At 42.3% G+C, this 57,671-nt stretch carries 49 protein-coding genes and 3 tRNA genes (2 of these 52 cut by a window edge); 39 read left to right on the top strand and 13 right to left on the bottom strand.

Annotation, left to right across the window (positions count from 1 at the left end; all coding sequences use genetic code 11):
* Positions 1 to 751, bottom strand: the 5' portion of a protein-coding gene (locus HMAT_RS13610) for a GlxA family transcriptional regulator (RefSeq protein WP_104383208.1). The gene continues 218 nt to the left of window position 1, outside the view; 751 of the gene's 969 nt are visible here — the first part of the coding sequence; the start codon lies at positions 749 to 751; its stop codon lies beyond the left edge, outside the window.
* A 139-nt stretch (positions 752 to 890) separates the two neighbouring features.
* Between HMAT_RS13610 and HMAT_RS13605 the strand changes: the two genes are divergently transcribed.
* The 7 genes from HMAT_RS13605 (at position 891) to HMAT_RS13575 (ending at position 8,169) form a co-directional block, all read left to right on the top strand.
* Complete coding sequence (locus HMAT_RS13605; RefSeq protein ID WP_104383207.1) at positions 891 to 1,313, top strand: SRPBCC family protein; 423 nt, start codon at positions 891 to 893, stop codon at positions 1,311 to 1,313.
* A gap of 20 nt (positions 1,314 to 1,333) precedes the next feature.
* Positions 1,334 to 1,753: a DoxX family protein gene (locus HMAT_RS13600; protein WP_104383206.1), complete on the top strand. Its 420-nt coding sequence runs from the start codon at positions 1,334 to 1,336 to the stop codon at positions 1,751 to 1,753.
* Positions 1,754 to 1,860: 107 nt separating this feature from the next.
* Complete coding sequence (locus HMAT_RS13595; protein ID WP_104383205.1) at positions 1,861 to 2,310, top strand: SRPBCC family protein; 450 nt, start codon at positions 1,861 to 1,863, stop codon at positions 2,308 to 2,310.
* A gap of 22 nt (positions 2,311 to 2,332) precedes the next feature.
* Positions 2,333 to 2,719: a glyoxalase gene (locus HMAT_RS13590; RefSeq protein ID WP_104383204.1), complete on the top strand. Its 387-nt coding sequence runs from the start codon at positions 2,333 to 2,335 to the stop codon at positions 2,717 to 2,719.
* 229 nt (positions 2,720 to 2,948) lie between these two features.
* A complete protein-coding gene (locus HMAT_RS13585) occupies positions 2,949 to 3,461 on the top strand; it encodes a GNAT family N-acetyltransferase (protein WP_104383203.1) in 513 nt (170 codons plus the stop codon).
* Positions 3,462 to 3,647: 186 nt separating this feature from the next.
* Positions 3,648 to 4,532, top strand: coding sequence for an ABC transporter ATP-binding protein (locus tag HMAT_RS13580; protein ID WP_104383202.1), 885 nt, complete (start codon positions 3,648 to 3,650; stop codon positions 4,530 to 4,532).
* Entirely contained in the window at positions 4,525 to 8,169 is a 3,645-nt protein-coding gene (locus HMAT_RS13575; protein WP_104383201.1) for a M1 family aminopeptidase, read from the top strand. Before HMAT_RS13580 ends, HMAT_RS13575 begins: the two co-directional genes overlap by 8 nt.
* A gap of 175 nt (positions 8,170 to 8,344) precedes the next feature.
* Here HMAT_RS13575 and HMAT_RS13570 read toward each other — a convergent pair.
* Positions 8,345 to 8,418, bottom strand: a tRNA-Ile gene (locus tag HMAT_RS13570).
* An 89-nt stretch (positions 8,419 to 8,507) separates the two neighbouring features.
* Between HMAT_RS13570 and HMAT_RS13565 the strand changes: the two genes are divergently transcribed.
* From HMAT_RS13565 to HMAT_RS13530, 8 genes are all read left to right on the top strand, one after another.
* The gene (locus tag HMAT_RS13565) at positions 8,508 to 9,140 is read left to right on the top strand and encodes an HAD family phosphatase (RefSeq protein WP_199768622.1); all 633 of its coding nucleotides are present in this window, start codon (positions 8,508 to 8,510) and stop codon (positions 9,138 to 9,140) included.
* A 90-nt stretch (positions 9,141 to 9,230) separates the two neighbouring features.
* Complete coding sequence (gene rpsU / locus HMAT_RS13560; RefSeq protein ID WP_046672133.1) at positions 9,231 to 9,425, top strand: 30S ribosomal protein S21; 195 nt, start codon at positions 9,231 to 9,233, stop codon at positions 9,423 to 9,425.
* Positions 9,426 to 9,529: 104 nt separating this feature from the next.
* Positions 9,530 to 10,411: a tyrosine-type recombinase/integrase gene (locus tag HMAT_RS13555; RefSeq protein WP_104383199.1), complete on the top strand. Its 882-nt coding sequence runs from the start codon at positions 9,530 to 9,532 to the stop codon at positions 10,409 to 10,411.
* 14 nt (positions 10,412 to 10,425) lie between these two features.
* The gene (gene hpf / locus HMAT_RS13550; protein WP_104383198.1) at positions 10,426 to 10,785 is read left to right on the top strand and encodes a ribosome hibernation-promoting factor, HPF/YfiA family; all 360 of its coding nucleotides are present in this window, start codon (positions 10,426 to 10,428) and stop codon (positions 10,783 to 10,785) included.
* A gap of 260 nt (positions 10,786 to 11,045) precedes the next feature.
* The gene (locus HMAT_RS13545) at positions 11,046 to 11,420 is read left to right on the top strand and encodes a DUF6686 family protein (RefSeq protein WP_104383197.1); all 375 of its coding nucleotides are present in this window, start codon (positions 11,046 to 11,048) and stop codon (positions 11,418 to 11,420) included.
* A 377-nt stretch (positions 11,421 to 11,797) separates the two neighbouring features.
* Positions 11,798 to 12,325, top strand: coding sequence for a ferritin (locus HMAT_RS13540; RefSeq protein WP_104383196.1), 528 nt, complete (start codon positions 11,798 to 11,800; stop codon positions 12,323 to 12,325).
* A gap of 134 nt (positions 12,326 to 12,459) precedes the next feature.
* Positions 12,460 to 15,222 (top strand): TonB-dependent receptor, encoded by a 2,763-nt coding sequence (locus HMAT_RS13535; RefSeq protein ID WP_104383195.1) that lies wholly within the window; start codon positions 12,460 to 12,462, stop codon positions 15,220 to 15,222.
* 145 nt (positions 15,223 to 15,367) lie between these two features.
* Positions 15,368 to 16,336: an NAD(P)H-quinone oxidoreductase gene (locus tag HMAT_RS13530; protein ID WP_104383194.1), complete on the top strand. Its 969-nt coding sequence runs from the start codon at positions 15,368 to 15,370 to the stop codon at positions 16,334 to 16,336.
* On the opposite strand, the gene HMAT_RS13525 is transcribed toward HMAT_RS13530, so the two are convergent.
* Positions 16,325 to 17,188 (bottom strand): AraC family transcriptional regulator, encoded by an 864-nt coding sequence (locus tag HMAT_RS13525; RefSeq protein ID WP_104383193.1) that lies wholly within the window; start codon positions 17,186 to 17,188, stop codon positions 16,325 to 16,327. The genes HMAT_RS13530 and HMAT_RS13525 overlap by 12 nt on opposite strands.
* A gap of 143 nt (positions 17,189 to 17,331) precedes the next feature.
* Here HMAT_RS13525 and fucP (HMAT_RS13520) point away from each other — a divergent pair, with 143 nt between their 5' ends.
* The 19 genes from fucP (HMAT_RS13520) (at position 17,332) to HMAT_RS13430 (ending at position 43,278) form a co-directional block, all read left to right on the top strand.
* The gene (fucP, locus tag HMAT_RS13520) at positions 17,332 to 18,597 is read left to right on the top strand and encodes an L-fucose:H+ symporter permease (protein WP_104383192.1); all 1,266 of its coding nucleotides are present in this window, start codon (positions 17,332 to 17,334) and stop codon (positions 18,595 to 18,597) included.
* A 123-nt stretch (positions 18,598 to 18,720) separates the two neighbouring features.
* Positions 18,721 to 19,053 carry an L-rhamnose mutarotase gene (locus HMAT_RS13515; protein ID WP_104383436.1) on the top strand — a complete coding sequence of 111 codons (333 nt, stop codon included), beginning with the start codon at positions 18,721 to 18,723 and terminating at the stop codon, positions 19,051 to 19,053.
* 3 nt (positions 19,054 to 19,056) lie between these two features.
* Positions 19,057 to 20,715, top strand: a complete 1,659-nt coding sequence (locus HMAT_RS13510) for a UxaA family hydrolase (RefSeq protein WP_104383191.1) — start codon at positions 19,057 to 19,059, stop codon at positions 20,713 to 20,715.
* A 107-nt stretch (positions 20,716 to 20,822) separates the two neighbouring features.
* Positions 20,823 to 22,136 carry an alpha-L-fucosidase gene (locus tag HMAT_RS13505; RefSeq protein WP_104383190.1) on the top strand — a complete coding sequence of 438 codons (1,314 nt, stop codon included), beginning with the start codon at positions 20,823 to 20,825 and terminating at the stop codon, positions 22,134 to 22,136.
* A 2-nt stretch (positions 22,137 to 22,138) separates the two neighbouring features.
* Entirely contained in the window at positions 22,139 to 22,903 is a 765-nt protein-coding gene (locus HMAT_RS13500; RefSeq protein WP_104383189.1) for an SDR family NAD(P)-dependent oxidoreductase, read from the top strand.
* A 37-nt stretch (positions 22,904 to 22,940) separates the two neighbouring features.
* Entirely contained in the window at positions 22,941 to 23,798 is an 858-nt protein-coding gene (locus HMAT_RS13495; RefSeq protein WP_104383188.1) for a fumarylacetoacetate hydrolase family protein, read from the top strand.
* 25 nt (positions 23,799 to 23,823) lie between these two features.
* Positions 23,824 to 24,651 (top strand): amidohydrolase, encoded by an 828-nt coding sequence (locus HMAT_RS13490; protein WP_104383187.1) that lies wholly within the window; start codon positions 23,824 to 23,826, stop codon positions 24,649 to 24,651.
* 178 nt (positions 24,652 to 24,829) lie between these two features.
* The gene (locus HMAT_RS13485; protein ID WP_104383186.1) at positions 24,830 to 25,621 is read left to right on the top strand and encodes an SDR family oxidoreductase; all 792 of its coding nucleotides are present in this window, start codon (positions 24,830 to 24,832) and stop codon (positions 25,619 to 25,621) included.
* 524 nt (positions 25,622 to 26,145) lie between these two features.
* On the top strand, positions 26,146 to 27,294 hold the full coding sequence (locus HMAT_RS13480; RefSeq protein ID WP_104383185.1) for a glycoside hydrolase family 172 protein: 1,149 nt from the start codon (positions 26,146 to 26,148) through the stop codon (positions 27,292 to 27,294).
* Between the two features lie 11 nt (positions 27,295 to 27,305).
* On the top strand, positions 27,306 to 28,544 hold the full coding sequence (locus HMAT_RS13475; RefSeq protein ID WP_104383184.1) for a DUF6786 family protein: 1,239 nt from the start codon (positions 27,306 to 27,308) through the stop codon (positions 28,542 to 28,544).
* A 5-nt stretch (positions 28,545 to 28,549) separates the two neighbouring features.
* Positions 28,550 to 30,313 carry an L-fucose isomerase gene (locus HMAT_RS13470; protein WP_104383183.1) on the top strand — a complete coding sequence of 588 codons (1,764 nt, stop codon included), beginning with the start codon at positions 28,550 to 28,552 and terminating at the stop codon, positions 30,311 to 30,313.
* A gap of 30 nt (positions 30,314 to 30,343) precedes the next feature.
* On the top strand, positions 30,344 to 31,690 hold the full coding sequence (gene fucP, locus HMAT_RS13465) for an L-fucose:H+ symporter permease (protein ID WP_104383182.1): 1,347 nt from the start codon (positions 30,344 to 30,346) through the stop codon (positions 31,688 to 31,690).
* A 17-nt stretch (positions 31,691 to 31,707) separates the two neighbouring features.
* Positions 31,708 to 33,372 (top strand): ribulokinase, encoded by a 1,665-nt coding sequence (locus HMAT_RS13460; RefSeq protein WP_104383181.1) that lies wholly within the window; start codon positions 31,708 to 31,710, stop codon positions 33,370 to 33,372.
* Positions 33,373 to 33,383: 11 nt separating this feature from the next.
* On the top strand, positions 33,384 to 33,926 hold the full coding sequence (locus HMAT_RS13455; RefSeq protein WP_158655827.1) for an RNA polymerase sigma factor: 543 nt from the start codon (positions 33,384 to 33,386) through the stop codon (positions 33,924 to 33,926).
* Positions 33,927 to 33,967: 41 nt separating this feature from the next.
* Positions 33,968 to 34,990 carry a LacI family DNA-binding transcriptional regulator gene (locus HMAT_RS13450; RefSeq protein ID WP_104383179.1) on the top strand — a complete coding sequence of 341 codons (1,023 nt, stop codon included), beginning with the start codon at positions 33,968 to 33,970 and terminating at the stop codon, positions 34,988 to 34,990.
* Entirely contained in the window at positions 34,987 to 36,039 is a 1,053-nt protein-coding gene (locus HMAT_RS13445; RefSeq protein WP_104383178.1) for a hypothetical protein, read from the top strand. Before HMAT_RS13450 ends, HMAT_RS13445 begins: the two co-directional genes overlap by 4 nt.
* Positions 36,040 to 36,228: 189 nt before the next feature.
* Positions 36,229 to 39,375, top strand: a complete 3,147-nt coding sequence (locus tag HMAT_RS13440; RefSeq protein WP_199768621.1) for a TonB-dependent receptor — start codon at positions 36,229 to 36,231, stop codon at positions 39,373 to 39,375.
* Positions 39,376 to 39,386: 11 nt separating this feature from the next.
* On the top strand, positions 39,387 to 41,144 hold the full coding sequence (locus tag HMAT_RS13435) for a RagB/SusD family nutrient uptake outer membrane protein (protein WP_104383176.1): 1,758 nt from the start codon (positions 39,387 to 39,389) through the stop codon (positions 41,142 to 41,144).
* 28 nt (positions 41,145 to 41,172) lie between these two features.
* A complete protein-coding gene (locus HMAT_RS13430; protein ID WP_158655826.1) occupies positions 41,173 to 43,278 on the top strand; it encodes a hypothetical protein in 2,106 nt (701 codons plus the stop codon).
* A gap of 61 nt (positions 43,279 to 43,339) precedes the next feature.
* On the opposite strand, the gene HMAT_RS13425 is transcribed toward HMAT_RS13430, so the two are convergent.
* Both HMAT_RS13425 and HMAT_RS13420 read right to left on the bottom strand, forming a co-directional pair.
* Positions 43,340 to 43,412, bottom strand: a tRNA-Phe gene (locus tag HMAT_RS13425).
* 42 nt (positions 43,413 to 43,454) lie between these two features.
* A tRNA-Phe gene (locus tag HMAT_RS13420) sits at positions 43,455 to 43,527 on the bottom strand.
* Between the two features lie 188 nt (positions 43,528 to 43,715).
* Here HMAT_RS13420 and mnmA point away from each other — a divergent pair.
* A complete protein-coding gene (gene mnmA / locus HMAT_RS13415; RefSeq protein WP_104383174.1) occupies positions 43,716 to 44,807 on the top strand; it encodes a tRNA 2-thiouridine(34) synthase MnmA in 1,092 nt (363 codons plus the stop codon).
* Positions 44,808 to 45,032: 225 nt separating this feature from the next.
* A complete protein-coding gene (locus tag HMAT_RS13410; RefSeq protein WP_104383173.1) occupies positions 45,033 to 46,097 on the top strand; it encodes a PA0069 family radical SAM protein in 1,065 nt (354 codons plus the stop codon).
* Between the two features lie 94 nt (positions 46,098 to 46,191).
* On the opposite strand, the gene HMAT_RS13405 is transcribed toward HMAT_RS13410, so the two are convergent.
* From HMAT_RS13405 to HMAT_RS13390, 4 genes are all read right to left on the bottom strand, one after another.
* Positions 46,192 to 47,619 carry an amino acid permease gene (locus tag HMAT_RS13405; protein WP_104383172.1) on the bottom strand — a complete coding sequence of 476 codons (1,428 nt, stop codon included), beginning with the start codon at positions 47,617 to 47,619 and terminating at the stop codon, positions 46,192 to 46,194.
* A 374-nt stretch (positions 47,620 to 47,993) separates the two neighbouring features.
* Complete coding sequence (locus HMAT_RS13400) at positions 47,994 to 48,158, bottom strand: FeoB-associated Cys-rich membrane protein (protein WP_104383171.1); 165 nt, start codon at positions 48,156 to 48,158, stop codon at positions 47,994 to 47,996.
* Positions 48,159 to 48,217: 59 nt separating this feature from the next.
* The gene (feoB, locus tag HMAT_RS13395; protein ID WP_104383170.1) at positions 48,218 to 50,320 is read right to left on the bottom strand and encodes a ferrous iron transport protein B; all 2,103 of its coding nucleotides are present in this window, start codon (positions 50,318 to 50,320) and stop codon (positions 48,218 to 48,220) included.
* Entirely contained in the window at positions 50,320 to 50,559 is a 240-nt protein-coding gene (locus tag HMAT_RS13390) for a FeoA family protein (protein ID WP_104383169.1), read from the bottom strand. The genes feoB and HMAT_RS13390 overlap by 1 nt, the downstream gene beginning before the upstream one ends.
* A 130-nt stretch (positions 50,560 to 50,689) precedes the next feature.
* Between HMAT_RS13390 and HMAT_RS13385 the strand changes: the two genes are divergently transcribed.
* Positions 50,690 to 51,139, top strand: a complete 450-nt coding sequence (locus HMAT_RS13385; RefSeq protein ID WP_104383168.1) for a MarR family winged helix-turn-helix transcriptional regulator — start codon at positions 50,690 to 50,692, stop codon at positions 51,137 to 51,139.
* On the opposite strand, the gene HMAT_RS13380 is transcribed toward HMAT_RS13385, so the two are convergent.
* Entirely contained in the window at positions 51,140 to 51,949 is an 810-nt protein-coding gene (locus HMAT_RS13380) for a ZIP family metal transporter (protein ID WP_104383167.1), read from the bottom strand.
* On the bottom strand, positions 51,949 to 52,530 hold the full coding sequence (locus HMAT_RS13375; protein ID WP_104383166.1) for a phosphatase PAP2 family protein: 582 nt from the start codon (positions 52,528 to 52,530) through the stop codon (positions 51,949 to 51,951). The genes HMAT_RS13380 and HMAT_RS13375 overlap by 1 nt, the downstream gene beginning before the upstream one ends.
* Before the next feature lie 201 nt (positions 52,531 to 52,731).
* Between HMAT_RS13375 and glmM the strand changes: the two genes are divergently transcribed.
* Positions 52,732 to 54,114 carry a phosphoglucosamine mutase gene (gene glmM, locus HMAT_RS13370; protein WP_104383165.1) on the top strand — a complete coding sequence of 461 codons (1,383 nt, stop codon included), beginning with the start codon at positions 52,732 to 52,734 and terminating at the stop codon, positions 54,112 to 54,114.
* 85 nt (positions 54,115 to 54,199) lie between these two features.
* The gene (locus HMAT_RS13365; protein ID WP_158655825.1) at positions 54,200 to 56,275 is read left to right on the top strand and encodes a Na+/H+ antiporter; all 2,076 of its coding nucleotides are present in this window, start codon (positions 54,200 to 54,202) and stop codon (positions 56,273 to 56,275) included.
* Positions 56,276 to 56,411: 136 nt separating this feature from the next.
* Here the strand turns inward: HMAT_RS13365 and HMAT_RS13360 are convergent, their stop codons facing one another.
* Together HMAT_RS13360 and HMAT_RS13355 are read right to left on the bottom strand one after the other, a co-directional pair.
* Entirely contained in the window at positions 56,412 to 57,434 is a 1,023-nt protein-coding gene (locus HMAT_RS13360) for a YCF48-related protein (RefSeq protein ID WP_158655824.1), read from the bottom strand.
* 137 nt (positions 57,435 to 57,571) lie between these two features.
* Positions 57,572 to 57,671, bottom strand: the end of a protein-coding gene (locus HMAT_RS13355) for a hypothetical protein (RefSeq protein WP_104383164.1). Its footprint extends 374 nt past the window's final position; 100 of the gene's 474 nt are visible here — the last part of the coding sequence; its start codon lies beyond the right edge, outside the window — the gene reads right to left on this strand; its stop codon occupies positions 57,572 to 57,574.

Below are 57,671 nucleotides of genomic sequence, written 5' to 3'. Positions count from 1 at the left end.
GTTCAAAAGTCCTGCGGCCAATGTTTACAAAATTTGCAAGGTCCTCAACAGTAATTTTTTCCTCATATTTCAGTTCGATGTAATCCTGTGCTTTCTGGATATCCACATCATCGTGATTTCGCTGTCCACGGAATATTGCAAATTGGGACTGACTGTCCCGGCTGATATCTAGCGCAAAATATTTAGCAATCATAACTGCTGTTTCACGGTCTGAAAACTTTTCGACGAGATACAGAATTAAATTCCAAAGGCTGGCGGCACCGCCGCTGCTGTAAATATTGTCGTTTTCGGTGATAACGGCGCCGTCTTCGATTTCTATTTCGGGGTATTTTTCCTTGAATTCGCTGATATATGCCCAATGAGTCGAGCATTTTTTTCCATTTAACAGCCCCGTTTCAGCCAGAAGAAAAGCTCCTACGCATAAGCTGGCCAAACGGGTGCCTTTTAAATGAAGTTTTCTAAAATAAGGTATTGCATCGGCATTGTCTCTTATTCCGGTCTCAATATCCCCAAAAGTCGGCGGTATGATCAGTAGATCGGTGCGGTCGACATCTTGTAGTAAGCGATTTGTTTTTATCGTGTACTCGCCGCTATTGGCAGGCACGTATTCGCTAAGCCCCACATACTCAACATTGAATATCGGTTTTTTTCCAAAAGCCGATAGAAATTCATTGGCCGTATGAAAGGTTCTAAATGCTGGCGTAATACCTTCAATAGTACCGTATTGGGGAACAAAAACAGAGATTTGCATATCTTTTTGGTTTATATATGATAAAGGTACAAATTGTTTTTGTCGTAATCCACCCCTATAGTTGTCGGTTTTACAATACGCCGGCCTTTAAAATCCTTTGCATCTTTGCTATATCATTATAGACAAAGAAAAAGAAATCATGGAAAGACAAACAAAAATCAAGGTGGCAGCCACAATCAATGCACCGGTAGACAAAGTCTGGCAGCAATGGAACGCACCAGCAGATATTATGCAATGGAATGCTGCAGATCCAAGTTGGCATTGTCCGAGCAGTCAAAACGACTTGCGTGTGAATGGGACTTTTAAAAATCGGATGGAAGCAAAGGATGGCAGTTTTGGGTTTGATTTTGAAGGAACTTATGATAAGGTTGAGTTGCATCAGGAAATCGCCTATACCATGCCTGACGGCCGGACAGTAAGCACACTGTTTTCCGAAAAAGATGGCAAGACAATTATGAGTACCACTTTTGATGCGGAGCAGATGAATGATCCTGAATTTCAGAAGCAAGGCTGGCAGTCAATCCTTAATAATTTTGTAAAACATGTTGAATCAACGAATTAATCACCTTAAAATATCAGATCATGAAAAAGAATAAAATTATCTTCTGGATAGCGACAATATTTATTGTTATCTGGGAAGGCGCTATGCCACTGGGCACATTACTATTTGCACCGCAATATATGAATGCGGGAACCAAACCTTTAGGTTACCCGGATTATTTTGCCTATGCCCTTATTATCTGTAAAGTGCTCGGAGTCATCGCCATTGCCATCCCACAGTTTCCGGCTAAATTAAAGGAATGGGCTTATGCAGGATTGACATTCAGTTTGGTGTTTGCCTTTATCAGTCATACTTGCGTGGATAAAAATATAACCTATATGCTATTGCCTCTTATTGTATTGGGTATCCTGATGTTATCTTATGTCTATCGGTCAAAGATAGCTGGTACAGGTCGTGCCGCACAGCAGCATACCTATACAGGCGCGTCGGCGATATCCTAATATTTTGGCCTATCAGAGTGTTCCCGTCGGAAGGATAGGTTATTGAAAATTATTAGAAAGAACAAAAAGATCGTATTATCTATTTACATTATAAACAATCAAACGAGATGAAAACAAATAGTGTTTCTTTACATCGGGTTATTCAGGCGAGTCCTGAAAAAGTCTTCCGTGCATTCGCGGATCCGGTAGCGCATGCTACATGGTTACCTCCTTACGGTTTTGTCTGTACTGTACAACAGATGGATTTTAAAGTAGGCGGTCAATTTAAGATGACATTTATCAATTTTGGTACGGGCAATGGTCATTCTTTTGGTGGAGAATATTTGGAAATTATACCCAATGAATTTATCAAATATGTTGACCGCTTTGATGATCCTAATTTACCCGGAGAAATGACAACGACAGTCTCGCTGCGTGCAGTTAGCTGCGGTACAGAACTTAAAATAGAGCAAACAGGAATTCCTGAAGTTATTCCAGCTGAAATGTGTTACCTGGGATGGCAGGAATCTTTGGAAAAAATGAAAAAACTTGTAGAGCCCGTCATACCAGACGCATAGCTTAATCGAATTTGTTTAGGATATGGAACGGTTAAGAAGCGGGATTTTTATCACATTTTCGGGGAATTGTAGAAAGGCGCTTATGTTTTATCAGTCATGTTTTGGCGGAAGCCTCGATTTTGACAGACTGGATAAAAAAATAAATGGGTATTCAGAGCTACCTATTGTAAGCGCCTCTCTTATTTCCCCAAGCGTGATCATTTATGGTTCGGATCTGGTACACGATGATGGACGAAAAATTGGCAACTATCTTTCGATATTTTTGCCTTGTACGAATGTGGCTGACCGTGGCCGGCTTGCTATCAAACTTACAGCGGGACGACAAGCCATATTGGGGAATAACGAGACAGACCAACTGGTAGAAGTAACAGATATTTTCGACGTAAGGTGGATATTGGGGATTCAATAGCTTTTTTTAAATCTTATTTTTTGTTAAGTTGACGAAATCAGTCGTATTATAAAATCACGCATCATCCTATGCTTATAATTCACGGGACATATGACAAAATCTGGCATTTCGGACTTCCTTTTTCTGGTACCTCACAAGAGCGTAGATCTGTACCCATTACTATTATTCGCAGAAGTGTAATTTTGTGTATGCTTCAAGTAAAGTTGATAACAGTAATTTAGTGATAATAATGGAACTACAGATACGGAATAGCACACTTGGCGATATTGATTCGATTTTTAAGTTTTATAAGTTTGCGACAGATTTTCAAAAAGCAAAATCCATGATTTCTTGGCCTGAATTTGACCGGAAGCTTATTGAGCAGGAACTGAAAGAGCATAGGCAATGGAAAATGATTGTCGGCGGGGATATTGCCTGTGTCTGGGCGACGACATTCGATGATCCTGATATCTGGGAAGAAAGAAATAACGATTCGGCGGTTTATATTCATCGTATTGCCACAAATCCCGATTTTAGAGGTAAGAATCTCGTTCGATATATTGTGCATTGGGCGATTGAATATGCCATTGCAAATCATAAGAAGTTTGTTCGCCTGGATACGGTGGGGGAAAATAAAGGACTTATTGAACATTACACCAGATGTGGTTTCGAATTTCTGGGATTAAAGAAACTTCGCGATACATCTGGTCTGCCCGCACATTATGATAAGGCCACGGTAAGTCTATTTGAGTTAAAGCTCTGAGCGGCCGATCCAATCTGCCTATACGGTTTTCATACCTCGGTGAGCTGTATGGGTAATAACTGTTTTTAGTTGATATTGCATTGAAAAATAGGTAGATCTGCCTGTTTTCTTGTGAACTTTTGTTATATTGTTGTAACAAATTGTCGTTTTGCTATACTAACGAATTATTAACAGTTAAACTTATTTATGAATTTATCAATAGAAAGTCTCAGTAAAACCTATCCAAATGGTGTAAAAGCGCTAGACGAAGTAAACTTGGAAATAAAACCGGGTATGTTTGGTCTCCTCGGACCAAATGGAGCAGGAAAATCATCCCTGATGCGCACCATAGCCACTCTTCAGAAGCCCGATCATGGCCGTATTACTTTTGGTGATATTGATGTCCTTGGAAAGCAAATGGAGCTGCGAAAAGTTTTGGGTTATTTACCGCAGGAATTTGGTGTTTATCCGAACCTTTCAGCGATGGATTTATTACACTATTTTGCGAAGCTCAAGGGGATTAAGTCAAGTGCTGACCGACAAGCGATCATCAAGCGTGTTCTTGAAGTGACCAACCTTTGGGATGTCCGAAACAAGAGTGTGAGCGGCTATTCGGGGGGAATGAAACAACGCTTTGGCATTGCCCAGTTATTGCTGAACGATCCCAAGCTGATTATTGTTGACGAACCTACCGCAGGACTGGACCCGGCTGAAAGACATCGTTTTTTAAACGTATTGCGGGAGATCGGAACCAATCATACGGTTATTTTTTCGACACATATTGTGGATGATGTGCGCGAATTATGCCATGAACTTGCTATTCTCAATGGTGGTAAAATACTATTGCGCGGCACGCCAAAGGAAACAATAGAACAATTGGAAGGCAAGATCTGGGTACGAATCATTAGCCGCGATCAATTGGATGAGTATACACAGAAGTATAATGTAATTTCAACCAATTATAATCAGGATAATACGCTTAATATTCGGGTCTATAGTGATGTGCAGCCAGATGAATCCTTCGTAAGTGCGCAAGGGCAACTGGAAGATGTCTATTTTGTCGCACTAAAAACTGACCAACGCCATGTTTAGTCCGATTTTTAATTTTGAGTTTACACGTTGGTTTAAGAGTGCTGCCGTCTATATTTATATGGCTTTATTTTTTGTCCTGTCGTTGTTCATCATGTTGTCCTCACTCGGAATATTTGATGGCGTTACGGCGACGACTTCATCCAATACCATCAGAAATTCGCCTTGGGCTATTAATGAGATGATAAACGGGATGTCTTCCATTATCTATTTTTTAATTCCCTCTATTGTGGGCGCCTGTGTTTATCGGGATTTTCAATATAATGTCCATACCATTCTCTTTAGTTATCCGTTTACCAAAACGGACTATCTGCTGGGGAAGTTTTTTGGATCGATAGCTGTGGTACTCGTTATCGTACTGGCATCGACTTTAGGTATTGTTGTTGCGCAATTCGTTCCGGGAATTAATCCAGATTTGTTGGGTCCCGTACATGTTTTAGCCTACATCCAGACCTATCTTATTCAGGTTATCCCCAATCTGGTTATCCTTAGCGCCATTATTTTTGTAACGGTCACTTTTACCCGTAATGTATATGTAGGTTTTGTTGCGGTGCTGGTGCTTATTATTGTACAGGTACTTGTTCAAAATCTGACAACAAACGCTGATAATCGTTATCTCGGGGCATTGATAGATCCCTTTGGTGATAGCGCCATTTCCTACTACACGCAATATTGGTCTCCTGAAGAAAAGAACACAAACAATCTTCCTTTTCTGGGAGCAATTGTCTATAATCGTCTGATATGGCTTGCTGTAGCAGCATTGTTTATTGGTGGATTTTACTTGTTATTTTCTTTTTCACAGGATTCCATTTCAGTAAAAACGGGCAAGAAAGGAAAACGCTTGACAAAAAATAATTTTGACAGTGTTTTTCGTCTCAATCTACCAAAAGTGCGCTACGACTTTTCAATCGTCCACTACCTGAAAACGACTTGGACACTGGCGCGATATGACTATCGGTACATTGTAAAAAAACCAGTTTTTTTGATTCTAACCCTGGTTGGTGTACTGTTTATCATCTTGATGGCTAGTACAATCGGTGCAATTTTTGGTACCTCGACATATCCTGTTACCTGGAAAATGCTTTTGATACCGGGAACGACCTTTAAATTCTTTTTGTTGATCCTGACCTTTCTCTTCAGTGGTTTATTGGTTCATCGTGGTAGCATTACACGTATGGGCGGATTATTGGATGCGACACCCGTTCCGAACTGGGCGCTCATGGGCTCCAAAATAATCGCGATCATCTTAATGCAACTGACCTTGCTGGTGGTGGTGATGCTCACCTGTATGGCATTTCAGGTCTATCATCATTATTATCATTTCGAAATCGGGCAGTACATCATGCACCTGATGGTGTATGGTATGTTGGCAAATATTGTATGGCTCTTTGTGGCCATCTTTGTCCACACGCTCTTCAAAAATTATCTGGCTGGTTTTTTTATTCTGTTAACCTTATTTATCGGATTGCCATTTTTATCGATGGTGGGCGTGGAGCAGGCGATTTATCAATTTAACCAGGGACCCGGTCTCGACTATTCGGATATGGACGGTTTTGGCTATATCTTACCCTTTTTAACTTATCGTGTCTATTGGCTGCTATTTGCGGTGTTTTTTCTTACGATGGCGCTTTTGCTTTGGCGTAGAGGTGGATTTTCGGGGATGAAAGAACGTTGGGAAATATTAAAAACAAACTTAAGCCCAACCAGTATAACAGTCCTTATCCTGAGTTTAATTGGTTTTGTAGGGATCGGAGCGGGTATATATTATGAGAACCATATTAAAAACCCTTATTATACAAGCCTTGATCATGAAAAGCAGTCTGTGGAGTGGGAAAAGAAGTACAAAAAATATCAATTTCGACCTCAGCCCCGTGTTGTTGACATCAAGTTCAATATGGATATCTATCCTTCCATACGTAGCTTTAAAGCACAAGCTTCTTATGTGCTGAAGAATAAGACTACGGTTGCCATAGACTCCATTTTTGTCAATTATAATGACTATGACTATACCTTTTCTTTCGATGTGCCTCATAAGCTGATATCGGCCGATGATATTTATAATTTCAATATCTATAAGTTGACTAAGCCAATGGCTCCTGGGGATTCAATTGTCTTAAATTTTACTACGGTTAGTCCGGCAAACACTTGGGTGAACGAGAAGTCTCCCGTTAAAGGTAACGGAACTTTCATTAACAATATGCTGTTTCCAAATATCGGTTATTTGGATCGAGGTGAGTTGGTGGATAATGATATCCGAAAAAAATATGGACTACCTTACCGGGATCGTATGGCTCCGCCCACGGACTCCAACGCGCGAAAGAACAATTATATTTCAAATGATGCAGACTGGATTCGGTTTGAGGCAACAGTAAGTACCGATAAGGATCAATTGGCCATTGCTCCGGGATACCTGACTAAACAATGGGAGAAAAACGGAAGAAAATATTACCAGTATAAAATGGATTCAGCGATCCTGAATTTCTTTGCATTTAATTCCGCTCGATATGAGATAAAAAAGGGTCAATGGAATGGTGTTAATTTGGAAATCTATTACCACAAAGGGCATATGTACAATCTTGATCGAATGATGGCATCGAGCAAGGCGTCTTTAGCTTATTATACCAGCCAATATAGCCCTTATCAGCATCGACAACTTCGGATCGTTGAATTTCCTCGAACAGCGGGAACTTTTGCGCAGTCTTTTGCCAATACCATTCCTTTTTCGGAGGCGATAGGTTTTATTGCAGATGTGGATGAGAAAGAAGACGATGCGGTGGATTATCCTTATGCTGTGACCGCGCACGAAATAGCGCACCAGTGGTGGGCACATCAAGTTGTCGGTGCCAATACGCAGGGAGCTACATTGATGTCAGAAAGCATGTCTGAATATTCCTCTTTGAAAGTACTGGAAAAGAGGTATGGAAAGGGGCAGATGCGTAAGTTTCTCAAAGACGCACTGGATGGCTATCTAAAGGGAAGAAGTGCGGAGAAATTAGGGGAAAAGCCGCTAATGTACAATGAGAATCAAATGTATATCCATTATCAAAAAGGCTCATTGGTATTGTACGCGCTGAGTGACTACCTTGGAGAGGATGTATTCAACCATACAGCAAAAGCTTATTTGGAAAGTACGGCCTTCCAAAATCCACCCTATACAACATCTTTGGAATTTGTGGATTACTTTCGCAAAGCGACGCCAGACTCCCTGCGTTATCTGATTAAAGACATGTTTGAAACGATCACCCTGTACAATAATAAAGTGGAGAAGGTGAGTGCCAAAAAACTGAAAAATGGAAAATATCAAGTGGATATTCAATTTGAAGTGGCTAAGTATCGGGTGGACGCCAATGGGAAAAAGAGTTACAATGATCAAGGAAGCAAACCGTTATTATTTAAAAAATCAGATCGGGTGACATTGAAATCTTTGCCACTGAGTGACTATATTGAGGTTGGGGTTTTTTCGAAATCCGCAGATAAGAAAAATGGGAAACCACAGGAAATTTACCTGAAAAAACATCGTATTGATCAGATCAATAATACATTGACATTGCTTGTGGATCAAAAACCTACGCAGGTTGGTGTTGATCCGTACAACAAACTGATTGATATTGATTCAGATGACAATAGAAAAGATATCTAGCGTTGTTCCGGTTTGTTGTTCTCGTGGGCATTGTTCTAACGAATTGTAAAATGGCCATAACAGATGGTAAACCTGTGTGGATGGTAAGAGGTACATTTGGCGATTAATAGATGGAGAGTGGGAATTAAACAGAAAAAGTCGCTTTTCTTATTCAGAAAAGCGACTTTTCGTTTTGTGCTCCCACCTGGGCTCGAACCAGGGACCAAAAGATTATGAGTCTTCTACTCTAACCGACTGAGCTATAGGAGCAGGTCGTTTGTTTTGTCAATTTTAGCATTGGTTATGCCGTTTTGACGATGCAATTATCGATATTTGTATTGGTATTTCAAAATAATTCGATGGAAAAAATTAAAAATATTGTTCTTGATTATGGGAATGTAATCTTCATGATCGACTTTATGAAGTTGAAAGTTGCTTTTACTCAGTTAGGTATAGAAAATGTTGACGAAGTTTTTGGGCATCATGGTCAAAGTGCACTTTTTGATGATTTTGACAAGGGAAAAATTAATGCTGCGCAATTCCGGGATGGGATTCGTGCGATTACTAAAAATCCTGCCTTGACCGACGCACAAATTGATGGAGCATGGAACAGTTTATTGATTGGTGTTCCCGAGGGACATCATTCGTTATTATTGCAACTGAAAGAAAAGTATCGCACGTTTTTGTTGAGCAATAATAATGCTATTCATTATGCGTACTGTATGAATGATATTCATGAAAAATATGCTGTTGCCGATAATGAAGGATTTTTTGAAAAAACCTATTATTCACATTTGGTTGGCATGCGTAAACCAGATGCTGCTATTTTCGAATTGGTCATGACGGAGCAGGAGTTAAATCCCGCGGAGACGTTGTTTATTGATGATAGCCCGCAACATTTGGCTACGGCTAAGCAATTAGGTTGGCATACCGCATTGTGTACCAAGGAGAAACCTTTGAGAATGATCTTGGAGGAATTTGAATTAATATAAAATTTATTTTTCTTTTCTTATTCAATGTAAATATTGTACCTTTGTCCCACTTTAAATTTTAAAAGCGACGAAAGGAGGTATATACAACGCATGATTATCGTAAATGTAAAAGAAGGAGAATCTTTAGATAGAGCATTAAAACGTTTCAAGAAGAAATTCGAGAAAACTGGCGTTTTAAGAGAGTTGCGTTCACGTCAAGCTTATGAAAAGAGATCTGTAACTCGTCGCATTCAAGTGAAAAAAGCGATTTACAAACAATCTTTGAATCAAGATGTGGCTAACTAATTGATTCGCTGAGAATTTAAAAAATATAAAGGGAAAAGCATTGCTTTTCCCTTTTTTTTGTGCTTTTAAGTTTGTAATTTAAGGATAGTATAGCGCGGGAAATTATGTTGGAAAAGGAGTTTATTCGGTATTTACAGATTGAAAAAAGATATTCAGAACATACGGTTGTTGCCTATCGACACGAGTTGGAGATGTTTCAGTCTTTTTTGGATGCGGAGGGGCTCGTGTTATCGGATGTTGTTTATCGAGATTTACGGCATTACTTCGCGAAGATGATGGAATCTGGTAAGAATGCGAGTTCTGTCAATCGAAGCATGTCTTCGTTGCGGACCTATTTTAAATTTCTTCAACGTGAGGAATGCCTGGATAAAAATCCCATGACACTTATTAAGGCCTTAAAGACGGCAAAGAAGCTTCCCGTCGTTGTCGAGAAAGAAAAACTGGTTCTTCTGTTGGATCATCTGGAACAAGAGCAGAACGATTTTGAGTCATGCCGGAATTACATGGTCATGGAGTTACTTTTTGGTACGGGAATTCGTTTGGCCGAACTGTTGAAAATTAAGGAGCAGGATATAGATTTTTTTAATAAAAATATTCTTATATTAGGTAAAAGGAGCAAAGAACGGCTTGTTCCGATAAATGATCTTTTAGTAAAAGAATTGAAAAACTATTTGCAACAAAAGGCGTCGCAATTTGTTGATACTAATAACAGCTTACTGATTGTTACGAAAGAAGGTAAACCAGCGTATGCCAAGCTGATCTATGATATTGTGCATCGTTATTTAACACTGATTTCCACGCAGGGTAAGCGGAGTCCTCATATTTTGAGGCATACGTTCGCAACAGCCCTATTGGATAACGGGGCGGATTTAAATGCAATTAAAGAACTGCTGGGACATGCGGGGCTTGCTGCAACGCAGGTGTACACGCACAACTCAGCAGAACGATTGAAGTCTATTTATAAACAAGCTCATCCAAAAGCTTAAAAAAAGGAGGAAAAATGAACATTACTGTGCAATCCATTCGATTTAATGCAGATCAAAAGTTAATCGAATTCATTAAAAAGAAAACAGGAAAATTAGAGCAGTTTTTGGATTCAATTATCGGTGGTGAATGCTACCTGCGATTGGAAAATGTCGATGACGAGGCAAATAAGATTTCAGAGATTAAACTGAACATTCCAGGAAGCCAACTTTTCGCAAAAGGGCAGGCGAAGAGTTTTGAGGAGGCGACAGATATCGCCGTAGAATCCTTACGTAGACAGATTAATAAACATAAAACAAAGACGAAGAATACCGTTATTAGCAATCGCAAAGAAGTACTTTCCGTGGAGGAAGAAGAAGAGGAAGAATTAGATTAAAATATACTATATACTTTTAAGGAAGGAGGTCAATTTAAATTGACCTCCTTTTTTTATGGTGGCCATCGAGTTGTGCTGACTTTGTGGAACTGCTAGCTTCCTCGTCTTAAGTGCTTGGCAAGCCGTTTAGGGGATTCAGAACTTGTCAGCAATTTCAAATAGTAAGCTTATTTATATTTAATCAAAATAATCAGTTATTTACTTGGATTGATTATAAATAATATTTATTTTTGAGCAGTTTAAAAGAGAAGGTAATAGAAATGTCAGAATTGGTTTGTCCATTAGCGCACGTTGAAGAAGTGTTTTCTACCACAGCCGGTACGGTTTATCAATGTAGCCGTAAAAATTGCTTCTGGTTAGAGTACAATAACGAAACGACATCTTTTTCGGTATCAGACTTTTTGAAATTCAAGAAGCACATGGATACTATTGATGTGGAACGTATGATCAATGATACCACACGTTCATCTGATTTTGAGATTGTTATGCCTTTTCGTACAGAGAGATGCTTCATTCTTGCTGTAGAGGATGTGCTTCAGCTTCGCGAACTGTTGGATGGCGCTAAATTTATGATGGAATTAAATTCGGTTATCAGAACCTGTCTACAGGTATCGCCTTTTGCTGTCTTGGCATAGGCATATATTTTATAATAATATACAAAAAAGCGGTGTATCTAACAAGAGATACACCGCTTTTTGTTATATAGCGTGCTTATTTAAATTAAAATTAAATAAGTATCCTTTTCATGTACAGCTACACCTATTGAAAATCGGTATTTATTGGAGTAACATGACTATCATTATTTAAATTTATGGGCTATTGAAAGTATCAATGAACGGTATTTGTAATTGTATTGATTCTAAACAAGTTGCGGTTTGTCTGTCTAATTTAGACTGAATTTGTATTGCAGATTGTTTATACAGACTTTCCAAATCGGATGTATCTTTGTAATGTAATCGGGTGATAAGGTGTATCACTTGAGATTGTTTTAGAAATTAAACTTAAGGTAAATATGAAAGATTTATTGAAATTAAAATCTTCTTTGAAAGAAGAGATCGAAAATATACTAAATGCACAGATCAAAGTAGAAGCACATTCTTCAGCACTATATTTGGCAATGTCTTCATGGTGTGATGATCAGGGGTTGGAAAACGCTGCTGAGTTTTTTGCAAAGCAGTCTAACGAAGAGCGTGAGCACATGTTGAAACTTTTCAACTACATTAACAATCGTGGTGGACGTGCGATCTCGCCGGAAATTACTGGTATCCCACAAGATTTCGAATCATTCCGCGGAGTATTTGAGCAGACTTTGGAGCAGGAAATGTTTGTCACAGAGCAGTTTAATAATATTGCTGATAGATGTGCCAAAGCGAAGGATTATGTGACCTTCAACTTTGTACAATGGTTCCTTGAAGAGCAAGTAGAGGAAGAGTTTGTTGCACGACGTATCCTGGAATTATTTGATGTCATTGGTGAAGATGGTACAGGTCGTTGGGAAATTGACAAACATCTTGTGAAGGTTACCTTTGCAGGTGAGTAACAGATTATAAAAAATTAGTTGAAAGAACGAGTTGTTTTCCTAACAACTCGTTTTTTTTTATACAAAATCACAACTTTTTACGTTAATAGCTTAAGAATTCTTATATTGAATTGTATTATTGCAAAGTCTGTTTGATGAAACTAAGGGGCGGGGATATAATCCGGTTTATACTTTTGTTATCCATTATAAGCTTATTTTTTCTGCCTAAAAGCACTTTTGGTCAGGCGACAAAAAAAGAAGTTTATGGAATTGTTGTAGATACTGCCGGCAGTCCGCTGAAAGGTGTTAGCGTGCATTTGACGAGTTCCCGGGATACCTTGTTTTCATCAACCTCAGCTACCGGCTATTTTCACTTCGGACGTGTTCTGGGCAACGACATTCGCATAAGCTGTAGCCAGATAGGTTTGAGTATTCTCGAAAGAAGTTATCCGCTATACAATAGTAGCACAGCCAAATTAGATGTAGGAAAATTGACCATGTTTCCACATGTATCCTTGCTCAAAGAAATCGTTATCCAAAAATATAAACCTATTGTCTATAAGCAAGATACCGTGCAGTTTAATTTGGACGCTTTTCAGTTCGATCGGAGGGCACTTTTAGAGGAAGCGCTCAAAGCCCTGCCAAATGTGCAAGTATCCAGAGACGGGTCAGTCTATGCTTTTGGAAAAGCGATATCGTCGGTAAAAGTTGATGGTAAAAAATTCTTTGGTGGCGATGTACTTACGGCTACACGGAACCTTCCGGCAGATTTTGTCAAGAGTGTACAGGTCATTGATTTTTATGGTGATGAAGCAACGGCCAAAGGCATCAAAAGCACGGAGTCAGAGAAAGTACTGAATATTGTCCTTAAAGAAGATAAGAAAAAAATCACCTTTGGGCAGGCGACATTGGGCGGGGGAACCGCTGAGCGCTATCTGGGCAGTATTGGGGTGAATAGATTTGATAATGGAAAGGAATATTCTATCGTGTCTTCGATGAATAATACAAATACCAATCTCTTTTCATTCGGCTCTCCGAATGGAGGGGAGCGTGAACGGGAAATGGGCGAATTGGCGGATTTTGCTGATCCCACCGATGGTGTTAATAAGATAAGTTCTATTGGAGCAAGTTTTTCCAGTCCACTATCCAAAAAGGTGAACGCAAGTGGAAAATATTCTTTTACACAGCGTAATAATAATACGGTAGGAAATTCTTTTTTGCAGTCTATTTATGGGTCTGGAAAAGGAAGTAATACAGCAATCAGTAACTATGAGGATTACAAAATAAAGTCGGTTGACCGGACACACAAGATGGACTGGGACTTTGACATGAAGCTGTCGCCTAAAGATCAATTAAAGATTTCTCCAAAACTCTCCTGGACCAATTCTACAAGCCGAACATTAAAAGATAGACGGATAAGAAATAATATACTGAGCAGTACGGGTAACTATGAGGCAGCGAATAGTACCGAGAGCCCCGCAGCAGCCCTTGATCTGTTTTATGTGCGTAGTTTTGATAAACCGGGCCGAAAAATATTGTATACTTTTCATTCTGACTTTAACTCTTTAGATAAAGATGAGGTGTTGCGTGATGATAATACAGCCATAGATAGTAGCCTGACTCCTCCAAAGGTCACAAATACTTATCTAAATCAGATGATCCAATCCAATAATGAAAGTAAAAATATCCAAAGCCGTTTGTCTCTTGTGGAACCTGTGGATCTAGGCGGTGTTTTGGAGATCAATTACGATTTTGATTATACAAGAATTGATGCCAGTCGTTTGACTTTCGATAATACACTTCAAGAGAAACCTCTTTTGATAGATTCATTAAGTTTAAAATACGATTATTCTTTTGCTAATAATAAGGTTGGGATGGTTTACCGTCAGGATATAGGAAAAAATGTTAAGATAAATTTGGGCTTTGCAGTCCAGGCTTCAGAATTAACCGGGGCTTTAACGAATGAAAACATACGAACTTCCTATCCGAATGTCAATCTTGTTCCTTCGGCGGGGCTAAAATGGAAGTTTACGAAAGACGAGGATCTGGCTATAGATTATTATGGACGAAATAACCAGCCTAGTTTTTATCAGATACAACCTGTAGTAGATAATACCAATACTCAGAATATTGTTATTGGAAACAAGGATCTGAAATCTGAATTTGCACATAGCATAGTTTCAAAATACCGAAAATCCATGACGCGTAAGGGACAATATCTTGAAGCTAGTCTTGCTTATAACCTTGTCAATGATAAAATTGTGGCAAACCGTACGATCGAGCCTAATTCAACAGTACAAAAAACAACATACCTGAATACTGAAGGCTATTTTGATATCAAAAGTTACTATCTTTTTACAGCCTCTTTGTTTTCGGATAACTTACAGATGAGCCTTAACGGTAATGCTGATTATTACAACAATATATCGTATGTCAATGATAAGAAAAGCTTTGGTGGACATTTTTTATTCACACAGGCGATTCAATTTCGCTATGCCTGGAACGATATTTTTGAGGCCGAGCTCAATGGTAATTATTCGCTGAATCGGGCGACTTTTGATTGGCCTGTTCGCGATAATATTACGGCGCATTCGGGGATTGTGGGCTTGGGTTCAAAGGCCTATATGGGCAAACATTTTACCATGGGACTGGAGTTGTCTCAAAAGTTTAACGCAGGGTATTCAAGTTCATGGAGCAATATCAATCCAACGATCATTAATGCCTATCTGGAATATACTTTTGGACGCAATAATCTGGGTATGCTGCGGTTTCAGGGATTTGATTTGATGAATCAGAATACGGGAATCTCCCGTGCGGTTGTCGGAAACGATATATTGGATGTTCAAAACAATCGCTTGGCCCGTTATTTTATGCTCTCGCTCAATATACGGCTACAAAAATATCCGAAGAAATCCTAAAAATGCGTAGCTGAAGACGTCGGTATTCCGGGATAGGTAATATGAAGGTTAAACAACGGATGGGCCCATCGAATAGTTGGAAGAAAAAATAGTGGTCTCTAGACGAGCACGAATAAAAACATAATAAATAAATAAATATTCACAGATGAAAGCAGTGGTTATAACCCAATCGGGCGGTCCGGAGGTATTGCATGTTGAGGAGCTTGAACAACCCCCAATGGGTGACTTGGATGTGCTGATAGCAGTCAAGGCGGCTGGGGTGAACAGGCCGGACGTTTTTCAGCGTAAGGGAAACTATCCCGCTCCTGCAGGTGTCGATCCCCGAATTCCGGGACTCGAGGTGGCGGGAGTTATTGTCGCAAAGGGGCCTCTGGTCGATCGTTGGAATATCGGTGATCCGGTATGTGCATTGGTCGCTGGTGGCGGGTATGCAAATTATGTTTCCGTATATGAAGGCCATTGTCTTCCTATTCCGCCTAATCTGACTTTTGAAGCGGCTGCAGCACTTCCAGAAACAGTTTTCACGGTGTGGGATAATGTTTTTCGTCGGGGAAAACTGCAGGCTGGTGAACACTTTTTAGTTCATGGCGGAGCCGGCGGGATCGGGAGTACCGCTATTCAGTTGGGCGTCCTATTTGGGGCAGAAGTCTATACGACCGTTAGTTCGGAAGAAAAAGGCCTTTTTTGCCAATCTCTTGGTGCATCAAAAGTCATTAATTATAAAAGGGAAGACTTCCAGCAGGTATTGGCCGATCTCAGGGTTGATGTGATCTTGGATAGTATAGGCGGTGCTTATTTCGAAAAAAATATAGATCTTCTAAACCCTGATGGGCATCTGGTCTATATCAATGCCATGCAAGGTGCAAAAGTGGAATTGAACTTGCTTAAATTGATGCAAAAGCGGATTACATTGACAGGAAGCACCCTTAGAGCAAGGGATCGTCAATTTAAAGAAGTATTGCGTAATGAGATCTTGGCTAAGGTGTGGCCTAAGATTGTTACCGGAGATTTTAAACCGGTCCTGTTTCGTGTTCTTCCATTTGAGGAGGCCCCAGAGGCGCATCGTTTAATGGAAGATTCCACCTTGCTGGGCAAGGTCGTCTTAACTTTTTGATTTTTGATAGTTTAGGGGTGTTGTGCCCGTGATATTCTTGAAATATTTGTGGAAACTTGAAAAGTTTTGAAATCCGGATTCGAAGCAGATTTGTTTGATTGTCTGCTTGTTTTCCATTAGGAGATTACATGCGGTCTTTACACGCATTTCAATTAGAAACTGAAAAAGTGTTTTCCCCAGCTGTGATTTAAAATAACGACAAAATGAATTGGGAGTCATACCTGTCAAAGAGGCTAGCTCCTGTAGACGGATTTGATCCCGATAATTTTCACCGATGTAATGCATGGCAATACGCATACGGTCCGCATCCTGGCTCTGTGACTGAATCGTAAAGCTTGTACTGGTTAATAGGTCATGTTGTTCTTCTGCCGCGATGCTCATAAGAAGCTGGAGCAGGTGAATAAGGCGCGTGGTGCCAACACCATTTAATATGGCATCGATATGCGCTATCGTTTCTGTCCGGCATGATTTGGAAAGTGCAATACCCCGTTTCGAAATCCGCATCAAGTCTTTGATGTTTTTGTTTTCCGGCAAGTTGGTGAATTCATTGCCCCAGAAGTTTTCCTTAAAATGCAGAACCTGTATATCTGCGGCCCGTGGACGATCTTCCCGTAGGTAGATCTCATCAAACAACCAATAATGGGGAAGATTGGAACCTACCAAAGTGATATCTCCAGATTCAAAACGTCTCACACTATCGCCAATAAATTGTGTGCCAGATCCTTCAGCAAAATAAATCAGTTCGAGCTCTTCGTGATAGTGCCAAATATTATGGTATTGTGGCGTATCGTCTCTTCTCGCATTGAATGAATGGGTAAGGTCGTTGTCTAAATGCAGTAATTGTGCTTTCATGACTATGAAATATATGCATTAAAGTTACTTATTTCTGTTTAGATATGGTAATATAGCTTAATAAATTGATAATATACTTGAATATTGTCTAGGTTTTTTAGGCTTATTTTACATAAAATAACTACTTATAACCATTTGAATATATGACTAACAAAAAGAGTTACACATTTGCCTTGATTTTGGTGACCTCCTTGTTCTTCTTTTGGGGATTTATCCATAACCTTGATCCGATCTTGATTCCACATTTGCGGAATGCCTTTAGCTTATCGCATTTCCAGGCGTCTTTGGTTGATTCAGCGGTATTTATCGCCTATTTTGTGATGGCGATCCCTGCGGGAATTATTATGAAACGCTATGGCTATAAGGCGGGCATTCTGATCGGACTGTTGTTCTTTGCACTGGGTTGCTTTTTATTTGTTCCGGCAGCGAATACGATCAGTTATGTTTTCTTTTTGGGGGCGCTGTTTGTTGTTGCCTGTGGCTTGACGATCTTAGAGACAGCTGCCAATCCCTATGTGGCAATACTGGGCGACCCTTCCACATCCGCTCAACGGCTAAATTTTGCGCAGTCATTCAATGGTCTTGCAGCGTTCTTAGCACCTATATTCGGCGGGAAATTTATTTTGTCGCACGAACCGAAATCACAGGAAGAACTTGCACAAATGGCTGAACAGGCAAAATTAGCTTACATTCAGTCGGAGACAGCCTCTGTAAAACTGCCTTACCTGGTTTTGGGGGTATTGATCTTATTGATCGCGGCTTTGTTTTTCTTTACTAAATTACCGGATATCAAAGATGATGAGGAAGAGGGAAAAGCTGGCTTTTTTCACGCCTTGAAACACAAAAATGTAAGATGGGCTGTTATTGCTCAGTTTTTTTATGTTGGTGCACAGGTCTGTATTTTAAGCTTTTTGGTACTATATGCAACCGAAGTTGCCGGAATATCAGGTAAGGACGGGGCAGACTACGCTGGTTTTGCCGGATTAGCATTTATGTTGGGCCGATTTATCGGTACTTTCTTTATGCGTTTTATGTCCGCATCCAAGTTGTTGATCATCTACTCGTTTGTTACGATCGCATTATCGCTATTCGTTATTTTTGGGACAAGTGTAGCCACATTATATGCCTTGATCGGAATCGCATTTTTCATGTCCATTATGTTTCCGACTATTTTTGCCTTTGGAGTACAAGGCATTGGCGCAGATACTAAATCTGCATCCAGTTTAATCGTTATGTCTATTGTTGGCGGGGCCTTATTACCACCGCTTTTGGGTTTGATATCGGATACAACAGGCCATTTTCAATACGGCTATTTTGTGCCTTTAGTCTGTTTTATTGTGGTATTGGCCTTTGCCTTTCAGAATAAGAACGTGAGTATCGCCGAAACAGAAAATCTTAAATCACATTAATAAAGAACAATGAAACCATCATAATTTATTCAAAACGAGCAAAGCGAGCTCATAAATGCCGCTTAAAACATGCTCTCGATGAATAAATCTGATCGCTTCATCACAAAAAACAAATTTATACAGATGAAAAAATATGTCATGGCATTGGATCTTGTGAATGATCCACAATTGATCAAAGAATACGAGGATTATCACCGTGCGGTGTGGCCAGAGATCAAGCAATCGATTTTGGATGCCGGCGTAACGCAAATGGAAATCTACCGTTTTGAGAATAGACTGTTTATGAACATGGAAGTTGGGGCGGATTTTTCATTTGACAAAAAAGCAGCGATGGATGCGGCCAATGAAAAGGTACAGGAGTGGGAGCAACTGATGTGGAAATATCAGGCTGCCATCCCGGGAGCCAAACCAGGTGAGAAATGGGTAATGATGAATAAAATATTTGAATTAGTTTAAATTATGGCCATACAACGCTATTTACAGATCCATCCGATGGATAATGTCCTGGTTGCTTTACAGGACTTGGCCGAAGGAACGACAATTGTTTTCGAAGGCAGCGAGTTCACATTGAAACAAGCCGTCGCGGCCAAACATAAGTTTACCATTCAGCCGATGAAGCGAGATGCCGAAATATTGATGTACGGTGTTTTGGTTGGTAAGCTGAATGATGATTTAAGTGCCGGTGAATTGATTACAACAGAAAATCTACGTCATGCATCCGAAGATTTTAGAATGGGGGACCGCAAAACAGCTTGGACCAAACCGGATATCACTGCATTTAAAGACAAAACATTCAACGGGTTTCACCGCTCGAATGGTACGGTGGGAACCGCAAATTATTGGTTGGTCATTCCATTGGTATTCTGCGAAAACCGGAATGTCCTAACACTTAAAGCGGCTTTCGAAGAAAAATTGGGCTATAAAGTGAAAGCCAATAATTATATCGCCGAAGTAGAAGACTTAATAGATTTGTACAAGTCCGGAGCAGATGTGAACCAGATTCTCGGGCAGGACTTATTGGCCAATCCGGCTTCAAATGAACAAGAGCGTTTGTTTAAAAATGTCGATGGTATCAAGTTTCTGAATCATGAAATGGGCTGTGGTGGTACGCGCATGGATTCCGATGCCTTATGTGGTTTGCTGGCCGGTTACATAACCCACCCAAACGTTGCGGGAGCGACAGTATTGAGCTTAGGGTGTCAACATGCGCAAGCTTCTATTCTAAAGGCTGAAATCGAGAAAAGAAATCCGGGATTCGACCGGCCTTTATATATCTTTGAACAGCAAAAAGAGGGTACGGAGAAAGAATTGATGCAAAAGGCGATCAAAGCGACTTTTGCCGGTATGATGCAGGCGGATAAAAATGAGCGCAAGCCAGCCACGTTGGACAAGCTATGTATAGGCTTGGAATGTGGTGGCTCAGATGGGTTCTCGGGCATTTCTGCCAATCCGGCGCTGGGTTTTGTTTCCGATATTCTGGTGACTTTAGGCGGTTCAGTCATTTTAGCTGAATTTCCTGAACTGTGTGGTGTGGAACAGGAGCTTAGTGACCGTTGTGTGGATGAAGCTACTGCGGAGAAATTTATGAGCTTAATGCGGACCTATAACGCTAAGGCGGAAGCAGATGGTTCGGGCTTCTATATGAATCCATCTCCGGGCAATATCCGTGATGGCCTAATTACGGATGCGATTAAATCTGCAGGAGCTGCGAAGAAAGGCGGTACTTCACCGGTAGCGGCCGTGATAGATTATCCCGAACTTGCCAATGGTGCAGGGCTAAACCTACTGTGTACACCGGGTAATGACGTAGAGAGTACCACTGCAGAGGTTGCTGCAGGAGCTAATATTGTCCTATTTACGACAGGTCTGGGCACGCCGACAGGAAATCCGATTACACCTGTGGTAAAACTATCGACCAATACCAAAACTTTTGAAAAAATGCCTGATATCATAGATCTCAATTGTGGTACCATTATCGAAGGTACAGAGAGCATTGAACAGGCTGCGCATCGCATCCTTGATTATGTGATTGAAGTTGCTTCAGGTGAAATTAAACCTAAAGCAGTCTTGTTGGGACAGGATGATTTTATTCCTTGGCGAAGGGGCGTTTCTTTGTAAATAAACAAATTATCAAGCATAATGAAATATCCATGTCAAAAAAGCATACACAGCATACAAAATGGTCTGGATATTCCATATGGCCTTTAAATCATAAATAATTCCATATGAAACTAAAACATGTCATCTGCAGCCTGGCCTTGCTCATAGGATCCATTTCCTATGGTTATAGTCAGCAACATTACCAACCAAGTCCTGAAAACTTAAAAAATAGGGAATGGTTTGAACAATCTCGATTTGGAGTCTTTATCCATTGGGGGGTATATAGCGTGTTGGGGGATGGCGAATGGGTCATGAATAATCAGAACATCAGCCTGGATGAGTATGCATTGCTGCCTAAATTTTTTAATCCCATTTCTTTTGACGCAAAAGCATGGGCAAAATTATTTAAACAGGCCGGTGCGAAATATATCACTTTTACAACAAGGCATCACGATGGTTTTGCGATGTGGAATAGTCAAACATCCGATTACAACATCGTGAAAAAGTCACCGTTTAAACGTGATATTGTAAAAGAGCTGGTAGCAGCCTGCCGTGCCGAAGGGATAAAAGTCATGTTTTACTATTCACTACTGGATTGGCATCGGAATGATTATTTGCCAGCTGGTAAAACAGGAGGTGGCATTTCAGGCCGTGACTCCACAAAAGGCGATTGGAATCATTATGTGCAGTTTATGAAGAGTCAGTTGACCGAGCTTCTTACGGAATATGGGCAAATTGATGGAATTTGGTTTGATGGTCATTGGGACAAACCCAAAGAAGATTGGCATTTTAAAGAGATTTATGAATTGATCCATAAGTTGCAGCCACAATGTCTGGTGGGTAACAATCACCATCTGGCTCCTTTTGAAGGCGAGGACTTTCAGATGTTTGAACGTGATTTGCCGGGGGAGAACACCACTGGATTTGGAACAAGTGCACATGATGTCGGCAAATTGCCCAAAGAGGTATGTGGTACGATTGCTGGATCTTGGGGTTTTGAATTGAAAGATAGGACCCGTAAATCGTTCAGAGAGGTTTTGACTTATCTGGTTAAAGCTGCCGGACATGGTTCAAATCTGTTACTGAATGTGGGACCGATGCCGAATGGCGAGATCCAGGACTATCAACAAGATCGCTTAAAAGATCTTGGAAGATGGTTGGCTGTCTATGGCGAGACCATTTACGGAACGGAAGCAGGAGGAATAGCGCCTACGGATGATTATGCATTGACGCGAAAAGGAAATCAGGTATTCCTGCATGTCCTTAAACCTGAGAAAAAAGAATTAGTTATTGCCAAGCTTCCTTATCAGGTTAAGAAAGTGAAGACATTTATCGGAAATAAGGATATTAAATTTAGTAATAAAGATCATAGTTTACAATTGGATTTGCCCGCATCAAACGATGAGGCGGATCTAGTTTTAACACTAACAATTAAATAACAATGGGAAAATTAGAACAAAAAGTAGCTGTTATTACAGGCGGTGGTAGTGGAATTGGCCGCGCTATCAGTGTGCAATTTGCTAAGGAAGGAGCGAAAGTCCATATTTTGGATTTAAATGAGGAGGGTGGGCATGCTGTAGTGGAAGAAATTTTGGCTCTAGGAGGACAGGCTGTGTTCAATCGTTGTAACGTAACCGATCAACAAGAAATTGGCACGATAGCGCAAAATATCGGGAAAATTGATATTTTAGTAAATAATGCTGGCATTGCCCACGTTGGCAATTTAGAAAACTGTAAATCCGAAGACTTTGAACGCATTTTTAATGTGAATGTGAAGGGCGCATACAATGCATTATATGCAATTGTACCAATCATGAAGGCACAGCGGGCAGGGGCTATCCTTAATCTGGCTTCAATTGCGGCATGGGTTGGGATTACAGATCGTTTTGCCTATTCCATGAGTAAAGGTGCGATCTATGCGATGTCCATGTCTGTCGCACGCGATTATATGGCTTTTGGCATCCGGTGCAACAGTATCTCGCCAGCCCGTGTGCATACCCCTTTTGTGGATGGATTTATTGCGAAGAACTATCCCGGTCAAGAAGAGGAAATGTTTGAAAAGTTGTCCGCAAGCCAACCAATCGGCCGTATGGCACAGCCGGAGGAAATTGCTAAATTGGCACTTTTTCTTTGTAGTGATGATGCGGGTTTTATTACCGGCAATGATTATCCTATTGATGGTGGTTTTATTAAATTGAATAATTAAATATTAGATACTAGACAAATCTCAAATCTATAAAACTATGAAATTAATACGTTTTGGAGCCTTCGGAAAAGAGAAAATCGGAGTTCAGATTGACGGTGTAAATTACGATGTAAGTGCATTTGGTGGTGATTACAACGAGCAATTCTTTGCAGAAGACGGCTTGGCTCGTTTGGAAGAATTCGTCAAGGCAAACGCAGGTAAGCTTATTGAAATACCTCAAGAAGAACGTATCGGAGCACCTTTTGCCCGTCCTTCCAAAATTGTCTGCATCGGATTGAACTATATGGATCATGCAAAGGAAACCAATGCTCCAATCCCTGCTGAGCCTATTATTTTTATGAAATCCACGACTTCTTTAATCGGGCCATACGACAACGTGATGATTCCTAAAGATTCTGTAAAGACAGACTGGGAAGTGGAGTTCTGTATTGTGATCGGTAAAAAAGCTTCTTATGTGGAAGAGCATGAAGCACTGGATTATGTAGCGGGTTATGTCCTGCACAATGATGTCTCTGAGCGCGAGTATCAATTGGAACGTGGTGGCACCTGGGATAAAGGAAAAGGTTGTGATACCTTCGCACCGATGGGCCCATTTATGGCCACCAAAGAAGAGATCAAGGATATCAATAATGTGCGCATCTGGTTGAAAGTAAACGGGAAGACCTATCAAGATGGAAATACCAAAGATTTAATTTTTTCGATCGCACATGTTGTATCCTACGTTTCCAAATTTATGACACTATTGCCGGGTGACGTGATTTCAACGGGAACTCCAGCTGGTGTTGGACTCGGCTTCAATCCACCAATTTATTTAAAAGCAGGTGATGTGATCGAATTAGGAGCAGATGGTCTTGGCGAATCGCGTCAGACTGTGGTTGCTTATTCCAAAAATTAATTTAGCTAACATTTTAGGTTTTATTATGCGCATAGATACCCATCAGCATTTTTGGCAATATGATCCCGTAAGAGATAGTTGGATTACCGATGAAATGCAAGTTATTCAACGGGATTTTACGCCCTTGGATATGCAGTTTGTCTTGGAGCGAAACGGATTCGCAGGTAGTGTTGCCGTTCAGGCCGATCAGTCTGACGCGGAGACAAACTACTTAGTGCAGCTATCCAAAAGTTACCCCTTTATCAAAGGTGTTGTCGGTTGGATTGACCTTCAGGCCGAAGACATCGAGCAACAGTTGATCAGCTACAAAGAATTGCCGGTAATCAAAGGTTTCCGTCATGTCGTTGAAGGGGAATTGGATCCGGATTTTTTGATTCGGCCGGCTGTGTTGAACGGGTTGAAGGCACTAGCCACTTTTGGTTATACCTACGATTTATTGATCCGTCCCCGTCATTACGAGGCTACGTTGCAATGTGTGCAGCAGAATTCAAATCTGCAGTTTGTGTTGGATCATATCGCCAAACCACCCATTAAATCAAAAGAGTTTGATGACTGGGCAGTGTTTATCGATAAGCTTGCAGCCTTTCCAAATGTGGTATGTAAAGTGTCCGGACTGGCAACGGAGGCGGATTGGTCAGGATGGAAATTGGATGATTTCACACAATATCTCGACCATATTTTTCAACGATTTGGAAAAGATAGGATTATGTTCGGGTCGGACTGGCCGGTATGCCTTTTGGCGGCCTCCTATGAAGAAAGTATCGCAATTGTGGAAGATAAATTGGACGATTTTACGGCTTCGGAAAAAAATGCGTTTTGGGCAGAGAATGCTATACGTGTATATAATTTATAACAAAGAAATCGGTATGTATGAAAGGGAAAGAATGCATACTGATTTCTTTAAGACAGTTAAATAGCGGGCATAAGTAGCGCGACGCTGTCGACAGGGTTTTAATCAATAACCAGTGAAACGAGTTTATTGATGCAGACAGGTTCGGCATTAATGAAACACACAATTCAATAAAATTATTATGGATCTTCATTTAAAAGATAAAGTTGTTATTGTTACGGGGGGTGCCAAAGGGATCGGGCGAGCTGTCGTTCATGCTTTAGCTAAGGAGCAGGCTATTCCTGTCATTGTTGGACGTAAGCAGGTCGACAATGAGAAAGTCAGGGATGAGGTGAAACAGTTCGGGATTGAAGCTTTGTGTATTGAAGCTGAATTGTCCAAACCTGAAGATTGTAGGAAAGCAGTACAAAAGACATTGGAGGTCTATGGTCGTATCGATGGTTTGGTAAATAATGCGGGACAAAATGATGGGGTAGGATTAGCTTCAGGCGATTACGAAAAATTTGTAGCCTCACTCCATAAAAACCTGATTCATTATTATTTAATGGCGCATCACGCCCTCGACGCTCTCAAAGCATCTAAAGGTAGTATCGTCAATATCTCTTCCAAAACGGGAGAAACCGGTCAGGGCAATACATCGGCTTATGCCGCTTCCAATGGTGGACGAAATGCACTGACACGTGAATGGGCGGTAGAATTGTTGCCTTATTCCATCCGGGTAAATGCGATTGTTGTTGCGGAATGCGCAACGCCACAATACGATACCTGGATTCAGACGCTACCAAATCCGGAGGAAATATTGAAAAAAATTACCGATCGTATTCCATTGGAAAATCGCATGACAACCGCAGAAGAAATTGCGGATACAACCGTATTCTTACTATCTGAAAAGTCAAGCCATACAACAGGACAATTGATCCACGTTGATGGCGGTTATGTGCATCTAGACCGTTCCATTATTGCGGAACACTAACCAGGCGAAAATTGAAAAAAGCCTATCTGTGATAAAAAAATAAGGCCTTGCCCTTCAAGCCGGAAGAACTACTCTTCCGGCTTTTTGTTTTTGATGTCCATTAACTAAGCCATAGCTGAAACGCATAAAACACGTAAATAGTGCTGTTTTCGCTGTTAATATGTTGATAATTTATAGGTTAACAAAAAAGATACAATTTTTTATTTGTTTATTTAATCGATTAAGCTTATACTTGTATAACTGATAATTATAAACTTAAGACAAGCTGCGGGATTCTTTCATTTTTTTTACCTTTCTAGTTTAAACGATTAAGCAAAAAACAAAATTAATTCCACATAACTGATTATATAAACAAGTTCCAGAAAGCGATTAAATGGATGAGCAATCGTTCATATTGAATATTTCAATTTTAGGACGCAATTGGATGTAATTTTTAAAAAGAAAATTTTCATCTGGCTGATAGGGAAAATCGAATTCATTTAATCCGTTGAAAATAGACATCCAAAACTAATTAATTACAGCATATGAAAAGATTCATGTTTTTATGGTGTATAGTCATGTTCGGTTATACATCTTTTGCTCAAAATCCAGCTGGACTGACTAATCTATCCAAACTATCGAATGCTAAAACCAGGTCTATCAGTCCTGAAAATTTTAGCGGTGGAAAAGGTAAAGGTGGAATGGCTGTCCCAAATGAAAAGGAGGGGGCGCGGAACCAGGCAAATGCTTCCCGAGCCGCCCGTGAATTGGGCGTAGGCTGGAAAGTTAATCCGTATGTTCATATCGGTGCCGGTGAGACCTTTACACTGGCCGAAATAGACGGATCGGGAATCATTCAGCACATCTGGATGACACCTACGGGAAACTGGAGTCAATCCATTATCAGGTTTTATTGGGACGGGGAGACCGAGCCTTCAATTGAAGCTCCGGTAGGTGCTTTTTTCGGCATGGGCTGGAATAAATATGCGCCTTTAAATTCACTGGCCATGACCGTCAACCCGGGGAGTGCATTTAATTCCTATTGGCAAATGCCCTTTCGGAAAAAATGTAAAATAACTATGGAGAATGTGAGCATTCATCCTATGGTGCTCTATTATCAAGTCAATTATGCTGAGACTGAGGTCGCAAATGATGAAGCCTATTTTCATGCGCAATACCGGAGATCCCATCCCACCGAAGGTTCTTTACATACCATTCTTGATGGTGTAAAGGGTAAGGGACATTATGTGGGAACCTATTTAGCCGTAGGAGTTAACAATACTGGTTGGTGGGGTGAAGGTGAGGTCAAGTTCTTTCTCGATGGCGATAAAGAGTTTGCAACGATTGTGACGACAGGGCTGGAAGATTATTTCTGTGGATCGTACAATTTTGAAAATAAAGAAACCCGACGCTATCAGGAATTTACTACCCCATATGCGGGACTACATCAGGTCATTCGGCCGGATGGTATATATGATTCTCAGCAACGATTTGGCATGTATAGATGGCATATTCTAGATCCTGTGCGTTTTGACGGCGACCTAAAGGTGACGGTTCAAGATCTGGGCTGGCGTTCCGAAGACCGATATCTACCGCAGAAATCCGATATCATTTCAGTCGCTTACTGGTATCAGACTGAACCTCACGGGAAATTTAAACCGCTTCCGGGAAAGAATGGGATAGAAATCAACTAAAGTTTAGGATCATGAAAATAAAACTATTCAACGCTATGATCATATTTTCAGTTATGTTCTCCGCCTGTCAGGGAAACAATAAGGAGCCGGGGCATACACAAAAAGGCAAATCTAATTTTGCTGACGACCTCACTTTTCTTCAAAAATGGGATAAGGAGCTGATTGTTCTCTCAGCTTCAGATACTGATGCGCAACTCATTGTTTCTCCCAAATATCAAGGTAAGGTATTCACTTCTACAGCCGGGGGGGCGGAGGGAAGGAGCTTTGGCTGGATCAACTACAAAGCATTCGATAAAGCTCTTGATCCACACATGAATGCCTATGGTGGTGAAGATCGACTATGGTTGGGTCCGGAGGGAGGTCCTTTTTCGTTGTTCTTTGCGCCCAATAAGGAGATGGTATTTGACAACTGGCATACTCCGGCAGCAATTGACAACGAAAGCTGGTCTCTGATTTCGTCCTCCACGAAAAGTGTGCGACTCGCCAAGGATATGGAACTGCAAAACTATGCCGGGACGCAATTCAAAATAAACGTCAATCGTCAGGTCGAGATATTGGAACGTAAAGAAATTGAGCAAATGCTTTCCGTTGCATTGGGGGATCAGGTGAAATCTGTTGGCTTCAAAACCACCAATAGCTTGCGCAATACAGGAGATTTTAGCTGGAATAAAAAGACCGGAGCACCCTGCATATGGAGTTTGGATATGTTTACACCTAGCCCTGAAACAGTGATTTTAATCCCCTATAAAGAGGATGCTACTGGGAAAGTGGCCACAACAGACTACTTTGGTGAGATTCAGTCCGACCGTATTGCCATGGAAAAAGGCATATTATACTTTAAAGCCGATGGTTTGTCCAGGGGCAAACTGGGGATACCGCCACATCGTGCGAAGCCCATCGCGGGGAGTTACGCTGCCGATGAAGGTGTGCTTACCATCACATTTTTTGATGTAGCCAATGGCGCCACCTATCTCAACCAGGAATGGACGACAAAAAAAGACCCTTTCCTAGGTGATGCAATGAATGCCTATAATGACGGTCCATTGGCAGATGGTACGCAAATGGGGCCTTTTTATGAAATCGAAAGTGTCTCTCCTGCGGCTTTTATTCCGCCCAATGAACAGATTGTGCACAGTCATAGCGTCTTTCATTTTACAGGCGATAAAACACAATTGAATACGATAGCTGAGAAGGTATTGGGAACGTCCTTAGCACGTGTTTCAACAATTTTTGGTCAACCTAAAAAGTAATAAATATGAAAACATATCCTAAAATTGGTATTCGCCCGATCATAGATGGCCGGTTGGGGGGCATCCGAGAGTCCTTGGAAGAGACAACAATGAATATGGCCAAGGCTGTTGTTGCTCTATTTCAAACCGAACTGCGGTATCCTGACGGAACGCCGGTGGCCTGTGTGATCGCAGATAGCTGTATCGGCGGGGTGCAAGAAGCGGCACATTGTGCCGAGAAGTTTGAACGCGAAAATGTAGGTGTATCACTTTCTGTGACACCATGCTGGTGTTATGGTTCTGAAACAATGGATATGAACCCCCTGCTGCCCAAAGCTATTTGGGGCTTTAACGGTACCGAAAGACCGGGAGCAGTATACTTGGCGGCAACCTTGGCCGCCCATAACCAGAAGGGGCTACCGGCCTTTGGGATCTATGGCAAGGACGTACAGGATATGGGAGACCAGCATATACCCGAAGACGTACGTGAAAAACTGCTCGCGTTTGCGCGAGCAGGATTAGCTGTGGCTATCATGCGGGGTAAGTCCTACTTGGCTATCGGTTCTGTTTCGATGGGAATAGCCGGATCTATTGTAGACGCAGATTTTTTTCAAAGTTATCTGGGTATGCGTAATGAATATGTGGACTCCTCAGAAATCCTGCGCAGGATACAACAAAATATCTTCGATCGGGAGGAATATAAACTGGCGTTGAAGTGGACACGTGAACATTGTCACGAAGGTGAAGATTTTAATCGGGAAAAGAACATCAAAAACCGTCAGGAGAAAGATCAGGATTGGGAGTTCGTTGTCAAGATGACGATGATTATGCGTGATCTGATGATCGGCAATCCAAGGCTTGTCGATCAGGGATTTGGCGAGGAAGCACAAGGTCATCATGCCCTTTTGGCGGGATTTCAGGGACAACGGCAGTGGACAGATTTCTTACCGGATGGTGATTTCTCGGAGGCCCTATTGAATTCGTCTTTCGATTGGAATGGTATACGGGCGCCGTATCTCGTCGCTACAGAAAATGATGCCTTGAACGGAGTGTCCATGCTATTTAATTATTTATTGACCAATACGGCACAGATTTTTGCTGATGTTCGTACCTATTGGAGTCCGGAAGCCGTAGCGCGCGTGTCGGGCTGGAAGCCAGAAGGAAGGGCTGCCGATGGTTTCTTGCATCTGATCAATTCAGGATCGGCAACCCTTGACGGCACGGGTAAGCAGCGTATTGGTGACAAACCCGTGATGAAACCCCATTGGGAGATTTCGGATCAGGAAGTTGATGCCTGCCTCAAGGCCACGACATTTTATCCCTCCAACCGAGATTATATGCGGGGCGGCGGTTTTTCATCTAAGTTTGTCACCGAAGGTGGAATGCCGGTAACTATGTGCCGACTCAATCTTGTGAAAGGACTTGGACCGGTATTGCAGATTGCCGAGGGATGGACCATAGCATTGCCCGAAGAAGTGCATCGTACGCTCGATGAACGTACCGATAAAATCTGGCCGACAACCTGGTTTGTACCTCGCTTGACCAATGATGCTAATTTTTCCACGGTGTATGCCGTTATGGCCAATTGGGGTTCCAATCACGGCGCCATCAGTTATGGACATATCGGTGCCGATCTGATTACATTGGCTGCCATGTTACGGATTCCGGTCAATATGCATAATATCGCTCAAGACGATATTTTTCGACCATCGGCATGGGGAGCTTTTGGAATGGACAGGGAAGGAAGCGATTATAGTGCATGCCGGGTATATGGGCCATTGTATAAATAAGATTTAAACATCAATAAAATTGTTATCACCATGAACAATGTAGACCCTGGAAAAAAGAAAAGATCCCTCTTTGTCAATGAGCAGGGCGTGAATTATCTTGTGCCGTTCATTTTTATTTGTAGCCTGTTTCTCTTATGGGGATTTGCCCACGGTTTTTTAGATGTTTTAGATAAGCATTTTCAGGATCTTTTACATGTCAGTAAAGCACAATCAGGCTTTGTACAATTTTCTCTTTATATTGGTTATTTGGCCATGGCGCTGCCAGCCGGGATATTCATTAAACGATATGGCTATCAGAAAGGCATTATACTTGGCTTGGCGATTTTCGCCATCGGTGCTTTTATGTTTTATCCAGCTGCCGCTCTGGGGGCATTTATTCCATTTTTGATCGCGTTGTTTGTCCTGGCTTGTGGACTTACCTTTTTGGAGACTGCTGCCAATCCCTATTCAACCGTATTGGGCAATAAAGCCGGAGCGGCACGACGAATCAATATCTCGCAATCGTTCAATGGACTTGGTTGGATCTTGGGACCCTTGATCGGTGGACTTTTCGTTTTTGGGATCGAGTCAACAGGTGAACACGATAAGTTTGATTCATTAGTGACACCCTATATGATGATTGGTAGTATCGTGGTGGTGGTTCTGCTTATTTTCATGGTCATCAAGTTGCCAGAAGTCAAAGAGGAGCCCGGTACAGATGGGGAGGAAAATCCGCCGTTGCGAAAGCTATTACAGCATCCGGCTTTTATGCTGGCCGTTGCCGCACAATTCTTATATGTCGCTGCACAGACGGGTACGAACTCGTTTTTTATCAATTATGTCATCGACGCAGTTCATGATCTACAAACACCTATTGGTCATATTATGGGACATTTGGGCTATTTTGGTGAATTTTTTATGCCCAAAAATAACGAACAGGCGGCTTCGATTCTACTCGCTTTCGGTGGGATGGGGGCATTCTGGATTGGCCGTCTTACGGGCTCCTATTTCATGCGATTTATTAGCCCGCGAAAGCTCTTGATGTGGTATGCTGTTGCCAATTGTGTGTTGGTCACGGTCGTCATCGCTGATATCGGATGGCTTTCGGTCTTCAGTCTGTTCACGACCTATTTTTTTATGTCCATCATGTTTCCTACGATCTTTGCCCTCGGGATTCAAGATCTTGGTACATTGACGAAAAAAGCTTCTTCATTCTTAGTAATGGCTGTCGCTGGGGGCGCTTTCTGTCCGCCTGTCATGGGACTGATCTCTGACCATTCCAAGATGGCCGTTGGTTTCTTTATACCGTTATTATGTTATTTATTTATCGCGTTTTATGGATTTTGGATGAAGCGAAAACTTAAAACCGAACAGATCACTGTGGGCGTGTCCCATTAAATCAGGAGAACAGCAATATGAGTAAGAATAAATATGTTATTGGAGTGGATTTTGGGACAGACTCTGTCAGGGCGATGTTGATGGATACAGTCACCGGAAAGATCCTTTCTGCATCCATCTGTTCATATGAACGTTGGCATAATGGCTTATACTGTGACGCCGGGAGCAGTCAATTCCGTCAACATCCGTTGGATTATATAGAAGGGTTGACCTCAGCGGTTAAAAACTGTCTGGAAGCAGTGGATCCGGAGATCAAACAAAATATCAGTGCCATATCTATGGCCATGACGGGATCAACTCCAGTAGCTGTCAATGCGCAGGGGACAGCACTGGCTCTTCTTGATACATTTAAGGACAATCCCAATGCAATGTTTGTGCTATGGAAGGATCATACCGCTATACAAGAGGCGGCGGAAATTAATACCATAGGAAAGAATGATCATCGGGGATACTTAAAATACGTAGGTGGAATCTATTCTTCGGAATGGTATTGGGCAAAATTATTACATGTATTGCGTGTTGATCCGGAGGTTAGGGAAGCATGTTATACCTGGGTTGAGCATAGTGACTGGATGCCTTTTTTGCTGACAGGTGGAAATGATGCCAATCAGATTAAAAGGAATGTATGTGCGGCAGGTCATAAAGCCTTATGGTCGCCGGCCTTTAATGGCTTGCCAGGTGCCGATTTTTTTAATGCGATCGATCCCATGTTAGGGACCTATGCCAAGCGATTCGGTGACCGGGTATATACAGCCGTTGAATCTGCGGGATATCTCTGTGCGCCATGGGCCGAGCAATTGGGCTTGTCTACCGATGTACAGATCGGTATTGGGTCCATCGATGCACATGTAGGGGCTGTAGGTGGAGAAATAAAGCCTTATTATATCAGCAAAGTCATCGGCACATCGACCTGCGACATGATGGTCGTGCCCAAAGCGGAGATGAAAGATGTCTTTGTGGAGGGAATCTGTGGTCAGGTAGAAGATTCCATCATCCCTGGTATGGTGGGACTTGAAGCTGGGCAGTCAGCTTTTGGAGATGTATTTTCCTGGTTTAAAGATTTGTTGCTATGGCCGGCAAAATTAAATACTTCTGCTGATTTCAGTGCAGTCTATGAACGTCTGGAAGATGAGCTGCTGAAGGAACTCAATCGTTCGGCTGCACAATTACCACTGCATATTGACGCCCCTTTTGCCTTGGATTGGTTTAATGGCCGAAGAACGCCAGATGCTGCACCGAGGTTGAAAGGTCTGATCGGGGGGCTCTCCTTAGGCACAACAGCACCTGCTATTTTTAGCGCCTTGGTCGAGGCTACTTGTTTCGGTTCGCGGGCGATTATGGAACGTATCGAAAGTGAAGGGATAAGAGTGGAAGGGATCAATGCAATCGGCGGAATCGCCAGTAAATCTCCCTTCGCCATGCAGATGATGGCCGATATCTTAAATCGCCCGATACATATCGCTGCTACAGAACAGGTCTGTGCGTTGGGCGCTTGTATGTTTGCCGCGGTCGTTAGTAACAGTTACGACACGATCGAAGAAGCGGCAGCCCGTATGGGAAAGGGAGATAAGGAAATTGTACAGCCTAGGTCTGAATATAAGGCGCATTTTGATCATCGGTATGCACAGTATTTACGGTATGGCGCTGTGCAAAATGATCGTGATAACAAAGTGTTGACTTAATGTATTTTAGCATGGAAGCAATAGCGCAAAAACAGGTCCGCACGGGTGGGCTGCAGGGTGTTTTGGATCATGATACATTTAATCTGGTCTATACGACTTATCAAGGGACTTTGTATAAAAAGTTTATGTTTCTACTCAATTTTCAAGAGACAGCAGAGGATATTCTTCAGGATGTTTTTTTGAAGACCTGGCAGTTGCGGGATACGATCAAAACAGAAAAATCATTGAAGAGCTATCTGTTTCAGATCGGTCGGAATTTAATTATGGATCACTACCGTAGGCAAAAACGGGAGCATGGTTTTACCCTCATCTATCGTGATTTTGTGAATGCGGTGGATCAAATAGATGTGGAATGTATATTCCATGAAGACAAATTTTCTAAATTAGAAGGAATTATCAATAAATTACCCCCGCGAAGAAGGCAGGTATTTGAACTGTGCAAATTGGAGCGAAGAACTTATGAAGAAGTAAGCGAACTATTGCATATTTCACCATCCACGATAAGTGATCATATCGTGAAAGCAATGCAGTTTATTAAAGTGCATTGGAATTAGCCTGTTAATGATGATCACAGCATTTAGTTTAAAAAAATAATATGAGCAAGAAGATCTCACTGAAGGATATCGCAGAGGCGGTAGGTGTTTCTACGGCATTGGTGTCTTATGTATTGAATGATAAAGACGAACAGACAAGGGTAAATAAGGACACGGCAAAGCGTATACGGGAGATGGCAAAAGAAATGAACTATCAACCCAACCAGATTGCGAAAAGTTTGAAAAGCGGTAAGTCGCAGGCAATCGGGTTATTGGTTGCGGATATTTCCAATCCTTTTTTCGGGAATCTCGCTCGGGCGATTGAGGATGAAGCCAAAAAATATGGTTATAGCGTACTTTTTGGAAGTTCCGATGAGAACCTGGAAAACTCGCAACGGTTGATTGATACCTTTGTTAATCGACAGATTGATGGGTTTATAATTGCTCCGGCCGAAGGGACAGCGTCGCAATTGGAGTATCTGAAAACAGCGAATATTCCTTTTGTGCTTATCGACCGTTACTTTAAGGATTTGGAAACTAGTTACGTGGTGGTCGATAATTTTAATGCGACTTATCAAGCAACACAGGCATTGCTGAACCAGGGGCATACCAAAGTTGCCTATGTTTGTTATAAAAACCAGTTGCAACATACGGAGGATCGGTATCGCGGGTATCTACAGGCGCTGGTAGATCAGGGAAAATCCGAAGACAGTAGTCTGGTGTGCGAAGTGGAATTTAATAACACGACTTATTTTCGGGAAAAATTTATCGAGCTATTGCAACCAGATCATGGGGTAGAGGCGATTCTATTTTCAACAAATACCTTATCTATTATGGGCCTAAAGATTATCAATGAACTGCATATTACCATTCCGGATGATTTAGCGGTCTTTTGTTTTGACGAGAGTGAATCCTATGACCTATTTTATTGTCCGATAAGTTATGTGAAGCAGCCCTTGTCCATGATCGGAAAGGAAGCCGTAAGGGTATTGCTCGAACAATTACAAGGGAAACCGTCCAGTGAACAACAAGTCATGTTGGACGTCGAAATCGTTGAACGCAAGTCTTGCCAGAAACAAAAATGAAAAAGCTATTGATTCTCTTATTCCTATTTGTAACGGGCCTCTTATACGGCCAGGGAACTTCGAGGTCATGGCAACAGCTGATGGCACCGGATACCTTGGGAACATGGGTGCAACCTGTGCAGGGGAAACCCGCAATGCCAGTTTGGGGACATACAAATGGTATAAGGATAGGACTGGACCCCTTGCCCGGACCAAGAGGACTGATCCGGATTTATACACCATATCTGGATTACGCTTTTCCGGAAGTCATGAATTTTATTGCTTTTGAACCTATCCCTAAGGGAGAGGAAACACGTGGGTTTTCTGAACTTGAAATGAGCAGCATCCATCCCGGAAAACGTGGAAAGCATTTTTGGAGTGCAGATCATGCGACAGCTTTTTTGCCCCTGGATGGAGCATATCCCGCACGGGGGATCGTGGAGCAGATTGATGGTGACGAGACGCTGACTGTGTATATTTTTGCTGAATCCTTTGACAATGGGGCCAATGTATATGTGCGGCTTCGTTTTTTTGCCTCCAGACCCTATGAATTTGAGTTGGCGACCTATACTTACCCCGGCTCTCAAGACTTGGATTATTTTATCACTACTGCGACAATGGGCAACAAAGCCCGGCTAAGGACCCTGTTCTTTCGAGACGGCAGGGAATCCTCGCTTGAACTTTGGCCCGATTACAACGATATCCATTTTACTCCGCATGCCCATTTTTCACAAAAGCGCATGCTGCGGAATAAAAATGGACGTGTCTATTTTATTGCAGCTCCAGATGAAATAGACTACCGCAAAACTAGCTATACTGCAGCGACTCATCAACATTGGAAGTATCGAGGTAAAAGGGCAACCCAATATTGGATAAAAAAGAATCCCAGTGAACAGCTCAGCGGACTGCTGAATGGAAGATTCACGTATTGGGCGAGTAAAGAAGCTATACCCGGAGGTGTCGCCATTGAAAATTTTGAATTGAAAGAACCATTTAAGCCGGGAGATTCCTTCGTTTTTGGAATTACACCGCTTTCGCCCGAAGCATTTATCGAGCATATCAAACAGTAACCAACGAAACGATAAATCCTCCTATAGAATAGGTTGATTAAAGAAAAAAAAATAATTTCCGAGCAGAGGATTTCGCGTGATCGAACGTATTTAGTTTATAGTTGCTATCGCATTACGCATATTTAGCTTAAACGATTAAATTTTTGTGCCGTAGTATAAACTGATTAATAACACCTAATATTAATGATTATGAAATGCTACCTAAATTTAGTGAACAGGCTCTGTATAGCCTTTCTGTTCTGTACATTTTTCTTGCAGGCAAAAGCGATACAATCTCCGGCCTTGTTACAACAAAAGATCATTCGGGGCGAGGTTAGGGAAAGTGGTACGAATACAGTACTAGCGGGTGTCAATGTGAGGGTAAAAGGAAAAACAGGTGGGACTATCACCAATGCAAATGGGCTATACGAAATCCGTGTAGACTCCAAAGAAAGTATACTTGTTTTCTCTTATACTGGAAAGAAGACCGAGGAGCGTCCGGTGGGAGGGAATGATCGGATTGATGTGGACCTTACGGATGAGACCAATATGATTGCAGAGGTGTATGTTGGTTATATGACACAGCGAAAAGCAGATCTGACAGGTTCCGTTGCGATCGCAAATGCAAGTGATATTGCCAAGAACCCATCGGCAAATGCGATGAAATCCCTGCAGGGAAAATTAGCCGGTGTGCACATCACCACCAATGGCGGAAATCCGGCGGAAGGAGTCAACGTACAGATCAGGGGTTTGTCATCACTTTCCGGAGGGGTGAAGCCGCTCATTGTGTTGGATGGTATGCCCACCGAGAATCTTAATCTCCGTGATATCAATGCTGCAGATATCGAATCTATTCAGGTATTGAAGGATGCAGCTTCTGCAAGTATTTATGGTGCCCGGGCTTCTGGTGGGGTCATCCTCGTCCAGACAAAAAAGGGTAAAATCGGACAGACAAAAGTCGATTACAATGGAAGTGTTGGTATAAGCAACATTGTGCGCAAACCTACATTGATGAATGCAGAACAATACGGCAGGGCAACCTTTAGGGCTTACGCCTACGATGAAGCAGTTTACGGGGTGCCGATGACGTTGCCCAAAACCTATGATTTTACCTGGCACAGGGATGCCGAGGGGCGTGCGGTGCTGGATGCTGTCAAACCAGCAGAGTATCTCAATGCCGAAAAAACGGTGAAAAGTGCCGACACGGACTGGCTTGATGAAATACTCCGGCCAGCCCTGATGACAAACCATCAGGTAGCCGTTTCCAGTGGTACAGAAAAATCAAGAAGCATGTTTTCATTGGGATACTTTGAAAATCAGGGAACACAGATACATACCTTTTTTAGACAGTTTTCACTGCGTGCCAATAATGAGATCAATTTAATAAATAATCGTCTAAAAGTGGGGGAGAATTTCGCGATTTCCTACCTGCGCTACCGCGATGCCAACGAGATGCGTTGGGCACTGATCAATCCGCCGGCTGTTCCCGTACATGATATTTATGGTGGCTGGGCCGGCGCCGCGGGCTTTGACGACTTCACAAATCCTGTGCGTGTACTTACCGACAACAAAGATAATGTCAATAATTATGTGAAGATGATCGGTAATGTCTTTGTCGATCTCAATATCTGGAAAGGAATTTCCGCCCGTTCCCAATTTGGTGTAGACTATGGAAATGCCTATCGAAGGACTGTGGAGAAGAAATGGTCTGAAACAGGTGGGCGGAATAGTGATGACGAAAACTATGTAGGGAATACACAATCTCATCCGCTGAGTTATGTTTGGACAAATACACTTTCCTATACCTTACAGAATGACAGGCACAGTCTAGATGCGGTACTGGGCACGGAATATACACGTTTTGTCGAAGAAGGTTTTTCGGCACGACGGGAAGGAATATACCTGGAGGATCGCGACTTTGCACATATCGGCGTAACTAATGGGACAAAGTATTCACTTGGAAGTACGGCGGATGAATACGTTTACCTTTCGTATTTCGCAAAAGCCAATTACGTGTATAACCAAAAATACCTGTTTTCGGCAACTTTGCGCCGGGATGGATCCTCACTTTTTGGGGCGAATAATAAATTTGCCATGTTTCCGGCTTTTTCAGCTGGCTGGCGGATAAGCAATGAGCCCTTTATGAAAGACTATACATTTATATCTGACCTAAAGCTACGGGCTGGATGGGGAGCCAATGGAAGTGTACAGGGACTGCCACGGGGGTATACCTCTACACCATTTACAACGGATTATTTTAGTACATCTTATCCGATCGAAGGAAATGAGACGGGGCCACTGTATTCGGGGTATCGACGGACCTGGCTGGGCAACCCCAATCTGAAATGGGAGACAACAACACAAACAGACGTGGCCCTGGATTTTAGCCTATTTGACAGTAGGCTTTCCGGTTCCTTTGGCTACTATTTTAAGAAAACAAAGGATATCCTGGTTCAGACGCCATACATTGCGGCTATGGGCGAGGGGGGCGAACCCTGGATCAATGGCGCAAGTATGAATAACCGTGGGATCGAAGTGGATATCAGCTATCACAACAATCCACAAAACGCATTCCGGTATACCATCTCGGCAAATCTAGGCACTTATAAGACCAAAATTGTTAGCCTGCCCAAAGATGTCATCAATAAATACCCTGGCAACGGAGTCAATGACCTTGTGTTGGGAAGGACGCCAAATATCTTGTACGGCATGGTCGCAGATGGTATTTTTAAGACACAGGAGGAAGTCGACAATCATGCGGAGCAACCCGGCAAAGCGATCGGCCGGATTCGTTACAAAGACATTGACGGCAACGGAAAGATCGAGGAGTTTTATGACCGTGCCTATATCGGTGTCAAAGATCCCAAGTTTTTCGGTGGGGTAACCTTCGATTTGAGTTACCGCAATTTTGACCTCAATATCTTCTTCCAGGGGGTATTTGGCAATAAAGTAAACAACCTATGGAAATTGGAGTCTGATCTGTGGAACATCAATGTACCGGCACACAAGAACCACCCTACACGCATTTTGGATGGCTGGTATTTTGATCATACAGACTCTGATATTCCGGCGATCTCCAATTCGACTTTAAATGCGGAGCAGCGCCCCTCAAGTTATACTGTCGAAGACGGTTCCTATTTAAAATTACGGAATATCGAGCTTGGCTATACGCTTCCGCAGGCGATTTCCAAAAAAATAGCAATGAATAATTTAAGGTTTTATTTTTCCGGGCGTAATCTGTTGACATTCAAAAAAAGCTGGGGCAGGGACCGATATACCAGTTTTGATCCTGAAATGCCTGATTATGGCTACCTGACCCCGATGATTTTAACCTTTGGTATCAACGTAACCTTTTAAACTTTCATACTATGAAAACGTATAAAATAAAGATATGCCTTGCGCTTTTGCTATTATCCGGCGTAAGTTGTTCTGATTCCCTTGATATTGCTCCTAAACAGGTGCTGGATGAGTCTTTTTTGGTCAAGCCGGAGGATATGGACGGATTTGTGACCGCTGCTTATGCGCGAATGACCGATATTCCATCCTTTGATTCTCCTTTTGCACCCTGGTGGTCGGGTTCGATGCGGGCTGATGATTCCTATAAAGGCGGCGGTGGAACATGGGATGGTGATGGTTGGCATAATATGGAGATTTTTGTCGGTGTCAATCCCAATGGATGGCCGTTGGATTATCCCTGGTATGTATCTTACCAGATTATCCAACGCTGTAATACCGCGATACAAAAATTGGAGCAGATTAAGGAGGAAGACTTTCCGCAAAAGAATGCCCGTCTCGGAGAGGTGAAATTTATACGGACATTCACCTTTTTTAGGCTAAAACAATTCTGGAAATATATACCCTATATTGATGAAAAAGTAGTTGGTACCAGTGCAGATTTTGAAGCGGTACCCAATAGAGAGCAGGACCAGCCCAATGACCAGTATCTATGGAATAGAATATTGGCTGATTTTAAAGAAGCCGAACAATTATTGCCCGCTACCCAGCCGGAAAAGGGACGTGTTGATAAAAATGCGGCAACAGCGATGGTTGCCCGAACGCTGTTATTTATGGCTTATGAACAGAATGATAAACATACTGTCGTCAATATCAATAAAGAAAGACTAAGTGAAGCATTGACTTATCTGAACAAATTGACCGATCAAGAAGGTGGAAAGGTCGGTCTACAGAATGATTTCGCGGAAAATTTTGATATAAATTTTGATAATAAGACAAAAGAATCCATTTGGGAGATTCAATATTCGATTGATGATGGAAGTTCCACCGGTGGCAAGATCAATCGGAGTGAGGGACTAAATCACCCTTTTCAATGGGGTGGTTTCCAATGTTGCGGATTTCATCAGATCAGCTATACGATGGCCAATGCATTTAAAACGGGGACAAATGGACTTCCTCTATTCGATACATATAATAATGGGAGTTATGCGGACGGGGATGCGGTGTTTTTTGGCGGTAACAGTTTTGATCCAAGATTTAGCCATACTGTAGCTGCTCCGGGGCAGCCCTGGAAATACAATCCAAATCTTCTTTTTGAAACAAAAGGAATCCGAAACGGTGCTGAATACGGCTACCTGAAATCCATTAAGGAGCTGCCACAACCAGATTGTAAATGTTTGCTATACGATGGTTGGCAATTTAACTCGATGAACAAGAAAATGATCCGCTACGATGAAGTATTGCTCTGGAAAGCTGAAGTGCTTATTCAGTTGGACCGTTGGAATGAATCGTTGCCCTTGATTAACAAGATTCGCGAACGCGCTGCAAAAAGTACTGCACGGTTGGTGAAAAAGGATGGCTCGCCGGTGCTCAACTACAAAATTGCAACGTATCAACCCGGTGTCAATTGCACTTGGGATAAAGCTTTTGCCTGGAAAGCATTGCAATGGGAAAACCGTCTTGAGCTGGCAGCAGAGGGCCGTCGTTTTTTTGATCTGCAACGCTGGGGGATATTGGAGCAAACAATGAATGCATACTTTTCGGTCGAAAAAAATAGGTTTAAATGGATGGGAGCAGCACGTTTTACGGCTGGGCGTGATGAATATTTTCCGATCCCGCAGCCCCAGATTAACTGGGCAAAAGGAAATTACACACAAAATCCGGGCTATTAATCCCTGATGATAACGATTTTAAAAAGTGATGATAAAGATATTGATCAAGAATAGGCTGTTCCTTCGTCGTCTTCTACGGATGCTGCTGATCGTATGTGGTCCATACGCTGTGTGCTGGGCGAATACAGATCCAGGGAAAATAAGTCCGTTGATTAAAGCCATTGAGGTGGATCGTATCGGGGGACAACTGCCCGAGCTGAGCTATGAAAAAATTGGACGTCAGGTTGTTAAAGTCAAGGTTTCGTTAAACCTGCCCCAAGATATGAACTGTGCTGATTGGCAGATCAGGATTTTGCCGGCATTTCAGCCCAACTTCCATTGGGCGCCACATTTGACACCTTCGGATGATCATATTATTGCCCAGCACGTCTTTAGGGCTCCGATGATGATGCTTGCTGATCAGCGCAAGCAACTTGTTATTATCCCTGATGTTGACCTACTGAATCGTACCTTGGCCAGGGATTGGTATATGGATATGGATGCGGAAAGAAATCAGTTAACACTGGGACGTTCACTGGCACAAGTCGCGGAACATGTCCTGTTCAAGCGGAAATCAGGAAATACCTACGCCAGCGGAAAGTTTGAATTTGCGTTTTATGTGCTATCGTTTGACGACCGGGAGGTCGCGGATAATCCTTTTCGAAGACCATTGGCATTTTACTGGAAAAAGTGGGGTGAGGGGCTTTTTGATCAGGGCGAACCGATCTCCGGGGATTTGGAAACCTACGTTAGGCATAGCTATCACTGGGCATTTCAATCCTGGGTCAAGCAGGTGTGGCAGTCTTTTGAAATTAACGGGAAAAAAGTGGGGGCGCCAACTTTTATAGTCAATACCACACAAAGCCCCAACTATCCGGGAAAGACCACCGAACGGGAATTTCGTTCCATATGGAATCAGGCCTGGTTTAGCTCTTTACGGTCTGCCAGTGGCCTGTATCGTTTTGCAAAGCGAACGGGAAATCAGGACCTTTTGGATAAAGCGAATCTGACCAAAGAGCTGACCTTATCCTATCCCAAAAAGAAGGGGTTTTTCTATGGTCTGATCGGAACAGAAATGGAGGATACTACGGACGGAGATGGTACTAAAAAATCCCTACGCAGCAAAGGCTGGGCGCATTATTATTGGGGGAATTCAAACCGAAATCCCTATACCTGGGATGCCCGTAAATCGCCCTTTCATATCCTTGATATGAGTTGGACAGCGCTGTTGATGTTGCGCTGGTACGACGAGCTCGAAAAAGACCCCCGTTTGCTCGCCTATGCCGAAGATTATGGGAAGTCGCTGCTCGAAGTTCAATCAGCGAATGGATTTTTTCCGGGCTGGTTGGATGTAGAAACATTAAAACCGCTCGCTCATCTAAACGAATCTCCAGAGAGTGCACTGTCCGTTACCTTTTTATTGATGCTATACCGCATAACGCAAAAGGAGGAATATAAGCTTGCAGCCCTAAAGGCAATGCAGGCGATTATGCGGGAGATAATCCCGGATGGGCGTTGGGAAGACTTCGAGACCTATTGGTCTTGTTCACGTATCGGATCCGAAGATTGGGTAGGGAAAAAGGTGTCGCGCAACGACATGTACAAGCAGAACAATTTTTCCATGTTTTGGACTGCGGAAGCCTTATTGGAATGTTATCAAGTCACAAAATCAAAAGAGTACCTCAAAACAGGACAGCGCACGCTGGATGAGCTGTTGATGACACAGGCCGCCTGGCAACCCCATTTTATCCCAATAAAAGCATTGGGCGGATTTGGGGTGATGAACGCAGACGGGGAGTGGAATGATGCCCGGCAGAGTTTGTTTGCTGAATTGATTATTCGTTATGGAAAGGAATTGAAGCAAAAAGAGTATCTCCAGCGGGGACTAGCTGCGCTACGGGCTTCCTTTGTCATGATGTACTGCCCTGAAAATCCCGATACCAAAGCACAATGGGAAGAGGCCTGGCCATTTTTTGGAAAGGAAGATTATGGCTTTATGATGGAAAACTATGGTCATGGTGGGGAGACAAATGCAAAAGGTCTGGGCATAGGAGAGTTTACGATCTACGATTGGGGCAATGGCGCTGCAGCAGAAGCCTATAACCGGATATTGGACCACTACGGGACGGATTTCATAGCGGGGAAGAAGCTGTAGAATCTCTGATATTAAGGCAGTTAAACAAAAAAAGCCTGTTCATACGAACAGGCTTTTTTTGTGGTGCCACCTGGGTTCGAACCAGGGACACAAGGATTTTCAGTCCTTTGCTCTACCAGCTGAGCTATGGCACCAGTTGACCTTTTATTTAAATCTGTGATCATCAGATTGAAGCGTGGTGCCACCTGGGTTCGAACCAGGGACACAAGGATTTTCAGTCCTTTGCTCTACCAGCTGAGCTATGGCACCGCTTTTTTGCTATGGGTTTGTTCCCCTATTGCGATGCAAATATAGTGTGATAATTTGAATTCTAAAATTTTTATGTGGATTATTTTTCCTCTTTTTTCGAAAGTGTTGATTTTGATCGAGATAAAATTACAAGAAACTAACATAGAGGAAAAGGAATAAGCTGTATCTTTGCATTTCAATAAATAGCGATGAGTAAAAGAGGAAGAGTTTTAGTTGCAATGAGTGGAGGGGTCGATAGCTCCGTTGCTTCTGTCATGCTCCACGAACAAGGATATGAGGTCATAGGTATTACGATGAAGACTTGGGATTATGCGTCCGCGGGTGGTTCATCTAAGGAGACGGGATGTTGTAGCCTCGACAGTATCAATGACGCTCGTACATTAGCCGTAAACTATGGTTTCCCTCATTATATATTAGATATACGCGATGAGTTTGGAGACTTTGTAATTGATAATTTTGTAGAGGAATATATTGCTGGGCGTACACCCAATCCTTGTGTTCTTTGTAATACCCACATTAAATGGGAAGCTTTGATGAAACGTGCCGATAAACTGGATTGTGAATTTATCGCTACGGGCCACTATGCCAATATCCGTATGCACGATAATGGCCGTTATGTGATATCAAAGGGTAAGGATGAAAATAAGGATCAATCCTACGTCCTATGGGGAGTATCGCAGGAAAACCTAGCACGTACACAGTTCCCATTGGGATCCTTCACGAAAAAAGAAATCCGTCAGATGGCCCTGGATATGGGACAGAAAGAGCTCGCCAATAAATCAGAAAGCTACGAAATCTGCTTTGTGCCGGATAACGATTACCGTGCTTTTCTGAGACATAAAGTGCCTACATTGGATCAAAAGATCGGTCCGGGTAATTTCATCCTTTCAGACGGAACAGTTGTCGGTAAACATATTGGATACCCGTATTTTACCATCGGTCAACGTAAAGGTTTGGGCATTGCTTTGGGTAAACCCATGTTTGTGATCGAAATTCTTCCTGAAAGTAATACAGTGGTATTGGGAGAGGAGCATGAACTTGAAAAGTCACATGCTTACGTTCGTAATGTAAACTTCGTGAAATATGCGGGTCTCGACCAACCGATGGAAGCTATTTCAAAAGTACGTTATAAAGATTCAGGTGCTTTGTCGACTATCTCGCAAGAGGGCGATAAAGTGCGGATAGATTTCGTGCATAATGTAAAAGGTATCGCGCCCGGACAGTCGGCCGTATTCTACGAAGGAAACGACCTCTTAGGGGGTGGTTTCTTGATGAAATAATAAACTAGAAATCTTACAACAAGTATAGATAAAGGGAGTCCAACAGCGTTGGATTCCCTTTTTTGTTACATTTCGTTTGGCACTTTATTCCCATTTCCTTTGCCTTGCTGCTTTTACAATCATCCCTTCCTACCGTATACTATTTTTTACTCTTAGATTCTCTTAGTTTATGGAGCGACAGATTTTTTATTTTCTATTTACTAATAATTTTAGTAATTTTAAATTATGAATCCGTCAGAATATTTTAAGGGCAGGGGGGCACAGATCAATCCCAGTAACAAATTTTTTTCCAATCAGTATGTGCAGGAGCACATTGAGGGGTTGGACGAAGAATTTCTTGGGGCCGAAAAAACACAGTTTATTCCGACGCATCCAAAGTCCATTATCTCCAAATCCAATAGTCCAGACCTACGCTTTGAAAGGTCTATTAATCCTTATCAGGGCTGCGAGCATGGTTGTATTTACTGCTACGCCCGCAATTCGCATGAATACTGGGGCTTTAGTGCAGGACTGGATTTTGAGCGCAAAATCCTGGTCAAGCATAATGCGGCGCAGCTCCTGGAGCATGAGTTTCGCAAGTCGAGCTATCAGCCTGATTTGATTATGTTATCCGGCAATACGGATTGCTACCAACCTATTGAGAGAAAATTGGGGATCACACGTTCGCTTTTAGAATTGATGCTTAAATACAGGAATCCCGTTTCCATTATCAGCAAGAATGTATTGATGCGAAGGGATTTTGATCTCTTGCGCGAGCTTGCAGCACTGAATCTGGTATCCGTTGCCGTGACCATTAATTCGCTACGTGAAGAGGTACGGCAGAAGATGGAACCCAGGACCGCTACAGCGTCAGCGCGGTTAAAACTAATCGAGGGATTGACGGGAATAGGTGTACCCGTAATGCTGATGATGGCTCCCATTGTTCCGGGAATCAATAGCGATGAGATTTCAGATTTGATTCGTTCGGGAGCAGACGCAGGAGCAATTACGGCCTCCTATACGATTGTGCGGCTCAATGGACAGATCGGTGGTATCTTTAAGGATTGGCTTTATCAGAATTACCCGGATCGTGCTGAAAAGGTATTGCATTGGATCGAGGCTTGTCATGGTGGAAAGATTAATGACACTGATTTTGGGCGAAGGATAAAAGGGGATGGCAATATGGCCGAGAGCCTGCAGCATCTGTTTAAATTGTCAGTCAAAAAATATATGGGGAATGGTACCTTGCCTTCCTTGCGCAAAGATCTTTTCCGCCTACCAGATGCAGGTACGCAACTGGGCTTATTTTAACACAATAAAGGATCCGATTTCTAAAAGAATCGGATCCTTTATTTCGAACGGAGATCGTTGGCTTCTGAAATGATGAAACCGCTAAAATTGACTTTTAATCCTTATTTTTTCTTTTGATCAATACGTAGCTGAGATATAATAATACGAGCCAGACGGGAATCAGTTCAACCGGCAATTTCATGCCCGTTACCCACATGATACCCAGTACAGCGATCAGAAAGACCAGACAGATGTAATTGCTCAATGGATAGAGAAACGAAGGAAATTTCGTTTGAACATGTACGTCAAGTTTATTTTTTCTAAAATACAAGTGTGTAATTGAAATCATTACCCAGTTGATGATCAGTGAAGATACGACCAGCGACATCAGGATCTCCAATGCATTCTTTGGAGCGACATAATTGATGAAAACACAGATTGCGGCAAACACCGCCGAAACCAGAATAGCATTGATAGGTGCGTGGTTTTTGTTGAGTTTGGATAAAAACTTAGGGGCATTACCCTGCTCTGCCAGTCCAAAGAGCATCCTGCTATTGCTGTATACACTACTGTTATAGACAGATAAGGCCGCAGTAAGCACTATGAGGTTGAGGGCGTTTGCTATGATTTTTGTGAACTGGAATGTTTTTCCGAATAGGCTAAACTCAAACCCATTGAGTTTGTCAAAGACCAGAACAAAGGGACTGGTATCGGCTGTGATATTTGTCCAGGGTGTAAGCGAAAATAGGATAATCAAAGCCCCGACGTAAAAGATCAGGATCCGATAGATGACCTGATTGGTCGCTTTGGGAATGTTTTTTTCGGGATGTTCGGCTTCCGCTGCAGTAATACCGACCAATTCAAGTCCGCCAAAGGAAAACATGATCAGTGCCATGGCGGATAGCAATCCTTCATAACTTCCGTCTCCGGTCTGGTTAAACCAGCCTTTCGGGAAGAAGCCACCATGTGAGGTGAGGTTACTCAGGCTTGCCTGCTCGCCACCGGTGCCACTCACTAAAAGGTATACACCAAAGACAATCATGGCAATAATAGCCACAACCTTGATGATCGAAAACCAAAATTCGGTCTCGCCATAAATTTTCACAGAGGCAAGGTTCAGGGCATTAATGGCAAAGAAAAAAAATAAACTTGATCCCCATAATGGGATTTCTGGCCACCAGAACTGTACATACACACCGATGGCTGTCAGTTCGGCCATGCTCACTAAAATATAAAGCACCCAATAGTTCCAGCCGGAAGCGTAACCGGCAAAAGATCCCCAGTATTTATTCGCGAAGTAACTAAAGCTCCCCGAAACGGGTTCTTCAACCACCATTTCTCCCAACTGACGCATAATGAAAAAGGCAATTATCCCAGCAAATGCGTAACCGAGTATCACTGCTGGTCCTGCGAGTGTCGCCGCCTTTCCGATTCCCAGAAACAGTCCCGTTCCAATGGCACCGCCGAGAGCGATCAGCTGAATATGTCTATTTTGTAGTCCCCTTTTTAATTGTTTCGAATCTTTGTTATCCTGTTTCTCCATCTGTATGGTTAATACGGTTACTTATTTAGTGTTGGCCGGTCTGGTCCTCAACGGCTACATCGCTGTTGTCCCTGCGCTGAATCATGATACAAAGCAGCTTAGCAGCAAAGTACCACAAATTATTCATGTTGTTACCATGGTCTTTTGACCTAAGCGCATAAAGTTAATAAAACCCTTAGGTATTTTATGCACCTTAGGCATCCCTTTTTGCTAAACCGGTAGGTAATCTTGATTTATATTGTTGAAGGATATTGTTTTAATGCAAAACGCTACCATGAGAATGGTAGCGTTTCTTTTGTTCGTAGCTAGTGTGATTTTTGGCCACTCTACCTTAGAACGAAATTTTGTTTGCAAATGATACAGTAAAAGATAAATTAATTTGCTTTTTGTGGTTTTTCCACTGTTCCGCAGCTGCACCCGCAACCTTTGGAGCAACTTGATTTACCTTTAAGTGATTTGCGGACATTGTTAACGACATACCATACAGCCGCTAATACCAAAACTCCAACGATGAGATACTGTACTGTTAAATTATCCATGATCTTTAATTTTTAAGGTTGCGAACGTCCAAATGATGGCATTCTCACAACGCGTTAATTTATTTTAAAAGCTGATAGGCAATCAAGGCACTGAAATAAGCCAGGCCTGTCATAAAACCAACTTGAATTAATGTCCATTTCCACGATCCGGTTTCCCGTTTCACGGCCGCTATCGTACTCATACATTGCATGGCAAAGGCATAGAACAAGAGCAACGATATTCCGGAAGCAAAATTATAGGCTGGTAAGCCCGTGTTACGGTTAATTTCGCTCCGCATTTTGCTTAATACTGTTGTCTTCGTTGCTTCATCTTCAATATCCACTTCATCGCCAAGACTATATACGGTTGCCATTGTTCCTACGAAGACTTCCCTTGCTGCAAATGAAGAGATCAAACCGATTCCCATTTTCCAGTCATAGCCCAGGGGCTCTACAACAGGTTCAATTGCCATGCCAAGATAGCCGAGAAAGGAGTGCTCCAGTCGGTAAGAAGAGATCTCATGGTCGAGGTCCTCGCCCGAAAGGTTAGGATTGTTTTGTGTCACATATTCCTCCGCTTTGCCGAATTTGTCGTTTGGACCAAAGCTGCCCAATGCCCAAAGGATAACGGAGATCGCCAAGATAATCTTACCGGCGCCGAAGACAAAACTTGCCGTTTTCTCCCACACATTCAACACGACATTTTTCCAGTCTGGAGACTTATAGGTCGGAAGTTCAAATATGAGGAAGGATTTGTGCTTGGACTTAATGACTTTTGTCAACAGGATCGCTGAAAACAATGCGGCAAATATCCCCAGGAGATACATGACAAATAAAACCATACCCTGCAATTGAAATCCGGCATATTTAGTGTCCGGGATTACCAATCCAATCAATACGATGTAGATGGGAAGACGGGCTGAACAGGTCATGAACGGCGTGACCAGAATCGTGACCAGCCGTTCCTTCGCATTTTCAATATTACGTGCCGACATGACGGCCGGTACCGCACAGGCAACGCCCGAGATCAGCGGGATGACGGATTTTCCATTTAACCCGAAAGGTCTGAGCCAACGATCCATCAGGAAAACCACACGGCTCATATAGCCCGTTTCCTCCATAATGGAAATGAAAATATACAGAATAACGATCTGTGGAATAAAGATGACGATACCACCAATACCCTTGATAATACCATTGCTTAACAAATCCGTTAGCGGGCCCGCGGGAAGCATGGTCTGCGTATAAGCAGCAAGATCCCCAAAAAGGCCATCAATAAAGTCCATGGCCGGCCCTGACCAGGTGTAGATCGCCTGGAAAATCAGGAAAAGAATACCAAAGAAAATCAGATAACCAAAGATCGGATGAAGTAATATCCTATCAATGGCATTTGTCTTATTTTTGTTGGACGCATCGTCCTTGGTATAAATTTCGGATAAGCTATCATCTAAGGATTTGCTCCGTAGTATGGCTTCTTCTTTTTGTAGTTTCTCGGCTTTTAACTGATGTTTGTCGCGAATTTGCTGAATAGCCTGATTTTTTTCTTTGGATAGAAATGAAACTTCACCTTTAGCCAAATATTGCCAGGTATGGTATTCCGTATCCAGCGGAAACAGCCTTTTGGTTTCTTCCAATGCTTCATTAGCTATTGTCGGCAACTGGAATTTGCTGATATACATCGGTGGGGCCACATCAAAGTTTTTGATCAGCTGATCTATGCCCTGTCCAGTTCGCGCATTCGTTTCATATACTTTTGTATTGAGCAGCAGTTCAAGTTTTGCGATATCTATACTGATTCCTTTTTCTTTGGCCTCATCGATCATATTGATGACAAAGATGGCCGCAAGTCCGAGTTCGCGCGCCTGCTGATAAAGGATGATGGACCTTTTCAGGTTTGTCGGTTCGGCAACGACGACGACAAGATTTGGTCTAAAGCTGTTTTCTTTGTTGACCAGGGTATTAAAGACGACTTCTTCATCCATTGAACTCGGAAACAAGGTATAGGTTCCCGGAAGGTCAATAATACGATAGGTCTTGTTGTTGGCTTTCACTTGGCCTTCACGTTTTTCTACCGTGATACCAGGATAGTTTCCTACTTTCTGATTTAATTTTGTAATCCGGTTAAAAAGGGAAGTTTTACCCACGTTTGGATTACCCAAAAGTGCAATAATCGGGTTATTCATTATTTTTGATCAATAAGGATGACTTTAGCTTCGGATTTGCGGATGGCAATCAAGGCGTTATTAGCAATAATATTTAAACATATAGGACCATCGAGTGGTGCGATATGTTTCACTTCTACTTCAGTACCCGGCACAAAGCCTAATTCGAAAAATTTAGCTGGAATATCGTGCGAATCAAAATCAATAATCACCGCTTTTTCCCCTTTTTTTAGCTTATCTAAGCTATTTTTATTACGCATCTACCTATTTTTTTGTATCCTCCAAATATACAGATTTTCTACCATTTAGAATGATTCTAATGTCATAGTTATGTATTTAGCGCAAAAAACAGCTATCTTTACGATTAAAAGGGATTAATTATCAACCAAAATGAAAATCGAGGACGAAATCAAAGTAAGTAAATTCAGCAATGAATGGCATCGTTGTACCGTAAACATCCTATATACGTACAATTGGCTCAATAATGAACTTGAACAAAGGGCAGCCGAAGAGGGGATCACTTTGAAACAATTTAATGTCTTGCGTATCCTACGAGGTCAATACCCAAAACCAGCCACCAATAACCTGATCAAATCAAGAATGCTAAGCACGACACCGGATATTTCCCGGATGATGGATCGAATGGTCACTAAAGGACTCGTATCCCGCTGTCAATCCGGTGGTGATAAACGTGCTGTTGATCTGTTCATCACCGATAAAGGGCTGAAGATCCTTGAAAATCTCGAGGAACCTATGCTGATGACGGATATTTTACCCAATAGGATCAGTGAAAAAGAAGCCATCCAGCTCAGTGCTTTATTGGACAAGTTAAGAGGCTAATTAATGTGCATGGTCATGATGATCATGATCATGCAGCTCTTCCCCATGGCCGTGCGCATGATCGTGTTCGCCAACGAAAGCAAAGCTTGCCAGGGCAATAGCCACGCCGGCAATCACCGCAATCATCTTCTTCTTGTTGAATTTATGATGGTCTATAGATCCGGACTCAAATAATATGGTCGTGGATATATGTAGAAATATACCAATAACCACAGCCATAATCTTATCAAAATACTGCTGTATATTACCGACTTCACCAGCACTGATGGCCTTACTTAGCAGGAAGCCAAATGGTGTCATCGCTGCAAATAAGGCAAGTGTGATGATAATGGTATTTTTTTTCAGGTGCGTACTGATGAGAATACTGCCTAAAGCAAATGCTGCCGGAATGTGATGGATCGAAATCCCCAAGGCGAGTTCGGTCTGGTGCGTAGCGGCCAGCGGCATCCCCTCTAAAAAAGCATGGAGACATAAGCTAAACATGATGCCGATCGGAAAACGATGGCTATGATGCCCATGTTCATTCTCCGTATGGATATGGCCGTGTTCAATCCCCTGAGAAAATTGCTCAAGGAATAGCTGGAACAAAAAGCCACCCAGTACATAGATGCCCAGCACCTCGGGTGAAGTATTCGTCGACTGATAAACATGCGGGATTAAATGCAGTACCGTAATGGAAAATAGGTAAGCCCCACTAAAAGAAAGGATCAATTTTAGAAAATTTGTCCCTTTTTTCTGGACGAAAAAAACAGCAATTCCACTTGCAAATGCAGGTATGAATAAAATTAAAATCAATAAAATTGAATTCATTATACTTGTTCAGTTTTAAAAAAGCTAGGTACAAACCGCTTAAACAAGTAACCTGTAGCCAATCCAACCAGGATTCCCAGCGCGGAGCCACAGAGTACGTCAAAGGGGTAATGAACACCAACATAGATTTGCGAGACCGAAATCAGAAATGCCCAGGCAATACATAGCCAAAGCACATATTTCCATCTTCTACGGAATAGCACGATCCAGAAGAAAGCCAAGGAAAAGTGATTGGCCGCATGGGAGGAGGTAAAACTAAACCCAGAGCCACAACGTACCCGGATATTGACATTCTCCTTAAACTCCACATCGTTGCAGGGCCTGATTCTTTTTACTGTCTTTTTGATCAAATGAGATGAGATACCGTCGGAAATACCAAAGGTAACCAACGTCATTGCTACAATCAGTATACCCGTTTTTCCATAAGTTTTAATGAAAAAAATAACCAGAAACAGATACAATGGAGCCCAGGTATACGGATTACGCAATATAGGCAACAGCCAGTCAAATACGGGATTACTTAAGCCCTGATTGATGGCAAGAAAAATCTCTTGGTCGATGTGTACTAATTGTTGAATCATAAATCTTGTTGATTACAATGAAATTCTCAAACTTTTAAAAACTCACTTTTCAAAAGTAAAAATAATTTCATTGCAAACGATTGTTTCTTTTAAAAACAACTTTGTTGCAACAAAGGTACATTAAATATTCAATAATTATAATTTTAATTCGAGATTTTATTGGCATAATGCTAAATTTACACGTTAATCAATTCAAAGGAAATGACTTTAATTAAATCAATCTCAGGAATACGTGGTACGATAGGCGGTCGTGCAGGAGAAGGACTTACGCCAATAGATATTGTTAAATTTACAGCTGCTTACGGAACGATCATTGTAAAGCAAAGTGGCATAAAGAAAATTGTAGTCGGAAGAGATGCCCGTGTTTCAGGCGAAATGGTCAGTAATCTGGTCATCGGTACCCTGCAGAGTATCGGTGTCGATGTGATTGATTTGGGATTATCGACAACACCTACAGTCGAGATTGCTGTTCCTCTGGAAAAAGCAGCCGGTGGGATTATCCTGACAGCTTCGCATAATCCGGGACAATGGAATGCGCTTAAACTGTTAAATGCAAAAGGCGAATTTATATCTGACGCTGAAGGACAGGAAGTATTGGCACTTGGAGAATCCCTGGATTTTGATTTTTCTGCTGTCGAAGAACTGGGATCAGTACACAAAGACTATTCATACCTACAAAAACATGTTGACGCTGTATTGGCATTGGAATATGTTGATAAAGAAGCAATCAAAGCAGCCAACTTTAAAGTTGCTTTGGATGCGGTGAACAGTACAGGCGGAACATTTATTCCGGCTTTGTTGGATGCACTGGGTGTACAGACAATTTATAAAATTCACTGTGAGCCCAATGGTAATTTCCCGCATAATCCAGAGCCCTTAAAAGAACATTTGACAGATTTATCTGCTGCTGTCATCGAAAATAAAGCTGATTTGGGTATTGCTGTCGATCCGGATGTGGATCGCCTGGTATTTATGATGGAAGATGGTGAGCTATTTGGTGAAGAATATACACTTGTTGCCGTAGCGGATTACCTTCTGCAGCATAAAAAAGGAAACACGGTATCCAATTTATCTTCTACACGTGCCTTGCGTGATGTGACCAAAGCACATGGGGGTGAATATTATGCTGCTGCTGTCGGTGAAGTCAATGTGGTCACCAAAATGAAAGAGGTGGATGCTGTGATCGGCGGTGAAGGTAATGGTGGCGTTATCTACCCGGCTTCACACTATGGTCGTGACGCTTTGGTAGGTGTGGCTATATTCCTGACACATTTGGCTAAATTGGGCAAGAAAGCTTCAGCATACCGCGCTTCATTACCGAAATATTTCATGTCTAAAAATAAGATTACGTTGACTCCAGAACTGGATATTGACAATCTATTGGCGAAAATGGAAGAAAAATATAAAAATGAAGAGCACAGCACTATTGATGGTCTGAAAATAGATTTTGAAAATGAATGGGTGCACTTACGTAAGTCCAATACCGAGCCAATCATTCGGATCTACTCTGAAGGCCCGACCCCAGAAGCTGCTGAGCAAATTGCACAAAAGATCATTCGTGAAATCGAAGAAATAATTAAATAAAACAAAAAGCTGCATCCGCAGCTTTTTGTTTTATGATCTAAATGGAAATATCTTTCCACAAACTAAAAACATGTTATCATAATTTATGATTAGAAAGACCTTTATTGCGATTTATTGTTTTTTAAGCCTGTTTTTACTTGCCATCTCCTCGAAGGCCCAGGAGTCCGTAGATGCGATCAATGTGACCCTGGATGCCTGGCATAAATCTTCGGGCGAAGTGAAGTTTGGGCCTTTTATCAATTCACTTGCGGCAGATGCGATTATATTGGGGACAGACCGACAGGAGCGTTGGGATAAAAACCATAGTGACAAGTTCTCCGAACAGTATTTTAACCCCAAATATGGCTGGAATTATACCTATCAAAACAGATATGTCCATTTTAACGGCGATAGTACAACAGCATGGTTCGATGAAACCTTTAAGATAAATACCAAGTACTTTCGCGGTACCGGTGTACTGAGCAAAATAGACAACGATTGGAAGATCAGGCAGTATAATATCGCGATGCTGGCACCTTATGAAGAGGTTAAATCTGCTGTAGGAGGGAAGCAGGGACATAATATACACAACAACCTACTGCTGGTGATGGTGCTATTTTTCTTTATGGCGATGCTGTTTGTCCTCAGTCAGCGCTTAAAGATATCCTATCCCATTTTGTTGGTTATTGGCGGCTTAGGTATTTCCCTTATTCCCGGAGCACCGGTCATTAGTATAGATCCGGATATTGTCTTTTTGGTGTTTTTACCGCCATTGCTATTTGAGGCTGCCTGGTATACCAATTGGGGGAACTTTTTGAAATGGCGCCGATCCATTTTTATCATGGGCTTTGGCCTGGTCTTTTTCACCTCCTTGGCAATCGCTTATTTTTCCGTCAGTATTATCCCGGGCTTTACCTTAGCCTTGGGTTTTTTGTTGGGTGGAATTATATCACCACCAGATGCTGTAGCTGCAAGTTCGGTGTTAAAGGGTATTAGTATACCCAAACGGGGGATTGCCATTCTGGAAGGGGAGAGCTTGGTCAACGACGCGGCCTCTTTGACCGTGTTTCGGTTTGCGTCCATCGCTATCCTAACAGGTCAATTTGCCATGGGTACGGCAACAACACAATTTCTTGTGCTGTCCGTCATGGGGGTCGTTGTAGGTCTGGTGATTGGCCATATCCTGTATTTCTTTTTGCGTTACGTGGCCAAATCCTCCAGCATATCAACACCGATCACCTTGATTGCTCCATACCTGATGTATATCGTTGCGGAGCATTTTGAATGGTCGGGTGTCCTGGCAGTGGTCAGTGGCGGATTATTCCTTTCCTTCCGTGCAGGTGATTATCTGAATTATCATACCCGTATCCAGACCAAGGAGGTCTGGGCGACAATAGGTTTTCTATTGAATGGCTTTGTTTTTATCCTGATCGGGCTCGAACTTCCTGTGATCATCAACGGACTGGGTGAGTACTCGATGGAAGAGGCCATAGATTACGCCTTGGCAATCTGTGTTATTGTTATCGTATTGCGTTTGGTAGCAGTTTATCTTTCAGCCTATGTACCGCGCCTATTGTTCAAACGGGTACGTGTCAAAGAAAAAGGCCCAGGTTGGAAACTGCCTTTGGTAGTCGGTTGGGCAGGGATGAGGGGTGTTGTTTCACTTGCCTCGGCCTTGGCCATTCCCATGACATTATATGACGGAACAGCTTTTCCGCACCGCAATCTTATTTTGTTTATCACTTTTGTCGTTATCCTGGTGACTTTGGTGTTTCAGGGACTTACCTTGCCGCTGTTGATTAAGCTAATAAAAATTGATGAGGTCGACGAACAGGTATCCGTGGAGGAACAAATTGATGAGATCCGTGTTAAGCTCGGTAAAGACTCGATTGCTTATCTGGATAAGCATTATGCTAAAGAAATGGTGGAATACGAAACCATTGCACGGGTCAAAGAACAGCTTATCAGAAGTATAAATGCATCTGAACGCGCTAAGGAAGAGGATACCCGGGCGCAACTTTCAGCTGTACGGGGCTTATATAATAAAATTATGCTGGAAATTCTTGCTTTACGACGGGATGGATTAGCGAAGATGAAAGAGAGCAAAGAATATGATAGCGATGTCATCAAAGAACTGGAGTATTCTTTAGATCTGGAAGAGTCGCGGCTGTCACGCAGATAAGCTGGTTAACCGGCAAAAAGGCTTCAAGTCCTTCTGCGAGCAGCAACGTCCCACAAAGCACAGATCAAACACAAGAGTTCAAGTTCTCTAGCATCCGGTACCAGAAACCAGGAAGCTCCAAAATAGCAAGGTTGACCTACTGGACCAACCTTGCTATTTTTCCTTTATCCCCGGCCAGAAAAACAGCTTTTCCTTTTTTTGCTTTTTGTACCACATTGTAGCTTCCCGGGGAAATGGTATACCACGTTTTTCCCTGATCATCTGATAGGTCCGTGCCCGATGTTCCGGTGCAAACAAGCTGTTTGCTTGAAAGATAAATCACTGCTGACTTAAAGCCCGATAGGGGCTGACTTGATGCCTGCCAAGTTTTACCACCATCATGACTCAGAAAGCAGGCCTTTTCCTTGTTTCTGTCATTCCGATAATCTCCACCAACGACGATGCCGTTTTTTGGCGAACGAAATGCAATCGAGAACGGACCAATGCTATTTTGTCCCTGAGCGATTGGGCAGCTATACCGTTGCCAGGTTTCTCCCCTATCGCTACTGCTGTAAATATTTGAGACAGTACCCCCGGTTGCGATCCAGAAATCTCCCGTTGGAAGACTAAAGATAGATGTACCGCTGGCTGCAAATCCTGCTTCCCCGGCTGTCATGGTATACCTTAAGTTGCTGGATATATCCTGCCAGGTCTGTCCAAAATCTGTTGTTTTCAATAAAGGCATCTTCCCGTTGATGGCATCACCAAAAGCAATGCCAACACCTTTGGGGGTAAAGGCAAATCCGTCGTAGAATATTTCAGGACGGGTATCTTTCAAAACTTCTTTCCAGCTTCTGCCGGCATCAGTGGTGCGAAGGATCAAGGCCGGAGAACCTGCGGAGATAATCAGCGCCTCATTTTCATCAAAAGCTTCAATATCCCTAAAGTCGATTTTTTCGTAGCCAATGGGGTTGATCCATTGCCAGTTTTTTCCCGCATCCGTACTTAAACCGACTGTTCCATTGTTTCCGCTGACCCAGAGCGTCTGATCGTCAACTACGCTTAGTCCACGGTAGCTACTGTTGCGTTCTTGGCTCAACAAGTGAATCGTATTTTTTTGTGCAGATAAATTTTCGGTTAGAAAGACCTGAATGAGGAAGAAAAAAAAGAATGGTTTCATATGGTTATACTCGTTATTGCAATAAATTCAGCGCTATCATTAAATTCAGTGATATAATTGTGGTAGATCTATGTGCGTTAAATTCGATGGTATTATTACATAGTTCCGTCCGCATTGTTACAGTAAATCTACTTATATTATTTCGATAAACCTGTGCCCCTTCTCGTTCTTCTGCGCTCTTTTTTTAAGACTGTTTTGCGCAACTGTAGAAAACCGACCGTCATTTTTCTGGGTGAT

This window comes from Sphingobacterium sp. HMA12, from assembly GCF_002933815.1.
GTDB lineage: Bacteria > Bacteroidota > Bacteroidia > Sphingobacteriales > Sphingobacteriaceae > Sphingobacterium.
Note: the sequence above shows the minus strand (reverse complement) of the source record. Positions and strands in the feature narration are given on the sequence as shown.

Excerpts from the sequence above, each read along its gene's own strand:
- HMAT_RS13580 (WP_104383202.1), top strand. The coding sequence starts at position 3,648 with ATGAATTTATCAATAGAAAGTCTCAGTAAAACCTATCCAAATGGTGTA.
- HMAT_RS13565 (WP_199768622.1), top strand. The coding sequence starts at position 8,508 with ATGGAAAAAATTAAAAATATTGTTCTTGATTATGGGAATGTAATCTTC.
- HMAT_RS13440 (WP_199768621.1), top strand. The coding sequence starts at position 36,229 with ATGAAATGCTACCTAAATTTAGTGAACAGGCTCTGTATAGCCTTTCTG.
- HMAT_RS13500 (WP_104383189.1), top strand. The coding sequence starts at position 22,139 with ATGGGAAAATTAGAACAAAAAGTAGCTGTTATTACAGGCGGTGGTAGT.
- HMAT_RS13460 (WP_104383181.1), top strand. The coding sequence starts at position 31,708 with ATGAGTAAGAATAAATATGTTATTGGAGTGGATTTTGGGACAGACTCT.
- HMAT_RS13450 (WP_104383179.1), top strand. The coding sequence starts at position 33,968 with ATGAGCAAGAAGATCTCACTGAAGGATATCGCAGAGGCGGTAGGTGTT.
- HMAT_RS13505 (WP_104383190.1), top strand. The coding sequence starts at position 20,823 with ATGAAACTAAAACATGTCATCTGCAGCCTGGCCTTGCTCATAGGATCC.
- hpf (WP_104383198.1), top strand. The coding sequence starts at position 10,426 with ATGAACATTACTGTGCAATCCATTCGATTTAATGCAGATCAAAAGTTA.
- glmM (WP_104383165.1), top strand. The coding sequence starts at position 52,732 with ATGACTTTAATTAAATCAATCTCAGGAATACGTGGTACGATAGGCGGT.
- fucP (WP_104383182.1), top strand. The coding sequence starts at position 30,344 with ATGAACAATGTAGACCCTGGAAAAAAGAAAAGATCCCTCTTTGTCAAT.
- HMAT_RS13410 (WP_104383173.1), top strand. The coding sequence starts at position 45,033 with ATGAATCCGTCAGAATATTTTAAGGGCAGGGGGGCACAGATCAATCCC.
- HMAT_RS13540 (WP_104383196.1), top strand. The coding sequence starts at position 11,798 with ATGAAAGATTTATTGAAATTAAAATCTTCTTTGAAAGAAGAGATCGAA.
- HMAT_RS13595 (WP_104383205.1), top strand. The coding sequence starts at position 1,861 with ATGAAAACAAATAGTGTTTCTTTACATCGGGTTATTCAGGCGAGTCCT.
- HMAT_RS13360 (WP_158655824.1), bottom strand. The coding sequence starts at position 57,434 with ATGAAACCATTCTTTTTTTTCTTCCTCATTCAGGTCTTTCTAACCGAA.
- fucP (WP_104383192.1), top strand. The coding sequence starts at position 17,332 with ATGACTAACAAAAAGAGTTACACATTTGCCTTGATTTTGGTGACCTCC.
- HMAT_RS13585 (WP_104383203.1), top strand. The coding sequence starts at position 2,949 with ATGGAACTACAGATACGGAATAGCACACTTGGCGATATTGATTCGATT.
- HMAT_RS13380 (WP_104383167.1), bottom strand. The coding sequence starts at position 51,949 with ATGAATTCAATTTTATTGATTTTAATTTTATTCATACCTGCATTTGCA.
- HMAT_RS13490 (WP_104383187.1), top strand. The coding sequence starts at position 23,824 with ATGCGCATAGATACCCATCAGCATTTTTGGCAATATGATCCCGTAAGA.
- HMAT_RS13390 (WP_104383169.1), bottom strand. The coding sequence starts at position 50,559 with ATGCGTAATAAAAATAGCTTAGATAAGCTAAAAAAAGGGGAAAAAGCG.
- HMAT_RS13515 (WP_104383436.1), top strand. The coding sequence starts at position 18,721 with ATGAAAAAATATGTCATGGCATTGGATCTTGTGAATGATCCACAATTG.
- HMAT_RS13485 (WP_104383186.1), top strand. The coding sequence starts at position 24,830 with ATGGATCTTCATTTAAAAGATAAAGTTGTTATTGTTACGGGGGGTGCC.
- HMAT_RS13455 (WP_158655827.1), top strand. The coding sequence starts at position 33,384 with ATGGAAGCAATAGCGCAAAAACAGGTCCGCACGGGTGGGCTGCAGGGT.
- HMAT_RS13365 (WP_158655825.1), top strand. The coding sequence starts at position 54,200 with ATGATTAGAAAGACCTTTATTGCGATTTATTGTTTTTTAAGCCTGTTT.
- HMAT_RS13400 (WP_104383171.1), bottom strand. The coding sequence starts at position 48,158 with ATGGATAATTTAACAGTACAGTATCTCATCGTTGGAGTTTTGGTATTA.
- rpsU (WP_046672133.1), top strand. The coding sequence starts at position 9,231 with ATGATTATCGTAAATGTAAAAGAAGGAGAATCTTTAGATAGAGCATTA.
- HMAT_RS13525 (WP_104383193.1), bottom strand. The coding sequence starts at position 17,188 with ATGAAAGCACAATTACTGCATTTAGACAACGACCTTACCCATTCATTC.
- mnmA (WP_104383174.1), top strand. The coding sequence starts at position 43,716 with ATGAGTAAAAGAGGAAGAGTTTTAGTTGCAATGAGTGGAGGGGTCGAT.
- HMAT_RS13575 (WP_104383201.1), top strand. The coding sequence starts at position 4,525 with ATGTTTAGTCCGATTTTTAATTTTGAGTTTACACGTTGGTTTAAGAGT.
- HMAT_RS13555 (WP_104383199.1), top strand. The coding sequence starts at position 9,530 with ATGTTGGAAAAGGAGTTTATTCGGTATTTACAGATTGAAAAAAGATAT.
- HMAT_RS13405 (WP_104383172.1), bottom strand. The coding sequence starts at position 47,619 with ATGGAGAAACAGGATAACAAAGATTCGAAACAATTAAAAAGGGGACTA.
- HMAT_RS13385 (WP_104383168.1), top strand. The coding sequence starts at position 50,690 with ATGAAAATCGAGGACGAAATCAAAGTAAGTAAATTCAGCAATGAATGG.
- HMAT_RS13480 (WP_104383185.1), top strand. The coding sequence starts at position 26,146 with ATGAAAAGATTCATGTTTTTATGGTGTATAGTCATGTTCGGTTATACA.
- HMAT_RS13375 (WP_104383166.1), bottom strand. The coding sequence starts at position 52,530 with ATGATTCAACAATTAGTACACATCGACCAAGAGATTTTTCTTGCCATC.
- HMAT_RS13470 (WP_104383183.1), top strand. The coding sequence starts at position 28,550 with ATGAAAACATATCCTAAAATTGGTATTCGCCCGATCATAGATGGCCGG.
- HMAT_RS13510 (WP_104383191.1), top strand. The coding sequence starts at position 19,057 with ATGGCCATACAACGCTATTTACAGATCCATCCGATGGATAATGTCCTG.
- HMAT_RS13545 (WP_104383197.1), top strand. The coding sequence starts at position 11,046 with ATGTCAGAATTGGTTTGTCCATTAGCGCACGTTGAAGAAGTGTTTTCT.
- HMAT_RS13535 (WP_104383195.1), top strand. The coding sequence starts at position 12,460 with ATGAAACTAAGGGGCGGGGATATAATCCGGTTTATACTTTTGTTATCC.
- HMAT_RS13600 (WP_104383206.1), top strand. The coding sequence starts at position 1,334 with ATGAAAAAGAATAAAATTATCTTCTGGATAGCGACAATATTTATTGTT.
- HMAT_RS13435 (WP_104383176.1), top strand. The coding sequence starts at position 39,387 with ATGAAAACGTATAAAATAAAGATATGCCTTGCGCTTTTGCTATTATCC.
- HMAT_RS13590 (WP_104383204.1), top strand. The coding sequence starts at position 2,333 with ATGGAACGGTTAAGAAGCGGGATTTTTATCACATTTTCGGGGAATTGT.
- HMAT_RS13475 (WP_104383184.1), top strand. The coding sequence starts at position 27,306 with ATGAAAATAAAACTATTCAACGCTATGATCATATTTTCAGTTATGTTC.
- feoB (WP_104383170.1), bottom strand. The coding sequence starts at position 50,320 with ATGAATAACCCGATTATTGCACTTTTGGGTAATCCAAACGTGGGTAAA.
- HMAT_RS13605 (WP_104383207.1), top strand. The coding sequence starts at position 891 with ATGGAAAGACAAACAAAAATCAAGGTGGCAGCCACAATCAATGCACCG.
- HMAT_RS13530 (WP_104383194.1), top strand. The coding sequence starts at position 15,368 with ATGAAAGCAGTGGTTATAACCCAATCGGGCGGTCCGGAGGTATTGCAT.
- HMAT_RS13495 (WP_104383188.1), top strand. The coding sequence starts at position 22,941 with ATGAAATTAATACGTTTTGGAGCCTTCGGAAAAGAGAAAATCGGAGTT.
- HMAT_RS13430 (WP_158655826.1), top strand. The coding sequence starts at position 41,173 with ATGATAAAGATATTGATCAAGAATAGGCTGTTCCTTCGTCGTCTTCTA.
- HMAT_RS13445 (WP_104383178.1), top strand. The coding sequence starts at position 34,987 with ATGAAAAAGCTATTGATTCTCTTATTCCTATTTGTAACGGGCCTCTTA.